Raw genomic sequence first — 56,829 nt, forward strand, 5'->3', positions numbered from 1 at the left:
GGTCAAGCCAGCGGACTGACTCCATTCTCTTGCCGCAGGTGCTGCACCCGACGCGCCGCAGCTCCACATTCAACCGCACTGAGCGGCCAAGGATGGGCAGGTCACGGATTGAGCGCTGGCAGTATTCGTGGATGGTGGTGCAGGGCTGATGGCAGCCGCTGCAGGTAGGCAATCTGGTGGGCTGCGGAATCAGGTCGATCAGCAGGCCATCGCTGTCAGGCCGGATCGCAGTGACAGAAAAGCCCTCCCAAAAGGGCAGAAACGTATTAATATCGTGCACAAGAACGCCGGTTTGTGGATGTGTTTGTTCGCACTAACATCATCCCTCAAACTGGCGTTCTTGTTTCTGTCTTTCCCGGGATTCCGTGAAGAACCTTTTTTTATTTGGGGTATCCGGAATTTCTGGTTGATAAAATGCCAAAGATGTAAAGAAGAAAATCTTTCTCAGCGGATTATCTGATTGATCCTCTTCAGCCTACTCTACTGCCAATTTTCTGTTTCCACCTTCGCCTGAGTCTTCATAGCGATGCTGACTAGGGAGGACAGCGAGAGCTGGGCAAGCGTCAAAGCGGTTCTGGTTCATGCGCAATCCGGACACCTGCACAACATTCCTCTTGTAAGAAACCGATCAAATTCTCTAGGTGCCCATACTCGGGTATACAGACAATCGTGCGGCTATGTTTCTCCTGCCGGATCAGCCCTACCTTGGCCATGCGCGCAAGGTGATGTGATAGCGTCGAAGCAGGAATACCCAGCCCCTTCTGGATATCTCCGACCGAAGCCCCATCATGGCCAGCTTTGACCAGAAAGCGGAACACGGACAGTCGGTGACTATTCCCTAGCTCAGCTAAGCTGGCTGCAACCTTTTCGTGATCCATAGCACGCCCCAATAATTCGATGTTTCTAGAATTATAGTTGACAGGTCGGATAAACGCAAGTAGGCTGCGTACATCATTTCGACAATACTAGAAATATAGGAGTAATATTGAATGTCATCTCAACTCCAAGACGCTCTAGGCATGTTCGCCTTTCTCGCTATCGAGCTATCGGTTTTATTCATTGGCATTAGCTTGCTGGTCGGAGTTCTTCAACGTCACATCCCACCATCCAAGGTGGAAGCGTTACTGACTTCCAGTGGGAAGCGAGGCTATTTTCTTGCTGCTGGTTTAGGAGCTATAACGCCCTTCTGTAGTTGCTCGACTATCCCCATGTTGAAAGGGTTGATTCGGGCACGGGCCGGTTTTGGGCCGATGATGGTGTTTCTTTTCTCATCTCCGTTGCTGAATCCTATCGTCGTCGGCCTGCTGGTTGCCACGTTTGGATGGACACTTACTGCTATCTATGTGCTCGCCGCTTTGGTGGTCGCGGTAGGTGCCGGATGGCTGCTTCACACGCTTGGCTTCGAGCGTTATGTGCGCCGGACGGCGACACAAGAGAGCAGTGGATGTAGTTCATCAGCAAGCCCGTGCAGTGCTACATCGACCGCATCGAGTTGCGGCACCAACAGCTGCGACACCACTCCGAAGACGGCTTCTTGCGGGGCTGATAGGAAGACAACAGTCTCTACGTCTAGCGAATGCTGTGACAGTCAACCCACTGTCACGGTTAAGAAAGAAGGGAAGTACAGTGGTGTGTGGCGGGAAGCTTGGTCGGACTTTATCGATGTGTTGCCTTACCTGCTCATCGGTATTGCGATTGGCAGCGTGATCTATGGTTTCATGCCCACTGACTTATTGGAGCAGTATGCAGGCCCAGATAATCCCTTTGCCATTCCAGTTGCCGCTGTCATCGGCGTGCCGTTGTATATTCGCGCTGAAGCCGTCATACCTCTGGCAGCGGCTCTGATGGCCAAAGGCGTGGGTGCCGGGACGGTGCTAGCGTTGATCATCGGCAGTGCCGGAGCCAGCCTGACTGAGCTCATTCTGTTGCGCTCTTTGTTCACGCTGAAGCTTTTAGCGGCGTTTTTAGCAGTCATTTTTGCTATGGCGATGATTGCCGGTTACGCCACCTACCTGTTTTTCTGATCAAGGCGGGAGATGATTAATTCGTTAAGCCTTCCTGGGTACCAGTTGGTGGATTCTGATGAGCAGAATGAAGACATACATTTTCGGCTTGAAGCACCTACACCAGTAGCCTGCGAGGGGTGCGGCGTGCAGGGTGAGTTCGTGCGGTTCGGCAAGCGTGACGTTCCCTATCGTGATCTGCCCATCCACGGCAAGCGGGTCACTCTCTGGGTGGTCCGCCGCCGATACACCTGCCGGGCCTGCAAGACAACATTCAGGCCCCAGCTACCGGAGATGGTGGACGGATTCCGTATGACACTGCGGCTGCATGAGTACGTGGAGAAGGAATCCTTCAACCACCCCTACACCTTTGTGGCGGCACAGACCGGCCTGGACGAGAAGACGGTGCGCGACATCTTCAACGCCCGCGCCGAGTTCCTGGGGCGCTGGCACCGCTTCGAGACGCCCCGCATCCTGGGCATTGACGAGCTATACCTGAACAAGCGCTACCGCTGCATTCTGACCAACATTGAGGAGCGAACCCTGCTCGACCTGCTGGCCACCCGCCGCCAGGACGTGGTGACCAACTACCTGATGAAGCTGAAAGACCGGCAGAAGGTCGAGATCGTCAGCATGGACATGTGGAACCCCTACCGGGCAGCGGTCAAGGCTGTGCTGCCCCAGGCCCGTATCGTGGTCGATAAGTTCCATGTGGTGCGCATGGCCAACGATGCCCTAGAGAGAGTGCGCAAGGGCCTCAGAAAGGAGCCGAAACCGTCCCAGAGCCGGACTCTCAAGGGAGACCGGAAAATCCTGCTGAAACGCGCTCACGAAGTCTCAGACCGGGAGCGCCTCATCATGGAGACCTGGACAGGCGCGTTCCCGCAACTGCTGGCCGCCTACGAGCACAAGGAGCGCTTCTACGGCATCTGGGACGCCACCACACGGCTCCAGGCAGAAGCCGCCCTGGACGAGTGGATAGCCACCATCCCGAAGGGCCAAAAGGAAGTCTGGAGCGATCTGGTCAGGGCAGTGGGAAACTGGCGCGAAGAGACCATGACCTACTTCGAGACGGACATGCCCGTCACCAACGCTTACACGGAGTCCATCAACCGACTGGCCAAGGACAAGAACCGTGAAGGGCGCGGTTACTCCTTCGAGGTGATGCGGGCACGAATGCTCTACACCACGAAGCACAAGAAGAAGGCACCGACTGCGAAGGTCTCTCCTTTCTACAAGAAAACCATCGGTTACGGACTGCCGGACTTCGCAGAGGAACTCAACTACGGAGTCGATCTATCAACCATCTGATAATGGTATCAGGTTGGTGGGGTAAAGGTGCCCCATCAACCATTAAATCCGTATACCCTTTATTTGCAGACCCCGAAATCAGCTACACCAGTTCTCATCAAGCGGTACGCCTGAGTATTTTCTTTGTCTCAGCTCAGCACAAACTCAGGAATAGTGCGGTTTCTCGCCACAAGACGGCTCTATCCTCGTATCAGATGGTCTATATTACTTGCAGCCAAGCTTGGGTCGAACCATTGGCTGCTTAGGTGATAATGCGGCTGGCTTTTCAGCCGTATTATCACTCTCCCTCCATACGTTTTCCCACTTTACGAATCGCTTTGCCGTCAATATTTCTACCGGCACCATCGTTGCGATACCAGCTCATTTGAGGGTATGCATAAGAGCCACTGTAGCTGAGATCACGCTCTGGGCGTGGCAGTCACCGAAGAGATATTAGCCGTACGAGTGGCAAATTATTGAGGAGTTACGGCTTGGGCGGAGGGCAGCAGTACAGCCAAAATATCTACTTCCAAACGCTTGGTCACACTCTCAAACCACACCGCTACGGTACCGGCTGCCCATGTGCCTGGTAGTCGAGTCTGGTTCTATCATGATTATGCCGAGGCTGACCTGATCAGTTTTTCGATGTCCACGACCGTTCAGGCACTGCCGAGAAACACAAGCACTGCCAATCAGATCCAGCACTGGCCAGTACTGACATTATCGTGCTGCAGGCCAGACAGGGGCGGCCGTATCCGCCGGGGCAGTTTCGGATTGGTGGAGCCTATTACTCAGCAGTATCGTCGGCGATGTACACCTGACATGGATCCATCGCAACCGTGTGGGGCAGGCCGACCAGGTGATTGATACGGCATTAGGGAGCACTGGGCCAGAAGCTGGGACTACCTATAGCGCCCGGCTGCTGCGTGCTGACTACCGGACCGTGCTGGCCGGTGAGGCGGGTATCCCAGCTACTGGCGTGACACTGACAACTGTGTTGAAGGGAAGATCATTGTGGAGCTATGGGCAGTCAGGAGCAGAATGAATAGCTGGTAGAAATACCGGCATAGCCTGGCTCACAGCAACCCACCACCGCCGTGCCCCCCCTGTAGGGTTTGCGCTGAAGCGTGAAGTTCTTGATGGTGGGCATCGGGCTTGCCAGCAACGCGAAAGCCGGTAAGCAGTTGCACACCCTTAAGACGCCAAGCGGCAGGAGGTATCAATGAAAATCTTCATTCACGGTCACAGGGAGTACTTGGCCACACTGGAGATCGACTATCCAATGGAGCAGGTGCAAGAGCGAGTCTGGTTTCATCTGAACCAAGATAAAACCCCGGATGGACCACCGCGTACTGACCTGACAGACAAGAGCGCCCCAACCTACCTGGCTCTGGAATACGAGTTGGCCGGATACAGGGCACATGACAAAATGCCCATGTACCAATTCCGTAGGACTCTGGAAGGGAACGGCAACTGGATTGCAAAGCCGCTGCCGCAGGTGAAAGGATTACAATAGGCAAATATCGCCGATCCGCGACAGTTATCGCGCCGCGCTACATCCAACCAGCTGAAAATGAATACCGGTTTTCCAGGGGGAGCAGTCACGATTTGGTCACGTCTTGGTCACAAAGTCAAAATCACTCGCAGGCCAACATCATAAAACCAAACCTCACAAATGAAAAAACCCCTTAACTTTCATCAAGTTAAGGGGTTTAAAATCTGGCGCAGCGGACGGGACTCGAACCCGCGACCCCCGGCGTGACAGGCCGGTATTCTAACCAACTGAACTACCGCTGCGCATCGTCCTTCCGAACGCCGTAAATCGCCTTGAAGTCGATCAACTTGTCCGTCGGAACTGGCGCGCATTCTATAGATTCCACCAACCGAGTCAAGCACTTGCAGACGATTTATTGAAAATTTCTTCAGTGTGCCCGTTCGGCACTCAGTTCATCTGCATTGCCGCCTTTTCCGCCCCCGGGGTTGCCGGTCGCAACCACAGCCGACAGACCGCCGGAACCACCAGCAATGTCAGTACGGTGGACGCGAGCAGCCCCGAAATAATCGCCCAGGCCATCGGCGGCCAGAGTGTCGAACTGGAGAATGCCAACGGCAGCAGCCCAGCGATGGTGGTGGCGGTGGTCAGCAAAATCGGACGGGTTCGACGCATCACGGCATCCGACACCGACTGATCGATCGCCCTGCCCTGCGCCAGTCCCTGATCGACCACATCGATCAGCACAATCGCGTTGTTGACCACAATACCGACCAGGGCAATCACCCCAAGCAACGACTGGAAGCCAAACGGCACACCGGAGAACACCAGCCCCGGCAACACCCCGGCACTGGCCAACGGGACCGTGAGCAAAACAATGCCAAGACGTTTGAACGAATTGAACTGCAGCAACAGGAAGAACAACAGCAGCAGGATACCGATCGGTGCCGTGGTAAAGAGCGCACGGTTGGCGTCGCCAGACCCTTCGCTGTCACCGCCGATTTCCAGCCGGGTCCCTGCCGGCAGCGCGGCATCCGCCAGCCGCGCCTGCAAGCCACCCAGCACCTGACTGAAACTGAAACCCTGCTCCAGCCCCGCAGTAACGGTCAGCACCCGCACGCCATCACGCTGCCGGATACTCGCCGGCTGGCAGGCCGGCACCACCCTCGCAACCGCGGTCACCGGCACCGCCTGCCCTGCGGCATTGAAAACGTTCGCGGACAACAAACGTTGCAACGATTGCTGACTGCCCTCATGGGTGCGCAGCAGAATCGGGATCGGGTCCAGCTCCTGACGGTACTGTTCCACCGTCGTCCCCAGACTCTGGCGGAACAGCGCCTGGGCAACGTCCGCGCGGCTGAGACCAAAGCGCTGCGCCTGGGCATCATCCACCTCAATCTTGACCGTTGGTACGCCGAGGTCGATATCGTGACGCACGTCTACCGCGCCGGGAACCTGCTTGAGTACGGCAAACAGCTGCTCGGCGGCGGCAATGCGCTGACGATCATCGTGGTGATAGACCCGCAGCTCGACCGGCGCCTCGCGCGGCGGCCCCTGACCCAGAGTGGTAGCTACCACATCCAGCTCCGGCCACTGCGTAGACACGCGCTCACGCACCCAATGCTGCAGCGAGGGGGTATCTCCCAACGCACTGGTGTTGACCACCAGCCGGGCACGGTTCGGCGCCTTCGGATAGCGGTTGAGGTTGTAATAGAAACTCGGGCCGGTAGCACCCACGAAGCGATGCACCGACAGTACACCCGGCTGCGCCATCAATTCCCCTTCCAGCAGGGCCGCCACCTCGGTGGTATAGCGCTGATCCGTCCCCTCCGGCATGAACAGCTCGACCACCAGTTGCGGCCGGTCGGCATTGGGGAAGAATTGCAGCTTGACCAGCGGAGCCAGCGCCAGACTCAGTGCAACCACCCCGGCGCCCAGCAGCAGCATGCGCTTCGGCGCGCGCTCACTGAGCCGCGCCAGAGCTGACGAAAAGGCTTCCATCCGCGGGTTCATGCGCGTCGCAGCCGGTTTGAGAAAGTGCCCTGACAGCATCGGCGCGACACTGATCGCCAGCAGATAACTGACGATCAGCGTGAGCATGATCATGACCGGAATCCCGCGGGTAAAATCTGCCGTTCCGCCCTTCGACAGCAGCATCGGCGTAAAGGCTGCCAGCGTGGTGGCGGTCGACGCGCCCAGTGGACCGGCCAACTCGCGCACCGCACCAAAGGCCGCCTGCCAGCGGGCCTCGCCGGCATTCAGGCGATCCTGAATGTTCTCGACCATGACAATCGCATTGTCGATCAGGATACCCAGCGAGATGACCATCCCGATCACCGCGATCTGGTGCAGGATGCCGCCACCGAGGTCGTAGAGCCCAAGACTGATCAGCGCCACCAGCGGCAGCATGGCTGCCACCAGAATTCCCATCCGCCAGCCCATCCCCAGGAGCACCACAGCGACCATGATCAGCACACTGCTGAGCAGGTTCTGCTCCAGCCCCTCCAGCCGCTCCTTGACCTGATCGGGCTGAAAGAACATTTCGTCGACCTGCAGCGGCGCAAACTCCGGGCGCAAGGTATCCAGCCGCGCACGCAACTGCTCGCCAAAGCGGATAGCGTCGACCTGCCCCCGCTCCAGAATCAGCCCGACCAGAACGCTCTGATCACCATCAAACCAGGCCCGCTCGCCAATCGGCTCGACCGGACCACGCCAGATATCAGCGATGGCTGCGAGCGGCACGCTGCCGCCGTTCGGCAGCGGAATCTGGGTCGCCTTGAGTGCGTCCAGATCAACAAATTCACTGTTGGGCAGCACTCCGAGCCGCTGCGAACCCACCACAACAAAGCCGCCGGGAATAACCTGATTACGCTGCGCCAGCACGCTCGACAGCGCCTGCGGCGACAAACCGAGCCGGCGCAGCTCGGCATCGTGCAGCGCGATGGTGATCTGCTCCTCGGTATCGCCATACAGTTCAACCCGCGCCAGCCCCGGCAGATCCATCAATGACCAGTCGATGGCCTGCATGATCCAGTCACTCACCGATGGTGTCGCCGACGGCAGTCTGCACCCTGAGCGCGTGGCAGACCCCGTGTTGACGGCCTGCTACCTGCGTGGTGCGCTGCATGGCGTGATCCTGCAGACACGCCAGCCAGCCCCCTGTGAGCAGCCACAAATGCCCGCCGAGCAGCTGATTGGCTACACCCTGCAGATGCTCAACCATTCCATGCGTGCCTGAACCCCGCGCTTGTTATCCGCAGTGGCTGCGCCCATGATGGGTCAGGTATTTATCCCAAGGAGAATCCCATGCCCTGGTATGGATGGCTTTTCATGGTGCTGGCGTTGGGCAGCATAATCGGCAGCCTGCTTTTGCTGCGGGACAACGCCGGCAGCAACCGTGTCAGCCCGGAGACACTGGCCAAGGTCAAGGCCCGCGAAGCGCAGCTCAAGGCTGAGGAAGCCGAGGAAGAAAAGCGCTGAACAACGCGGTAGACTATGCCGCTGATACGCCAGACTTCAACCAGGCGCCGTCGCGGCGCCTCATCTACACGACGCTGACAAACCATGGTCAATTCACTACAAGCTCAACTGCTCAAGGCCGGACTGGTCGACGAGAAGAAACTCAAGCAGGCGCAACGCGCCAAAAAGAAGGAAGCCAAGGCCCAGCCGGCTGGTGACGCTGGCCCCAGCGCCGCGCAAAAAGCCCGCGAACAAAAGGCCGAACGTGACCGCGAACTGAACCAGCAGCGCCAGGCCGAAGCCGCACGCAAGGCGGCCGAAGCCCAGGCCAAGCAGATGATCGAACAGAACGTGGTCGATCGCACCGGTGGCGAAACGCCCTATCAGTTCGTCAGCAAGAACAAGATCAAGAAGATCCACGTTACCGAGGACCAGTTCGGCCTGCTCAGCCGCGGTCGCCTGGGCATTACCCGGCTGTCAGGCGGCTTCGTGCTGATCCCCCTGGACATCGCCGAAAAAGTCCGCGAGCGCGCCCCCCACTGGCCTGTCCATGTTGCAGAAGTGAAGAAAGAAACGCCTGCAGAGGACGATCCGTACGCAGGATACGAAATCCCCGACGATCTGATGTGGTAAAGCAAATCGGCCGCCCAAGGGCGGCCGATTTGTTCAGGCGTCTACTTCCCCAGCCGGAGTCATCGGCTCGTTACCCGCCCCCTTCTCCTCACGATCGTGCTGTCGCTGACGCTCCTGATCGTAATCGGCCTCGGAACAACTGGGCTTGTGCATAAAGGTCTTTGAAACGTCGATCAGCCCCACATGCTCAATGGTGCGGCGGCCAATCAGCACCGGATAGTTCATGTCACCCCGGTCACGCAGGGAAAACTGCTCCTCGTAAACCCGGTCGCCCATGCAGATCGACATCTTGACCACCGGCCGGCGATCAGACCCACCCGCACCGCGCACCAGAATGCGGCGAAACACCGGGCGCTCAAAGTGCATGGTGACCATCTCGTCGGTGTCTGCATCACGCACCGGCACATCGTAGCGGACCCATTCGTGGCCCATGTGCTCGAACTCCTCGATATTGACCGCATGCATCGACGAGGTCAGTGCGCCGGAATCCACCTTGATCTTGACCGCCGTGTATTCAGGCAGAATGAGGCCCTTCTCGATCCACCCGACGACTCTGGGTCCGAACCGAACCGGCTCATCCGCCGCCGACACACCCGTTCCGGCCATGGCACACCACAGACCAACCGATAACGCTGCCACTTTCACTACTGACCGCATGAGATACCCTTACCTTGGTTGACCACCAGCCTTGCAGCCGGCGAAACAGAGCGTGCGACACCGCGCACCTTATAAGCAAAGATCACAAAAACAGATAACCCCTTGCAAGCCCGGCTCGCTTGCAGTCAAATCGCCAGCACGGATGACGGGAAAATACCGCTCAGGTTTTGACGTATTCAACCGATAACCTTAAGGCCACTGCGAACAGGATTCGTTGCCGGCACCACAAAAAAATAATAGACACAAGCACAAGGCGTGCGGAGGTTTCATGAAGCTGTTGCGCAACATTCGAATCAGTCAGCGAGTTTGGCTGATCATGATTATTGCCCTGGCCAGCACCCTGATGACAGAAGGGCTTTCGCTGTCCAACCTGCATCGGGAAATCCGCGACGGCGAAATCGTCAAGGCAACCCATCTGGTCGAGGTTGCGCATGATCTCATGGCCTTCTATCACCAGAAAGAGCTCAACGGCGAACTGACCGGCGAGCAGGCCCGCAAGGAAGCCCTGAGTGCACTGGCTGCGCTGCGCTACGACGGGAACGAATATTACTGGGTAAATGACATGAACAACATCATGATCATGCACCCGCTTGCTCCCCAGACAGTCGGCACCGACCTCTCCACCATGCGCAACCAGGAAGGCGTCAATGTCATCGCCGAAATGGTACGCAAGGCACGCAGCGAAGGCACCGCAAGCTTCCAGTACTCCTGGCCCAAACCGGGCGAGGAGGAAGGTTCACAGAAGATCGCTGCATTCAAGCATTTCAAGCCCTGGGACTACATGGTGGGCACAGGCATCTATGTTGACGCCATGCAGGCCAAATTCCGCGACGCGCTGATCAATTCACTGGTTGTCAGCGTCCTGGTGATTCTGGTCATGTTCATGCTGCTGTTTGTCATCGGCCGGAGCATTTCCCAGCCGCTGGACAAGATCGTCAACGCCATGCGCGGCATTGCCAGTGGCGAGGCCGACCTGACCCGCCGCCTGGACGACGACGCCCGCGATGAACTGTCGCAGATCGCCAGTTACTTCAACCGCTTCAACCGCAACCTGGCCGACATCATTGGCCAACTGGGTGACAGCGCGCGTCAACTGATCAGCTCCAGCCAGCAGCTGGACCAGATCAGCAACAACAGCCTGCGCGACATGAGCCGCCAGTCGGAACGCATGGAGCTGATGGCCACCGCCATCAACGAAATCACCTACGGCGTTCAGGACGTAGCCCAAAACGCCAACGCCGCCGCCCAGGAGGTAGAAAACGCCAACCAGGGCGCAGCCAACGGCCGCCAGCAGGTCGAACAGACCATCCATGAGATTCGCTTGCTGTCCGACAGCGTCAATACCGCCGTCCAGCATATGGAAACCCTGTCCAGCGATGCCCATGAAATCACCTCGGTACTGGATGTGATCCGCAACATCGCCGAGCAGACCAACCTGCTGGCACTCAACGCAGCCATTGAGGCGGCACGCGCCGGCGAGATGGGTCGCGGCTTTGCCGTGGTGGCCGATGAAGTGCGCAATCTGGCCCAGCGCACCCAGCAGTCGACCGAAGAAATTCACAATATGATCAGCAAGCTGCAGACCAATACCCAGACGGTCGTCGGCGTGATCAATGAAAGCAGCCGCCACTCTCAGGCGAGCGTAGACCAGGTGAACGAAGCCGGCGCGGCACTCGAACAGATTGCCCAGTCGATGCAGCAACTGGTCGCACTCAACGCCTCGATTGCCAGCGCAACCACCCAGCAGTCAACCGTGGTCGAAGACGTCAATCGCAACGTCACCGAAGCGGCGGAACTGGCCCGCGAGACCACCGACGGCGCCCGCGAAACCGCGCAGGCCGGTCAACATCTCGCCAGCCTGGGCCGGCAGATCGATGAGCTGGTGCGCCGCTTCAGAATCTGATTGGACTGCTGCAGCGAAAAAGCCCGGCCCGGATTCCCGGGCTGGGCTTTTTTGTGATTCATCGAGTCAGCCCGTGGGAATGCGACAAGGGCGTATTCCAGGGCAGTTAACCGAATACTCGAATGATCGAATGATCGAGTGTGCACCGGGGTTCGTCCCGTTTACGCGGGCGAGTAGCGCAGGGTTGGCAGGAAACAGGACGGCAGCCTGTCTGAGGCTCGCAGGGCCGAGTTCTGCCGGCCCCTGCCAAGCCGAGCAACGCAGCGAACCCGCAGGGCCGCGTAGCCGGGTGCCCGGGGGGATCGCCAAGGGGGGCTGGGCAAGCAGCCCCCCCCTTGGCTCGCCGTGAAGGCGAAATGGGGACTCGGTGGCAGCACAATGCTGAACAAATCAAACATCTGCTTGCGCGCCGCCTACCCCCTCGCATATCGCATCAGGAAACAGCACGACAGTTTTTGCCCCTGGCATTCCGCCAAGAACCACAAAAAAGCCCTGCCCGGTTTCCCGAGCAGGGCTTTTTTGCACCTCAATGCGTTACAGCACCATCACCGCAATCCAGCCGAAAATGATTAGCGGCAGGTTGTAGTGGATAAAGGTCGGCACCACGGTGTCCCAGATGTGGTTGTGCTGCCCATCCACGTTCAGACCCGCGGTCGGGCCGAGGGTCGAGTCAGACGCGGGGGAACCGGCATCACCCAGCGCCGCAGCAGTACCGACCAGAGCAACAATCGCCGCCGGGCTGAAGCCCAGCTGCATTGCCAGCGGTACATAGATTGCCGCGATGATCGGAATGGTCGAGAACGACGAACCGATACCCATGGTAATCAGCAACCCGACCAGCAACATCAGCAGCGCCGCCAGCGCACGATTATCGCCAATCACTGCCGCAGAGCTGTCGACCAGTGTCCCGATGGCGCCGGTAGCCCGCATTACTTCGGCAAAGCCGGCGGCGGCAATCATGATAAAGCCGATCATCGCCATCATCTTCATGCCTTCGGTGAAGACACCGTCAGCCTCACGCCAGCGCACAACTCCCGACACCGAGAAAATCACGAAGCCGGCGAGCGCGCCCATGATCATCGAATCCAGCCACAGCTGAATGACAAAGGCTGCGACCACGGCGGCGAGCGCAACCAGCAGCGACATCGGGTTGTAACGGCTTTCCGTACGCTCTACCTCGCTGATCCGCTGTTCATCGTAGGCACGCGGCTTGCGATAACTGATAAAGACCGCCACCAGCAGACCGAACAACATGCCCAGCGCCGGCAGTGCCATGGCATGCATGACATTGACACCGTCCACCACAACGCCGCTTTCGGCAACATTGGCCAGCAGAATGTCATTGAGGAAAATGCCGCCAAAACCGACCGGCAGGAACATGTAGGGGGTAATCAAGCCAAAGGTCAGCGCACAGGCTACCGCGCGACGATCCAGCTGCAAGCGCGCCATCACGAACAGCAACGGCGGCACCAGCAACGGGATAAAGGCAATGTGGATAGGCAGGATATTCTGTGACGATATTGCCACCCCCAACAGCACCAGCAACAGCATCAGCTTGAGTACCGTGCCGCTGCCCTCTCGGCGGCTGTCTACCAGTCGCAGCCCCTTATCGGCCAGCGCGTGCGCCAGGCCCGACTTGGCGATTGCCACGGCAAAGGCACCCAGCAAGGCATAACTCAGAGCAATATTTGCGCCCTTGCCCAGTCCTGATTGGAAGGTGCTCAGCGTCGTTTCCAGACCAAGCCCACCCAGCAGGCCACCGGTCAAGGCGCCGAAGATCAGCGCGACTACCACGTGCACCCGGCACAGGCTCAGTATCAGCATCACGGCAACAGCCGCTACCACTGCGTTCATTGCACACTCCCCATGTTTTTTCTGCCGCCCTTTACGGCCACCACATACCGACGCCAGAAGGCAGGCGCCCCAAAGGTCGCGTACTCTGCCCCACTGCCCCGACGCTGTCAAAAAGCACTGACCAAAGGCGGCCCGGCAGTCATATCGGGTACAGTAACCCTCCAACTTTGTAATAGAGGCCCGCCATGCATCACATCGTCATTGTCGCCGGCAGCAGCCGGGTTGATAGCCAAACCGCCAAAGTCGCCGGATTCATTGGCAACCGCCTGATTCGAGCGCACGATCTGGAAGCAGACGCGGTATCCATCATTGATCTGGGTCGCTCCCCTCTCCCGCTATGGCCGGCGGACGAAAGTGGCCCCTGGGAAGAATACGAGGCTCGCCTCAGTCGGGCAGACGCCGTCATCATCCTCGCCCCGGAGTGGCATGGCATGGCGTGCCCGGCGATCAAGAACTTCTTCCTTTATGCAAGCAAGGCGCAATTGGCGCACAAGCCGGCCATGCTAGGCGGCATTTCTGCCGGGGTTGGCGGCGCCTTTCCGATCAGCGAATTGCGCGCCTCCAGTTACAAGAATTGCCGCCTTTGCTACATCCCCGAGCATCTCATCGTGCGCGATGTTAACCACGTCATGAACGGCGAAGAACCCGAATCCGAAGCCGATGAGCGCCTGCGTCAGCGGCTGGATTACAACCTCGATGTGCTGCTGCATTACACCCGGGCCCTGGCCGGCATTCGTCCACTGATTGACATGAGCAACCCCGGTTTTGCCAACGGCATGTCCTGATCAGGACTCGCATTAGACTAAAGTACAGGTCGTCAGCCTGGCGGCCTGCAGGGCCTGACACAGAGCCGCTGTTGCCACTTCATCAGGTCAATTTCAAGACACTCGCATGACAGTTCGACGATGGTCGTAAGGTCATGCGAGCGGTCGCGTGCTTTATTTCCCTCGGCGTAACCCATGCCACACTTCACATCAGGAGAATAACAATGAAGCATGTGACTCCCCTTGCGCTTGCCGTTACCGCGGCGATCGCCTGCAGCAGTGCCCAGGCTGCGGGATTCGCAGACGATGCCACCGCGTCACTGCAGCTGCGCAACTTCTATTTCAATCGCGATTTCAGAGATCCCGGCGCACAGTCCAAGGCGGAGGAATGGGCCCAGGGCTTCATCTTCAAGGCAGAATCCGGCTATACGCCGGGCCCGCTGGGCCTGGGTGTCGACGTCTACGCAGGCCTTGGCATCAAGCTCGATTCCGATGATGAGCGCGCCGGTTCCGGACTGCTGGCCAATGCCTATGGTGACGAAGGCGCAGACAGCTACAGCGAGGCGACGGCCGCAATCAAGGCCCGCCTGTCCAACTCGGTACTCAAGGTTGGCGGCCTGATGCCAAAACTGCCGATTGCCAGTTCGGGTGACTCGCGTCTGCTGCCCCAGAGCTTCAGTGGCGCCAGCCTGGCCATCAACGAAATCGAGAATCTCGATATACAGGCCGGCCAGTTGCGCGAGGTGAACTACCGCAACAGCAGCAACCGGGAGGACATCCGCTCCACCGTTGGCGGCGCATCCGATCGCTTCAACTACCTTGGCGGCAGCTACGCCTTCAACAGCAAGAACACCACCATTGGCCTCTGGCGCGCGGAGCTTCAGGACGTCTACAACCAGAACCTGGTCAATCTGATTCACACCCAGCCAGTGGGAGACTGGAAGCTCGGCGTCAATCTGGCCTGGTTCGACAGCGGCGATGATGGTAATCAGCCGCTCAAGATCGATCATCAACTGACTTCGCTGACACTGTCCGCAGCAACCGGCCCCCACACCTTCCGCGTTGGCTATCAGGACAGCGACGGCGACACCGCCTTCCCGTACCTGGCAGAAACCGATCCGTACATCGTCAACTATGTGCAGATTCTCGACTTCGCCCGGGCCGACGAACAGTCCTGGCAAGCGCGCTACGATCTCAACTTTGCCGCGCTCGGCATCCCCGGCCTGAACGCCTTTGCCCGTTATGTTACCGGCAACAACTTCGACGTTGGTGGCACCGAGGGTAAGGAATGGGAGCGCGATATCGATGTCAGTTACACCGTTCAGAGCGGCACGTTCAAAAACCTCGCGCTGCGCTGGCGTAATGCGATGGTCCGCTCCGACGCCACCCGGGATATCGACGAGAACCGCCTGATTCTGAGCTACAGCATTGCCCTGAAGTAATCCTGCTCCATCCAGGCCCCCCACACGATTGCCTGGAATTTAGCCGCTGCGCCACCCCCGATTGGTCGCAGCGGTTTTTTTTGTTCCTCGCGCATCCAGGGCGTTAACGCAGGGACGTGACGCGAGTGCAGTTAATCGGGAGCCTTAGCATTCGCTCGTATTCACCCGTAAGCAACGGTCAGCGGAGCGGACACTGCGCCGCAGGGTAGAGGCAGCCAACGGCGTCTCAGGCGAGTACTCCGACATTCCATGATTAACCATAAAAAAAGGCGCCGAAGCGCCTTTTTTCACATAACCCTGATCGCCCACTCAGTAGCGCTCGATCTCGGCTTCATTACGCAGCTGCTGCTGGGCAGCTGCAAAGTCCTGCTGCCCTGACTGCCCGGCGACAAACAGCGCGAAGGGATCAGAACCGGCGTCCGTGGACTGCACATCTTCGGCAACCGAGACGCCCTTGAGCGCAATCAGCCAGTAACCACCGGCAGCACGCTTGAAGCTGGCGTAGGCAGGCTGATCACCATCCGGCTTGGGCATCGCGAACACGTTGCGCAGAAGTGCCTGATCAATCTGGTTCTCGCCGCGTGTCACAGCTTCATGCTGCTGCCACTCGAGTCCCTGCTGTTCGGCAACCGCTTCGATGCTCAGGGCATCTGCACGCAACTGCTCGATCAACTGTTCTGCCTTCGCCGCTGCAGCCTGCTCGGCCTTGGTGGTGGCAAGTCGTGCACGGATATCATCACGAACATCTGCCAGCGGGCGCTGCTCCGGCGTCAGGTGCTGCTTCACGCGTACAACTGCAACGGTATCGGCATCCAGCTCGATCAGATCGCTGTTGAAGCCGTTGTTCAGCACGTCATCGCTGAACGCCGCATTCATGACCTTCGGGTTCGCTGCCAGACCCTCGCCACCCAGACGCTCGACCGGACCGATGGTCTCGATGGTCAAACCCAGTGCCGCTGCCGGCTCGCTCAGATCGGACGCTTCGTGGGCCAGGTTGGCCAACTGCTGGGACGCTTCCACGAATCGACGCTCAACCTGCTCGACTTTCAGCTCCTGCACCAGTTGATCACGCATCGACTCCAGAGACGGTACCTCCGGCGCCTTGAGATCAGTCAGCTTGATCAGCTGAAAGCCGTAGCTGGTGCGAACCGGCTCGGAAACCTGATCCGCCTGCAGGGCGAACAGCGCATCGTCAAAGGCCTGGTCAAAGCTGCCCTTGACGATATAGCCCAGATCGCCACCATCACGGGAGCTGCCGGTGTCATCAGACATCTCTTCGGCAACCTTGGCAAAATCCTCACCGGCTGCAATACGTGCGGCAGCCTCGTCGATGCGGGCCTTGGCAGCGGCTTCATCGTCACCAACCTCAACCAGAATGTGCGAGGCACGACGCTGCTCGGCCAGGTTGCCGATTTCGCGCTCATACAGCTGCTGAACGGCCTCTTCATCCACCTCGACCTGGTCGAAGAAGTCCTTGCGCGCCAGGGTCAGGGTATCCAGCACCACGCGCTCGGGGGTCATGAACTGCTGCGCGTTGGCGGTGTAGAACGCCTCAACTTCGGCATCGCTGACGTCGGCATCGATCTCACCCAGCGGGACGGCCAGCATGGCGAAATCGCGCGTCTGGTTTTCCAGGTTGCTGAGCTGGCGCACCTCGACCGGCGTGGCAAACGCAGTAGCTTCGTAGCCGTTACGGAACTGGGTGATCAACAGCTGCTGGCGCACCAGATCACGGAAGGCCATCCGTGAGGGCATACCCATGTTGCGGATCACGATATCAAAGCGGTTGGCGTCAAACTTGCCATCAACCTGAAAATCCGGTGTGCTCAGAATGAGCTGATCGATCATCTGCTCGGAGATTTCGAAGCCGGCTTCCCGGGCGCCCTGAATCAGCACGGAACGCTCGATCATGCTGTCCAGCACGGTGCTGCGCAGAAAGGCTTCGTCGATCATGCTGGGATCAAACTGCCCACCCATCTGCTGAAGTTGCTGCATCAGCTGGCGACGCTGCAGGCTGACCGCCTCTTCCAGCTCAAGCTTGGTAATCGGCTCTCCGTTAACCTCGGCTGCTTCATCGGCCTTGCTGCTGAAGCGGTTGATGGATTCCCACCCTGTCAGCGCAAAAATCAGCACGATGATGCCGACGATCACCTTGGCGACCCAGCTCTGTGCATTGTCCCTCATTTTTTGCAGCATCATGCCCCCAAAGCATCTACAAAGTACGACCCTAAGGCTATCTGCCTCCGGAATGGTTCCGGCGTCGTTTTTTTATTTGTCCAACAAACAAAAAAGGCGCATCACATTGATGCGCCTTTCTGCTAACTGTCGGGACCGGCTGGAGACACCATCACTGGCAGCCTGGTTACCGCCCCCGAAACACATCCGAAACGTGCCGAATGTGTCACATCAGATCAGGGACGCGATCAGTTAACGGCGTCCTTCAGAGCCTTGCCAGCCTTGAAGCTGGGGATCTTGGCAGCGCTGATCTCGATCGGCTGGCCGGTCTGCGGGTTGCGACCAGTGCGAGCTGCACGCTCTTTCACTGCGAACGTACCGAAACCTACCAGAACAACCGAATCACCGTCTTTCAGAGCACCAGTGATGGAGTCGATGACGGCGTCCAGAGCACGACCGGCAGCAGCTTTCGGAATATCGGCAGATGCGGCGATAGCATCAATCAGTTCAGACTTGTTCACTCTAAGTCCCCTTATCTAGTTCAATGAGTAGTTAGTCATTATGTAAGCTTTTGGTCTTAGCAAAGCTGTGGCCAGTCAGCATACCTGCTTAGGTCGAAGCCGCTTTATAGCAAGCGGTCAAAAACCGTGTCAAGGAGTGCCATCGGCACTCTGGACGGGTCAGTGAAAGCATCCACAGCGGAATCCATCACCCACCAAACTCTGACGATCCTATCAGTGAGTACTGATGCGTCCCTTTTCATCAGTCTCGCGATTGTCATCCTTTGCCACCATCTCTTCAACCCCTTCTTTCAAGGGCTTCGGCGCGTATTGCAGCGCAATAGCCAACACTTCGTCAATCCATTTCACCGGTTTGATCTCGATATCCTGACGGATCTTCTCCGGAATTTCCTTCAGATCACGTACGTTGTCGTGCGGAATGATCACGGTACGGATACCTCCGCGGTGCGCCGCAAGCAGTTTTTCCTTCAGCCCGCCGATGGGCAGAACCTGCCCGCGCAGCGCGATTTCGCCGGTCATCGCGACATCTGCGCGCACCGGAATCCCGGTCAACGCCGACACCAGCGCGGTGCACATGCCGATACCGGCACTCGGACCATCCTTGGGCGTTGCCCCTTCCGGCACGTGGATGTGAATGTCGTTCTTCTCGTGAAAATCAGCCGCAATACCGAGGCTCGCAGCGCGACTGCGCACCACAGTCAGGGCCGCACTGATCGACTCCTGCATCACGTCACCGAGCGAACCGGTCTTGATCTGGCGGCCCTTACCGGGCACCACAACCGCTTCCAGACTGAGCAGTTCCCCGCCCACCTGGGTCCAGGCCAGGCCCGTTACCTGACCAACCTGATCACTCTCCTCGGCCAGCCCGTACTTGAACTTGCGTACGCCCAGATAATGCTCAAGCAGCGCCTCGTCCAGCACCACCGGCTTGGGCTTGCGCTCGGCAGACTGTTCCTTGACGACCTTGCGACAGACCTTGGCAATCTGGCGCTCCAGGCCACGCACGCCCGCTTCACGGGTGTAGTAGCGAATCAGGTCACGCAGCGATTCCTGGGTGAAGGTCAGCTCGCCCTTTTTCAGCCCGTTGTTCTTGGTCTGCTTGGGCACCAGATAACGCTGGGCAATGTTGATCTTCTCGTCTTCGGTGTAACCCGGAATGCGGATGATCTCCATCCTGTCCAGCAGCGGCGCCGGGATGTTCATCGAGTTCGAAGTACAGATGAACATCACATCCGAGAGATCGTAATCCACCTCCAGATAATGATCGTTGAAGGCGTGATTTTGCTCGGGATCAAGTACTTCCAGCAGCGCTGAAGACGGATCGCCGCGCATGTCCTGCCCCATCTTGTCGATTTCATCGAGCAGGAACAGCGGGTTCTTGACCCCGGCCTTGGTCATTTTCTGAATCAGCTTGCCCGGCATGGAACCAATGTAAGTGCGGCGGTGACCACGAATCTCGGCCTCGTCACGCACGCCACCCAGGGCCATGCGCACAAACTCGCGATTGGTTGCACGCGCCAGCGACTCGCCCAATGACGTCTTGCCGACGCCCGGAGGGCCCACCAGACACAGGACGGGCCCTTTCAGCTTGCGAACCCGCTTCTGCACCGCCAAATACTCGAGAATGCGCTCCTTGACCTCTTCCAGGCCATAGTGATCCTCTTCGAGCACCTTCTCGGCGCGCTGGATGTCGTGCTTGACCTTGGTCGCCTTCTTCCACGGCACCGCGGTCAGCCAGTCAATGTAGGAGCGCACAACCGTGGCCTCAGCCGACATGGGTGACATCATCTTCAGCTTGTTCAGCTCGGCATTGGCCTTGGCCAGCGCCTCTTCACTCATGCCAGCCTCGTCAATCTTGCGACGCAGATCATCAAACTCGCTGTGGCCATCCTCGAGATTACCCATCTCTTTCTGGATAGCCTTCATCTGCTCGTTCAGATAGTACTCGCGCTGACTGCGCTCCATCTGCTTCTTGACCCGGCCACGGATACGCTTCTCGACCTGCAGCAGGTCGATTTCGCCGTCCAGAACACCAAGCACGTGCTCAACCCGGTCACGCAGCGGCAGAATTTCAAGAATCTTCTGTTTTTCATCCAGCTTGAGCGACAGGTGCGCTGCCATGGTGTCAACCAGACGACCAGGTTCTTCAATACTGGACAGCGAAGATACAACCTCGGCCGGTACTTTCTTGCCGAGCTGCACAAACTGCTCAAACTGGCTCATCAGGCTGCGCACCAGCACTTCAGCCTCGCGCTCATCCAGCGCCGAGTCGTCCAGCAGCTCGACCTCGGCACGCTGATAGCTGCCGATATCGTCGAGTTCGGCAATACGGGCCCGGCGTTCACCCTCAACCAGCACCTTCACCGTGCCGTCAGGCAGCTTGAGCAGCTGCAGGATGGTCGCCAGGGTGCCCATCTCGTAAAGACCGTCGCGGCCCGGATCGTCATCACCCGGGTCCCGCTGGGCAACCAGCAGCACTTGCTTGTTGGCCGACATGGCGGCGTCGAGCGCCTGAATGGATTTGTCACGCCCGACAAACAGCGGGATGACCATATGCGGATAAACCACCACGTCACGCAGTGGCAGGAGCGGGAATTCGCTAGAAGTCGTCATGGCAGAGGCTCGCTCGATGAAGGGTACCCTGCAATGCGGCACCGATACGTGTAGATGTCATGGATTCAACATGGGGGCTGCTGCGGAAAATTACAAGCGCGGAAACGGCATCAATGACAATCCGGTTGCAGAACCGCAACCCGAAAACAACAACGCCGCCCGAGGGCGGCGCTGCAGCATCGACGATCAGTCTTCCGGCACGGCCTTGGGCGGCTGTTCCGGTGTTTCGTAGATCAGCAACGGCTTGGCGTCGCCGCTGATGACGTTTTCATCGATGACCACCTTGCTGACGTTTTCAGCAGAGGGGATTTCATACATGGTTTCCAGCAGCACGCTCTCCAGAATGGAGCGCAGGCCACGGGCGCCAGTCTTGCGTTCCAGCGCACGGGAGGCGATTGCCTTCAGCGCATCGTTACGGAACTCCAGCTCAACACCTTCCATGTCGAACAGGCGCGCATACTGTTTGGTCAGCGCGTTCTTCGGCTCTGTCAGAATCTGGATCAATGCCTCTTCATCCAGCTCGTTCAGCGTTGCGATGACCGGCAGACGACCAACGAACTCGGGGATCAGACCGAAACGCACCAGATCGTCCGGCTCAACATCTTTCAGGGTATCCCCGACCTTCTTGCCGCCGTCCTTGCTGCGAACGGTTGCATTGAAGCCGATACCGCTCTTCTCGGAGCGATCACGGATGACCTTTTCCAGCCCGGCAAACGCACCACCGCAGATAAACAGGATGTTGCGGGTATCTACCTGCAAAAACTCCTGCTGCGGATGCTTGCGTCCACCTTGCGGCGGGACGGACGCAACAGTACCTTCGATCAGCTTCAGCAGCGCCTGCTGAACACCTTCACCCGACACGTCACGCGTGATGGACGGGTTATCGGACTTGCGCGAAATCTTGTCGATTTCGTCGATGTAGACAATACCCATCTGGGCCTTCTCGACATCGTAATCACACTTTTGCAGCAGCTTCTGAATGATGTTCTCGACATCTTCACCAACGTAACCGGCTTCGGTCAGTGTTGTGGCGTCGGCAATGGTGAACGGCACGTTCAACAGGCGCGCGAGCGTCTCGGCCAGCAGCGTCTTGCCGGAACCGGTCGGGCCGATGAGCAGGATGTTGCTCTTGCCCAGCTCGACGTCGTCTTTACCCTGACGCTGATTAAGCCGCTTGTAGTGGTTGTAGACCGCAACAGACAACACTTTCTTGGCCCGCTGCTGACCAATCACGTACTGGTCCAGAATCGAGCAGATTTCGACCGGCGTCGGCAGCTTCTGCTGACTGCTCTCGGTCTGACTTTCCTGTACTTCCTCGCGAATAATGTCGTTGCACAGATCAACGCACTCATCGCAGATAAACACGGAGGGGCCGGCAATCAGCTTGCGCACTTCATGCTGGCTCTTGCCGCAGAAGGAGCAATACAGCAACTTGCCGTTGTCGTCGCCCTTCCCAGTCATATCGGTCATCGAAAACCCCTACTCTTGAATCGCTCTCGAATACAAAGATGGGGGCATTGGCCCTACTTTGCAAGTGCGATCCGATCAACTTGCACCGGCCACACGGCCCCGCGCCAGCCTCAGGGAGGGACACGGAGCACAGGGCAAGCCGGCGTTAAACAGCGTTTACTCGGCGCCGGCGCGCGACTCCAGAACCTGGTCGATGAGACCGTACTCGACCGCCTCGGCACCACTCATGAAGCGATCACGATCGGTGTCGCGGGCAATCACGTCCAGCGGCTGACCGGTATGGTCCGCCAGCACCTTGTTCAGGCGCTCGCGAATGAACAGGATCTCGCGGGCATGGATCTCGATGTCAGACGCCTGACCCTGGAAACCGCCCAGCGGCTGGTGAATCATCATCCGCGCGTGCGGCAGGCAGAAGCGCTTGCCGGCAGCGCCGCCAGCCAGCAACAGTGCACCCATGCTGCACGCCTGACCAATGCACAGGGTGCTGACGTTCGGCTTGATGAACTGCATGGTGTCGTAGATCGCCATGCCAGCCGTCACGGAACCGCCCGGAGAGTTGATGTACAGATGGATGTCCTTGTCGGGATTTTCCGATTCAAGGAACAGCAGCTGCGCCACGACCAGGTTGGCCATGTAGTCTTCCACCTGACCCACGAGGAAGATGACGCGCTCTTTCAGCAGCCGCGAATAAATGTCATAGGAACGTTCGCCCCGAGCAGACTGCTCGATCACCATCGGGACCAGACCGCCTGCGGCCTTCACGTCTGGGGGCAACTGCATAAAGCTGTTTTGGGTCATGGATTCCTGTCACTCCGAATGTGCTAGTCGCAAAAACACACAAGCCAGCCCGAAGGCTGGCTTGCGTTGACGGAAAGCAGCAGCGAATTACTCGTCTGCTTTAGCTTCCTCGGCCTCACCAGCTTCAACCTGAGCAGGTTGTGCCGGCTTCACGGCCTCCTCATAAGCGACTTTCTTATCAGTCACTTGCGCCTTCTGCAGCACAGTATCCACGACTTGTTCTTCCAGCACAACCGACTGGATTTCACCCAGCTGCTGCTCATTCTGGTAGTACCAGTTGATGACCTGCTCCGGCTCCTGGTAAGCAGAGGCCAGCTCTTCAACCATGGCGCGAACGCGATCGTTGTCCGGCTTGATGTCGTTTTGCTTGACCACTTCAGCCACGATCAGACCCAGGCTGACGCGACGCTTGGCCTGCTCTTCGAACAGCTCGGCCGGCAGCTGGCTGGCCTGGATGTTGGCGCCGCCAAACTGCTGAACAGCCTGCTCGCGCAGACGATCGATCTCGTTGCTGATCAGCGCCTTCGGCACCTCAACGGTGTTGGTCTTCAGCAGACCGTCCATGACCTGGCCCTTGACCTTGGTCTTGATCGCCTGACGCAGCTCACGCTCCATGTTCTTGCGAACTTCGGCGCGGAAGCCTTCCAGACCACCTTCGTTCACACCGAACTGGGCGAAGAACTCGTCGTTCAGTTCCGGCAGAGCCGGCGCAGCAACGGCTTGAACGGTCGTTTCGAACTCGGCGGCCTTACCGGCCAGATCCAGGTTCTGATAATCCTCAGGGAAGGTGACCTTCAGGGTCAGGCTGTCGCCTGCCTTGGCACCGACCAGGCCCTCTTCAAAGCCCGGAATCATGCGGCCGGAACCCAGAACCAGATTGGAGCCATTGGCAGTGCCGCCCTGGAATGCTTCGCCGTCGATCTTGCCAACGAAGTCGATAGTGACCTGATCACCGTTCTCGGCAGCACGCTCAACCGCTTCAAAGCGGGTGTTCTGCTTGCGCAGGGTTTCCAGCATGGTGTCGACATCAGCTTCGGTCACTTCGGACTCGGGACGTTCAACGCTGATAGCCTCGAAACCGGCCAGAGTGACTTCCGGGTAGACTTCGAAGGTCGCAACGTATTCGAAATCCTTGCCCGCTTCCATGCTCTTGGGCTCAACGCTCGGCGCACCGGCCGGGTTCAGCTTTTCCTGCATGATGGCTTCGTAGAAAGAGGACTGGATCACTTCGCCGATAACTTCCTGATGAGCGGAAGCACCGAAGCGCTTGCGGATAACACTCATCGGCACCTTGCCAGGACGGAAACCATCAACGCGGGCGCGCTTGGCGGTCTGCTGCAGACGCTTGTTGACCTCGTTTTCAATACGATCGGCAGGAATGCCTACGGTCATACGGCGCTCGAGGCCGGAAGTGGTTTCAACCGAAACTTGCATGGATAGTCCTCGTTCAACAGACAAAGAAAATGGTTATTGGTAGATTCCAAAGGGACGACATTCTAGTCGCTTGAATGGCAGAAGTCATCACCGCAACGACAAAGCGCCAAACAACGCCTGCCCACTCACCATCAAGGCCCCATTTCCGAAAAAACGGACCGCTCGCTCGCCTTGCTCAAGCGACCCGCCTCACGGCATCGAACCCTAGCAAGGAGACCTGCGCAATGGGCGCCCTCGCAACCCCGCTCACAACCATGGCCCTGCTTGCCTGTGCTTACGGCACTCACGAAAAACCCAAGCAGGGAATAAAAGCAGCCAAAAAGAAGTGAGCGAAATCCGCGAACGCCAGAAACCAAAAAACCGCCCTTGCGAGGCGGTTTTTGCTGAAGCCATCGGACATGCATCAATCCGACTAAAAGATGGTGCGGACGGAGAGACTCGAACTCTCACACCTCGCGGCGCCAGAACCTAAATCTGGTGTGTCTACCAATTTCACCACGTCCGCTTTGCAGCGCTTCAAACGAAAACGCCAGGCAGAGCCTGGCATTTTCTTGAATAAGTGGGGTGGACGATGGGGATCGAACCCACGACAACAGGAGTCACAATCCTGTGCTCTACCAACTGAGCTACGCCCACCACTACATGCTTCTCGACCACACAGCCTTGCCTTAATGGCACGCCCGGCAGGACTCGAACCTGCGACCATCCGCTTAGAAGGCGGATGCTCTATCCAGCTGAGCTACGGGCGCCCTGTGCATTCTTTCGCCCGTTAGGACTGAGATTCCGAATCAACTTGTGACGCTAATTCGGTGCTGCCTGGTCGCCTTCCAAACCGGTGTCGCTGTGTTTGTGAAGCGGGGCGAATAATACTTAGCGAGGCCCACCACGTCAACGCTCAGAACAAAAAAATTTAATCACATGAGGAAGTTATCCTGATTCCCTGCACTCACCATCAATAGCCGCATGACAATTCAGCACAGTCTTCGGGGTTTTCCGACAACCTGCCCTGCTCACCCTTTTTCCGCGGGGTCCGGCATGCCACAATAGCGCCACTTTTTTCTGCGTCAGGAACCCCATGAACGCCCAACTCATTGATGGCAAGCAGATTGCCGCCAACCTCCGCAAGGAAATCGCCAGTAAAGTTGCCGAACGCAAGCAAAACGGTCTGCGTCTGCCGGGCCTGGCTGTCATTCTGGTCGGCAGCGACCCGGCCTCCCAGGTCTATGTTTCGCACAAGCGCAAGGACTGCGAAGAAGTCGGGTTCCTGTCCCGTTCGCATGACCTGCCGGCGACCACCAGCCAGCAGGAGCTGCTCGACCTGATCGACCACCTGAACGACGATCCGGACATCGACGGCATTCTTGTCCAGCTGCCGCTGCCGGCTCACCTGGAGGCCTCCCAGCTGCTGGAGCGCATCCGCCCCGATAAAGACGTGGACGGCTTCCACCCCTACAACATCGGCCGCCTGGCCCAGCGTATGCCGCTGCTGCGTCCCTGCACACCGATGGGTATCGTGCAGTTGCTCAAGAGCACCGGTGCCGACCTGTACGGCATGGACGCAACCGTCGTTGGCGCCTCCAATATCGTCGGTCGCCCCATGGCGCTGGAGCTGCTGCTGGCCGGCTGCACCACTACTGTGACTCACCGCTTTACCAAGAATCTGGAAGACCACATTCGCCGCTCCGACCTGGTCGTGGTTGCCGCCGGCAAGCCCGGACTGGTAAAGGGCGAGTGGATCAAACCGGGCGCGATCGTGATTGATGTGGGTATCAACCGCATGGACGACGGCCGCCTGGTTGGCGACGTGGAGTTCGGCCCGGCCGCCGAGCGCGCCAGCTGGATCACGCCGGTGCCGGGCGGTGTAGGCCCGATGACCCGTGCCTGCCTGCTGGAAAACACCCTGCACGCCTGCGCGCACCTGCACAGCTGAGCAGACTGCTGCCGCAGACACAAAAACGCCCGGCCAGTGCCGGGCGTTTTTGTTTTCGTGCATACGGTCAGAGCGAACCGGTCATGCCACCATCCACCGGCAGATTGATGCCGTTAATATAGGCAGCCGCTGGCGAGGCGAGAAAGCCGACGGCATTGGCAAACTCGGCCGGCTCGGCAAAACGCCCTACCGGCACGCTGGCCGCCATGGCCTTGGCAACCTGCTCTTCCGACCGCTCGCTGCGTGCAGCAGTGTTGGCAATCAGGCTGTCCAGTCTGGGGGTTTGTGTCAGCCCGGGCAGCACGTTGTTGACGGTAATGCCATCGGCGCCCAGCTCCGACGCCAGGGTTTTGGCCCAGTTGGCGACAGCAGCCCGCACCGTGTTGGATACACCCAGATTGGCCAGCGGTTGCTTAAGGAAGGTCTGAATAACTCCCCGAAATCGGCGATAATACGCCCATCACAAAACCTGTAGGATTCGTTGCTGCCATGGATCAGATCACCTTCTCCGAAGCAGAGTACCAAACCAAGAAGCGCAAAACTCGCCGTGAGATTTTTCTGGAGCGCATGGACAAGCTGATTCCGTGGCAGAAGCTGGAGAAGAAGGTGGCCCGATACTACCCCAAAGGCGAGAACGGCCGGCCTCCGTATCCGCTGCCTGCCATGCTCCGTGTTCATTTTATGCAGCTGTTCTACAACCTCAGTGATCCGGCAATGGAAGATGCACTATACGAAATTCAGTCGATGCGTAGCTTCGCAGGTTTGAAGCTGGACCGCTTGCCCGACGAAACGACCATCCTCAATTTCCGGCATTTTCTGGAGCAACACGGACTCGGCAAGGCACTGTTCAAAGAGGTGAACAAACACCTGGAGAAGAATGGTCTGATGCTGCGTGAAGGCAGTATTGTTGATGCCACCATCATCTCTGCTCCGAGTTCCACCAAGAACAACAGTGGTCAGCGTGACCCGGAAATGCACCAGACCAAGAAAGGTAATCAATGGCACTTCGGCATGAAAATGCACATTGGTGTCGATGACACCCTTGGGCTGATTCATAGCATAGACACTACGGCTGCCAATGTTCACGATATTGTGCCTTCCGGCAATCTGTTACATGGCGACGAGCAGCGTGTGTTCGGGGATGCGGGGTATCTTGGCATTCAGAAACGGGACGAGCATAAGCAACGTAAAGATGTTGACTGGCACATCGCCAAGCGTCCGGGTACTCGCAAGACGCTGAGCGCCAACAATCTGAAAGCTGAGAAAATCAAAGCCAGCATTCGTGCCAAAGTGGAGCACCCCTTCCGGTACATCAAGCAGGTCTTTGGTTACAGCAAAGTCCGCTATCGCGGCCTGGCCAAGAACACCAATCGTTTGTACTTGCTGGCAGCGTTCAGCAACCTGCTGATGGGCGAGAAATATCTATCGGCGTAGGGTAATTGTGCCTGTTTTGCGCCGATATGGCGGGAAATGGGCTAAAAACAGACAAATAATGAGGAAGTGCTGCCTGAAATTCACGTTTTTTGCCGGCCAATGTCTAGATTGGCGAAATGCAGCATTTATTCAGACCTTCCTTAACTGAGGTAGACAGCACATTGAGGATGCGCCCGTAACCGGCTTCGCGCATACCCGGCAACAGGTGCCTGAGGATGACCTGCGCGTGCACCATATGCTGCGTGAGTGCTGCGGCATAGGCGTCGGGCTCGGCATCGCTGGCGCGCCCGGGCGCCGGGCCACCGGTGTTGTTGAGCCAGATGTGGATGACCCCACCCCGCTCCAGTTCGTTGACCAGCGCGCGTGTCAGCGCCGCGCGATCGTGGGCGTCAACCGCCAGTACACTATGGCCCTGCCCGTGCCCGGTTGCCAGGCTATCGCGTACCGACTGCAACTTGTCGAGCGAACGGGCCAGCAATACCACCTCTGCGCCCTGTTCGGCCAATTGACGGGCACAGGCCTCGCCCAGCCCCTGACTTGCACCACAGACCAGCGCACGCCGGCCCGACAGATTCAGATTCATGCAATTGCTCCACCGCGTTACCAGAGTCAAGCGAGCCTAGCACGCGGCACAGTTCAGCACATCAGAACGCGTCGCCGGGTACCCGGACGCTGCCTTCCATCAGGATCCGCGCGCTGCGGCTCATGATGGCTTTGGTGACGACCCACTGGCCATCGACCTGTTTGGCTTCAGCGCCAACGCGCAGCGATCCGGACGGATGACCAAAGCGCACGGCTTCGCGCTCGCCACCACCGGCAGCCAGATTGACCAGCGTACCGGGGATCGCCGCCGCAGTGCCGATGGCGACCGCACAGGTGCCCATCATGGCGTGGTGCAGTTTGCCCATGGACAGGGCGCGCACCAGCAGATCAACATCAGACGCCTCGATCTGCTTGCCACTGGAAGCCTGATAGGTCTTGGGCGGCGACACGAAGGCAATCTTCGGCGTGTGCTGACGCTTGGCGGCTTCTTCCGGGGTTTTGATCAGCCCCATACGCAGCGCGCCGGCGATGCGAATCTGCTCAAAGCGTGCCAGCTGGGCCGGATCGCTGTTGATGTCTTCGCGCAGCTCGGTACCCTGGTAGCCGATGTCTTCGGCATTGACGAACACCGTCGGGATACCTGCGGTGATCATGGTCGCCTTGAAGGTGCCGACACCGGGCACTTCGAGATCGTCGACCAGATTGCCGGTGGGGAACATCGAGCCGCCCTCTTCGCCGTCGTCGGACGGATCAAGGAACTCCAGCACGATTTCAGCCGCCGGGAAGGTCACGCCATCCAGCTCGAAATCACCGGTTTCCTGCACTTCACCGTTGGTGATCGGCACATGGGCGATGATGGTCTTCTGGATATTGGCTTGCCAGATGCGGACCACACAGATGCCGTTATCCGGAATCCGCGCCGAGTCAACCAGACCCGCGTGAATGGCAAAGGCGCCTGCTGCAGTCGACAGGTTGCCGCAGTTGCCGCTCCAGTCCACAAACGCGCTGTCGATCGAGACCTGACCGTACAGGTAATCGACGTCGTGTTCGGGCTGGCTGCTTTTCGACAGAATCACGCACTTGGAGGTCGACGAGGTGGCGCCGCCCATGCCGTCGATGTGCGCACTGTAGGGATCGGGGCTGCCGATCACGCGCATGAACAGGTTGTCACGCGCCTCGCCCGGCAGCTGACAGCGCTCGGGCAGATCCTGCAGACGGAAAAACACGCCTTTACTGGTACCGCCACGAATGTAGGTAGCGGGAATTTTGACTTGGGCTGCATGAGCCATGAAAACGTCTCCTGAAAAGAACACCGGGGCGCAAGCGCCCCGGTACTGGATCAACCTTGCTCTGACTCAAGGAAGTCCTTGGCGAAGCGCTGCAGCACGCCGCCAGCCTTGTACACGCTGACATCGGCAGCGGTATCCAGACGGCAGGTGACCGGCACCTCTACCACCTCACCATTGCGGCGATTGATCACCAGGGTCAGATCGCAGCGCGGCGATACTTCACCCTTGATGTCATAGGTCTCGGTACCGTCCAGGCCCAGCGTCAGGCGGGTAGTACCCGGCTTGAACTCAACCGGCAGCACGCCCATGCCCACCAGGTTGGTACGGTGAATGCGCTCGAAGCCTTCGGCCACGATTACTTCCACACCGGCCAGACGCACGCCCTTGGCCGCCCAGTCACGGGACGAGCCCTGACCGTAGTCGGCACCGGCGATGATGATCAGGTTCTGCTTGCGGTTCATGTAGGTTTCGATCGCTTCCCACATGCGCATGACCTGGCCTTCCGGCTCAACACGGGCCAGCGAGCCCTTCTTCACCCGACCATCCACCACGGCCATTTCGTTGACCAGTTGCGGGTTGGCGAAGGTCGCGCGCTGCGCAGTCAGGTGGTCACCACGGTGTGTCGCGTAGGAGTTGAAGTCCTCTTCCGGCAGGCCCATCTTGTGCAGGTACTCACCCGCCGCCGAGTCCATCAGAATCGCGTTGGACGGCGACAGGTGATCGGTGGTGATGTTGTCCGGCAGGATCGCCAGCGGACGCATGCCCTTGAGCGTGCGCTCACCAGCCAGTGCGCCTTCCCAGTACGGCGGACGACGGATGTAGGTCGACATCGGGCGCCAGTCGTACAGCGGGCTTTCGGCTTCCTGCACGCTGCCCAGATCGAACATCGGGATGTAGATCTGGCGGAACTGCTCCGGCTTGACGCTGGAGGCCACGATGGCGTCGATCTCTTCGTCGCTCGGCCACAGGTCTTTCAGGGTGACCGGATTGCCGTCCTTGTCGGTACCCAGCACGTCCTGCTCGATGTCGAAACGCACGGTACCGGCGATGGCGTAAGCCACAACCAGCGGCGGCGACGCCAGGAACGCCTGTTTGGCGTACGGGTGGATACGGCCGTCGAAGTTACGGTTACCGGACAGCACCGCAGTGGCGTACAGGTCACGGTCGATGATTTCCTGCTGGATCTTCGGATCCAGCGCACCGGACATACCGTTACAGGTGGTGCAGGCGTAGGCAACGATACCGAAGCCCAGCTTCTCCAGCTCCGGCAGCAGACCTGCTTCTTCCAGATACAGCTTGGCAACCTTGGAACCCGGCGCGAAGGACGTTTTCACCCACGGCTTGCGGACCAGACCCAGGTCGTTGGCTTTCTTGGCCAGCAGACCGGCGGCCACGACGTTGCGCGGGTTGGAGGTGTTGGTGCAGCTGGTGATGGCGGCGATGATCACCGCGCCATCGGGCATCAGGCCCTGGGCTTCTTCACCCTTGCCGGCTTCCCACTTGGCTTCGTCGGAAATGCCACGCTCGGCCAGTGCCGAGGTCGGCAGGCGACGGTGCGGGTTTGACGGGCCAGCCATGTTACGCACGACGGTGCCCAGATCGAAGCGCAGCACGCGCTCGTACTCGGCGGTCTTCAGCGCATCACTCCACAGACCCAGCTCCTTGGCATAGGTCTCGACCAGTGCCACCTGCTCGGGCTCGCGACCGGTCAGCTTGAGGTAGTCGATGGTCTGGCCGTCGATGTAGAACATCGAAGCGGTGGCACCGTACTCCGGGCACATGTTGGAGATGGTCGCACGGTCGCCGATGGTCAGGCTGTCTGCACCCTCGCCGAAGAACTCGACGTAGGCACCAACCACCCGCTCCTGGCGCAGGAACTCGGTCAGCGCCAGAACGATGTCGGTCGCGGTGATACCCGGCTGACGCTTGCCGGTCAGCTCGACACCGACGATATCGGGCAGGCGCATCATCGACGGGTGACCCAACATCACGGTTTCGGCTTCCAGACCCCCCACACCGATAGCGATCACGCCCAGGGCGTCAACGTGCGGCGTGTGCGAGTCAGTACCAACGCAGGTGTCGGGGAAGGCCACGCCTTCACGCGCCTGAATCACCGGGCTCATCTTCTCCAGGTTGATCTGGTGCATGATGCCGTTACCGGCCGGGATCACGTCGACGTTCTTGAACGCGGTCTTGGTCCACTCGATAAAGTGGAAGCGGTCTTCGTTGCGACGATCTTCGATGGCGCGGTTCTTCTCGAACGCATCCGGGTCGAAACCGGGCGCTTCAACGGCCAGCGAGTGGTCAACGATCAGCTGGGTCGGTACCACCGGGTTGACCTTGGACGGGTCACCACCCTTCTCGGCGATGGCGTCACGCAGACCAGCCAGATCGACCAGCGCGGTTTGACCGAGAATGTCGTGGCACACGACGCGCGCCGGATACCAGGGGAAGTCCAGATCGCGCTTGCGGTAAACCAGCTGCTCCAGCGAGGCGGTCAGGTCCGCCGGATCGCAGCGACGTACCAGCTGTTCAGCCAGCACGCGGGAGGTATAGGGCAGCTTGGCCCAGGCACCGGCCTGGATCGCTTCAACCGCCGCTTTGGCGTCGAAGTAATCCAGCTGGGTACCCGGCAGGGCTTTGCGGAATTGGGTGTTCATCTTACTTGCGATCCTTGAGTGCCACGAACGGCACATCTTCTGGGCCAACGTAGTTGGCGCTCGGACGAATAATCTTGCCGTCGATACGTTGCTCGATCACGTGGCTGGACCAGCCAGCGGTACGGGCAATCACGAACAGCGGCGTGAACATCGCGGTGGGCACGCCCATCATGTGGTAGCTCACGGCGCTGAACCAGTCGAGGTTGGGGAACATCTTCTTGATTTCCCACATCACGCTTTCCAGACGCTCGGCGATGTCATACATCTTGGTGTTGCTCTGCTCGGCAGACAGCTGGCGAGCGACTTCCTTGATCACCTTGTTGCGCGGGTCGGAGACGGTGTAAACCGGGTGACCGAAGCCGATCACAACTTCCTTCTTCTCGACACGGGCGCGGATGTCGGCCTCAGCCTCATCCGGGTTGTCGTAGCGCTTCTGAATCTCGAAGGCGACTTCGTTGGCGCCGCCGTGCTTCGGACCACGCAGTGCGCCAATCGCACCGGCGATGCATGAATGCATGTCGGAGCCGGTACCGGCGATCACACGGCTGGTAAAGGTAGAGGCGTTGAACTCGTGCTCGGCGTACAGGTTGAGGCTGGTGTGCATCGCGCGCACCCAGGACTCACGCGGCTTCTCACCGTGCAGCAGGTGCAGGAAGTGACCGCCGATGGAGTCGTCGTCGGTCTCGACGTCGATGCGCTTGCCGTTGTGGCTGAAGTGGTACCAGTACAGCAGCATGGAGCCAAAAGAAGCCATCAGCTTGTCGGCAATATCACGCGCACCCGGGTGGTTGTGATCGTCCTTCTCGGGGGACACACAGCCCAGAACGGACACACCGGTACGCATCACATCCATCGGGTGGGCAGACGGCGGCAGTTGCTCGAGGGCAGCCATGACCGCAGCCGGCAGGCCGCGCAGAGCTTTCAGCTTGGCCTTGTAGCCATTCAGCTCGGCGATGGTCGGCAGCTTGCCGTGCACCAGCAGGTGGGCGATTTCTTCGAATTCGCAGGTGGTGGCGACATCCAGGATATCGTAGCCACGGTAGTGCAGATCGTTACCGCTGCGACCAACGGTGCACAGCGCGGTGTTGCCGGCAGCCGTGCCGCTCAGGGCAACAGACTTCTTCGGCTTGAAAGTCGGGGTCTCGGTGTTGGACGTCATGCGTTGGTCTCCTCACGGATCGTTCTTATAGATGAATGACGGCCCCGCCTGAGCAGGGCCAATACCGGGATTTACTTCTTGCCGGCAGCAAACAGGGCGTCGAGCTTCTGCTCGAACGCGTGATAACCGATGCGATCGTACAGCTCGGCACGGGTCTGCATGGTGTCGATCACGTTCTGCTGATGGCCTTCGGTACGAATGGCGTTGTACACATTCTCGGCAGCCTTGTTGGCAGCGCGGAAGGCAGACAGCGGGTACAGCTGAATGGCAACGCCAACCGAGGCCAGCTCTTCACGGGTAAACAGCGGAGTGGCACCGAACTCGGTGATGTTGGCCAGGATCGGCACGTTCAGCTCTTTAACGAAACGCTCGTAGGTGGGCAGATCGTAGGCGGCTTCAGCGAAGATGCCGTCGGCACCGGCCTCAACATAGGCCTTGCAGCGCTCGATCGCCGCATCCACACCTTCAGCCTGAATGGCGTCGGTACGGGCAATCAGGAAGAAGTCCGGATCGGTCCTGGCATCGACTGCCGCCTTGATACGGTTAACCATCTCTTCAGTGGAGACGATTTCCTTGCCCGGGCGGTGACCGCAGCGCTTGGCACCAACCTGGTCTTCGATGTGGGCAGCAGCAGCGCCGGCCTTGATCAGGCTCTTGACGGTACGCTCGATGTTGAACGCGCTCGGGCCAAAGCCGGTGTCGATGTCGACCAGCAGCGGCAGGTCGCAGACGTCAGTGATGCGACGCACGTCGATCAGCACGTCTTCCAGAGTATTGATACCCAGATCCGGCAGACCCAGGGAGCCGGCAGCCACACCGCCACCTGACAGGTAGATAGCCTGGAAGCCGGCACGCTTGGCCAGCAGCGCGTGGTTGGCATTGATCGCACCAATAACCTGCAGCGGACTTTCGGCAGCAAGTGCTTCGCGGAAACGTTTACCCGGGGTTTTCGACATCAGACTGTTCCTCCTGAGGAAGTGACAGCATCGCCCTGCTCCTGCAGTCGACGCTCGATGTTGCGGCGTGATGCGCTGATATGACGGCGCATCAGCATTTCCGCCAGCTCGCCATCGCGGTCGGCGATGGCCTGAATAATATTGTGGTGTTCGGCAAAGGCCTGCTTCGGCCGTTTGGGGGTGGTCGAGAAGCGGTAGCGGTACATGCGCACCAGTTGATAGAGCTCATCGCAGAGCATGTGACTCAGGGTGCGGTTCTTGCTGCCCTGCACGATCAGATAGTGGATATCCAGATCGCCTTCCTGCTGATAGTAGGACTTGTTGGCCTTGAGCCCGCTATGTTGCTCATGCATGGCAAGCACATCGCGCAGCGCGGCAATCTCGTCATCGGTCATGTTCTGCGCGGCCAGTCGGCAGGCCATGCCCTCCAGCGCTTCACGAACGTGATACAGCTCAATCAGTTCAGCGTAGTCGAGAGACACGACCCGCACCCCGGCATGGGGAATGCGTACCACCAGACGACGCCCCTCAAGCCGGCGAATCGCCTCACGCAACGGCCCGCGACCAATACCAAAGGTCGTGGACAGATACTGTTCGCTGATACGGGTGCCCGGGGCTATCTCGCCCTTTACGATCGCCGCCTGGATACGCTCGAACGCTCCATCTGACAGCGTTTGTGCAGGCCCCTCAAGGGTCGCCTCAGTCAATTGTCTACAATCCTGTTTACCAAGTTGAAAACGGATTGAATTTTGCGCCCCAAAACAACGGATTGTCAACAATCCGCCAAGTTATCCGGGTTGAACTATGCTCAATTGACGGTTTCGTCGGAATCCTGCCAACAATCCGACGGAACCCGAGGCTTTAATAAAGGTCTGCCAGAGGCCGCAAAAAAAGGGGGCCGGGGGTATCTACGAGCGGCCGTGCGCGCATGCTAAGATGCCGCCAGCCTGCCGCGCCTGCCGGAGTGCCCTACAGACAGGCCGCCCTACAACAGTTGTTGAGATAACTATGCAATCAATAAATCTGCACCTGAAAATCCTGATCGCCACGCTGGTTGCCCTCGGCGTACTCATTACCGGTTACCAGATCTATGTCCTTGATATTCCGGTTACCGAGGATGAAACCGACGATATCTGGAGCCTCGATGCGAAAGTAGAGTTTCGCGCTGCTCCCGGCACACCGATCAAGGCGCAGTTTTTCATTCCGCCGCTCGATCAGGAGTACGTCAGCCTGAATGAGAGCTTTATCTCCAACAACTACGGCGTGAGCATCAACAACCAGAAGGGCAACCGTCGGGTTACCTGGTCCTCTCGCCGTGCCAGCGGCACCCAGACGCTCTACTACCGTCTGGTGCTGACCAAGCGCTACAGCGAAGAGCAGGCCAAGGCCGCGCCGCCGCCAACACCTCAACCGGTCCAGCTGGAAGGGCCGGAACAGGTCGCAGCTGACGCGCTGATCAACCCGATTCGCCAGCACTCGGCGGATATCGAGACGTTCATCAGCGAAACCATTCGCCGCGTCAACGACATCACCGACGATAACGTCAAGCTGCTGCTGGCCGGTGGCACCAGCGCAATGGACAAGGCCCGGGTCATCGATCTGCTGCTGTCCAACGCGCGCATCCCGCTGGAGCTGGTACACACCATCCGCCTGGAAAACACCGAAGCCCAGACGCCTGAACTCTGGCTGCGCAGCTACAACGGCGAGCGCTGGCTGTATTTCCACCCGGAAACCGGGCAACAGGGTATTCCCGATAACCGCCTGGTCTGGTGGACCGGCAGTGATCCGCTGCTGGCCCTGGAAGGCGGTCGTCAGGCTAACGTGACCCTTACTGTCAGCAACAGTGAGATGAACGCCCTGCGCCTGGCCAAGCTGACCACCCAGAACAGCGCATCGGCGCTGCTCGAATACTCGCTGTATGGCCTGCCGCTGCAATCCCAGCGGGTTTATCAGGTCATGATCATGATCCCGGTCGGCGTGCTGGTGATTCTGATTCTGCGCAACCTGATCGGCATGCAGACACTGGGCACATTCACGCCGGTGCTGATCGCCCTCGCCTTCCGTGAAACCGAGCTGGGCTGGGGTATCGCGCTGTTTACCCTGATCACCGCCCTGGGCCTGTCGCTGCGCTCCTATCTTGAACACCTCAAGCTGCAGATGCTGCCGCGCCTGTCCGTGGTACTGACCTTCGTGGTGCTGGTCATCGCTGCAATCAGTCTGTTCAGCCACAAGCTGGGGCTGGAAAAGGCACTGGCCGTGTCGCTGTTCCCGATGGTGATTCTGACCATGACCATCGAGCGCCTGTCCATCACCTGGGAAGAGCGCGGTGGTGCGCAGTCGCTGAAGGCAGCCGTAGGCACCCTGATTGCCGCAACCCTGGCGCATCTGCTGATGACCATTCCGGAGCTGACCTACTTCGTCTTCACCTTCCCGGCTGTGCTGCTGATTCTGGTGGCCTTCATGCTGGCAATGGGTCGCTACCGCGGTTACCGCCTCACCGAGCTGATGCGCTTCAAGGCGCTGATCAAGAGCTGAGGAGCCGACATGTTTTTCTGGAAAACCTGGAAAGCGCTATCCGACGCCGGTGTGATGGGCATCAACCGGCGTAACGCCGATTACGTGCTCAAGTACAACAAGCGGCACCTGTACCCGGTGGTGGACGACAAGATCCTGACCAAGGAGCGCGCCATCGCCGCCGGCATTCACGTGCCGGAGCTGTACGGCATCATCGAAACCGAGAAAGACTTCGACAAGTTCGACAGTATCGTTGCCAATCATCGCGACTTCGTGATCAAACCGGCGCAGGGCGCAGGCGGCGACGGCATCATCGTCATCGCCGACCGCTTCGAGGGCATGTACAAGACCGTCGGCGGCAAGATCATCAGCCGCGATGAAATCGGCCATCACATCTCCAGCATCCTGTCCGGGCTTTACTCGCTCGGCGGTCACCGCGACCGTGTGCTGATCGAATACCGCGTTACCCCGGACCAGATCTTCAAGAGCATCAGCTACGAAGGTGTGCCGGACATTCGCATCATCTGCCTGATGGGCTACCCGGTCATGGCCATGCTGCGACTGCCGACCCGGCAATCGAACGGCAAGGCCAACCTGCACCAGGGCGCCATCGGTGTGGGGGTCGATCTGGCAACCGGCATCACCCTCAAGGGTACCTGGCTGAACAAGATCATCAGCAAGCACCCGGACACCACCAACGAGGTGGACGGCGTGCAGCTGCCGGACTGGAACGGCTTCATGCGTCTGGCGGCGTCCTGCTATGAGCTGTCGGGCCTGGGCTACATCGGCGTGGATCTGGTGCTGGATCAGGACAAGGGTCCGCTGATTCTGGAGCTCAACGCCCGACCCGGCCTGAACATTCAGATCGCCAACGATGCCGGCCTGACTACCCGCGCGCACATCGTCGAGCGGCATCTCGCCCAATTGAAGAAGGAAGGCCGCGAGGAATCCGTTGAAGAGCGCGTTGCGTTTTCCCAGAAGCACTTCGGCAAGCTGCCCAATGCGCCGATGTCCAGCGACGAGGCGAACGCCGGCACCGCATGACCGGAGACACTCCCGCGTATCGGCTGCACGAGCTGCCCTACCAGGCTGATCCGATCCCCCGGCTTGAGTCCGTGCGCGCCCTTGGCGCGCCGGTGCTGCTCGACTCGGCGGACCGGCGCAACCAGCTCGGTCGCTACAGCATCCTTTGCGCAGGCCCGCTGCTGCAGATCATCGATGACCAGCCCGCTGCACAGGTGCAACAGCACCTGCGTGCAGCCCTGCAACAACTGGGTCCGGCCCGCTGGCCCGGCGACCTGCGTTTGCCGTTCGGCGCGGGGCTGGTCGGTTACCTGGCCTATGACTACGGTCGCCAGCTGGAGTCCCTGCGCTGCCTCGCACGGCACGACATTGCTCTGCCGGACCTCAGTTTCGGCCTCTATGACTGGAGCGTAGTCAGCGACCATCAGCTTCAACGCTGCTGGCTGGTCTGTCATCCCCAGGTACCCAGCGCACGGCAGCAGGCGCTGCTCAGGCAATTGGACAGCCACGCGGCGCCCAGGCAAGCGTTCTCGCTATGCGAGCCTTTCGCGGCCGAACAAGGCAAGTCACAGTACGCTGAGGCCTTCGCCCGGGTTCAGGATTACATTCAGGCCGGTGACTGTTATCAGATCAACCTGGCCCAACGGTTCAGCAGCCGTTACCAGGGCGATCCGCTCAGCGCCTATTGCGCGCTGCGCGAGCGCAGCCCAACGCCTTTCTCTGCCTATCTGGAAATGGCTGGCGGCACGCTGCTTAGCCTGTCGCCCGAGCGCTTTATCGAAGTTCAGAACGGCCGGGTCGAGACGCGGCCGATCAAGGGTACGCGGCCGCGGGGCAGCACGCCGCAGCTGGATCAAGCGCTGGCCGAAGAACTGCAGCGCTGCGAAAAGGACCGGGCGGAGAACCTTATGATCGTCGACCTGCTGCGCAACGATCTCGGGCGCAGCTGCGAGCCCGGCAGCATTCGGGTACCTGAGCTGTTCAGCCTGGAAAGCTATCCCAACGTGCACCATCTGGTCAGCAGTATCACCGGCCGCCTGCGCAGTGACAGCGATGCCATCGACCTGCTGATGCGCGCCTTCCCCGGCGGGTCGATCACCGGCGCGCCGAAGATTCGCGCCATGCAGATTATCGAGGAGCTGGAACCGGTGCGTCGCAGCCTGTATTGCGGCAGTGTTGGCTACCTTGGCTGCGAAGGCCAGATGGATTTCAATATCGCCATTCGCAGCCTGGTGTGCCACGAGGGCAGCATCTACTGCTGGGGCGGCGGCGGCGTCGTTGCCGACTCCGAACTGGACGCCGAATACCAGGAAACCCTCACCAAGGTTGGCAACCTGCTCGATGCCCTGCAGCCCGGGCACGACAGTTACACCTGATAAGCTTGCCCAGGTAACACCGTGCGCGGTTCAGGCAAGCCGGGGGAGCGGCCCCTGCCCTGCCCTCACTGCGACAGCAAGTGCAGCACCAGCTTCACGCCGGTGCTGCAGCAGTATCAGCCTCGTCGATCAGCTGTGCATCGGCTGCCATTGACGCCTCCATCCGTTTGCTGTCCGCAACGAAGGAGCGCGCGCCCATCAGCAGCGCTGCCATAGCCGCCAGCAGCGCAACCGGAATAGAGATCATGGCGTCATGCAGCCCCTGCGCCTTGAACAGCTCGTTCATCTCCGCAGCGCCGGCCGCGACCCGGGCCGCCTCGGCAAACTGATCTGACAGCAGGCCGACCACAACCGGCCCCATGCCACCGCCGAGCAGATACAGACAGGCGAAGAACAGGGCCACCGCCGTGCCACGCAGACGCGGCTCGATCACGTCCTGAATGGCGGTGTAAACGCTGGTGAAGTAGTTATAGGAAAAGAGCCAGCCGATCGAGAACACAGTGATAAACACACCAATCGCAATCTCATCCTGCAGCAACGCATAACCGGTGGCGAGCGCGGAGATCAGCATGCTGATCGCGCCGAACATCAGTCGCCCGGTTGCCCAGCGCTGATGAACCTTGTCGGCAATCCAGCCACCGGTGACCAGACCGATCAAGCCCGTCACACCCACGATGATGCCGGTGGACACCGCGGCCTGCTGCAACGACAGGTGAAAGTACCGTTGCAGCATCGGCACCATGAACGAGTTGCAGGCGTAGGATGCAAAGTTGTAGGCCAGCCCGGCCAGCGTCAGCCACCAGAAGGTACGCACCGCGAATATCTTGCGCATCGGCTTGTCGACCGGTGCCGCGCTGGTCTTGACCACCTCGGCAGCGCCACGGGCAGGCTCCTTGATCATGAACACGAAGACCGCCAGCACAAGGCCCGGGACAGCAGCAATGTAGAACGGCGCACGCCAGCTATCGAATGCCTCGACCATGGCGCCAACCGTAAAGAACGCCAGCAGCAGCCCAAGCGGCAGGCCCAGCATGAAAATACCCATGGCGCGGGCACGCTTGTGCGCCGGGAACAGGTCACCAATCAGCGAATTTGCCGCAGGTGCATAGCTTGCCTCGCCCACGCCGACACCCATGCGAATGATCAGGAAGCTCCAGAAGTTCCAGGCAGCACCGGTCAGCGCAGTAAAACCGCTCCAGACCGCCAGGCCCCAGCCCATGATCTTGCGGCGCGAGCCGACGTCAGCCATGCGACCGAGCTGAATGCCGGCCAGCGCATAGATGACCGTAAAGGCCGTACCGCCCAGGCCGAGCTGAAAATCACTCAGATCCCACTCCATGCGCAGCGGCTCAATAATGATCGCCGGGATGGTGCGGTCGAAAAAGTTGAACATGTTCGCCAGGAACAGAAGGAAGAGCACACGCCAGGCATTTCTGGCTTGTTGTGGCTGCTGCATGGGCTGACCTCTTTTGTTGTTGTAGCGCCCCGCTCTGCTGCGGGCAAAAGCCGTCTGGAACGGGCTTAACAATGAGTCTGTCCGATCGCTGCCGGGTAGGAAAGCACTACGCCTGCCGTGATCACGATGCTATCAACGGGGTGAATGGCAGCGTCACCGCAGAGCCCAGCGCCCGGCAGACAGGTACTAACGGCAGTTGCCCGCCTTGCTGAAGCCCGCCCTCTGCGCCTGCTCTTCACTCTCGAAATGCACCTGATTACGCTCCGCGACTCGATCGTAGCTCGGGCAGCCGTCCGGCAGGTGATATACCCGGCTGTTACGGTTGCCAATAATCACACCTGATCTGAAGGCCGCCGGTTGACCAACCTCCCGCGCTGCCGATGCCAGGCCGGAACGGGACGGCCGATGGCCGCGTGTCCAAACGGCTGCACCTGTCACAAACGGATTTTCATGACCCATCACCCGCGCGGTTCGATCACTCCATTCGCGCTCCCACTCGCTCACCGGATACTGCCGGCCCCAGGCCATCAGCAATTGCTGCTGCTGACGGGACATCGACAACCCATAACGGTCGTACATGTAAAAATGCACCCGCGCCACCAGCCCCTTGACCTCATCCCGCGGCTCGGCAGCCCGCCCCTTGAAGTCGACCTTTGACGGGCAGGCACCATACTGCGGCGATACCCCGCGCACCATCGCGTACTGGTAGTTGCTGCGATCGCCGTTAACCTCGCCGACGGCGGGATAGAGGTTGAACAGATCAGCCTCCATGGCACGGAATACCGGGTCCTGTGCCGTACAATTGCGCCGACCACCGCTCTGCCAGCACTGGCGCTGATGACCGAATACCCAGGCCGGCACAATATGCTCCCATTCAATGCGCTCGGCCCGGACCTGCTGGGCCCGGGTTTCATAGCCGCAGGAATCGGCATCAATTCGCCCCCCGGATCGCCCTACCCAGTCCCAGCGACAACCGCAGTACAGGTCACCCTGCTCCAGGGCAAACTCATCAAAGAAAATATGCCGCTTGGCCACGGCCTTGGCCGCGGAGAAACCCTCGGGCGCATCGGCAAATACATGGGGAACAACGCACAGCAGAACAAAAAGGGAAACGATCAGAGACTTCATAAACACTGAGCTTTTGCGAAAAGGGTCGCATTGTAAGGATGCAATCGTGACAGGGACAGCAATCGATACAGACCCAACGCAAGCCCGACGCCAAAGGCATAGCAGCCCCGCCGATCGGACAGGCTACCGCCGAGCACCGACTTTCCTGATAAACTGCTCGCCCCCAGCCCGGCGGACACCATCGCAGGCCTCTCACAGCATCAACGCCAGCAACGCGCAAAGGGGTTGGCAGCAGAACTCAGTAATCTAACAGGCAGTCAGAAATGCACCCGGAACCCATATCCAGCCCAGTAACCACGCGGCCAGAGCCCAATCGCCGCTTCAGCGTTGCGCCGATGATGGACTGGACTGATCGCCACTATCGCTACTTTGCGCGGCTGATCAGCCGGCACGCATTGCTGTATACCGAGATGGTGACAACCGGTGCGGTGCTGCATGGTGATCCCGAGCGGTTTCTGGGATACAGCGCCGAGGAGCAGCCGCTGGCGTTGCAGTTGGGCGGCAGTAATCCGCAGGAGCTGGCTCAGTGCGCGGTGCTGGCCGAGCGAGCCGGCTACACCGAGGTCAACCTGAACGTCGGCTGCCCCAGCGACCGGGTGCAGAACAATATGATCGGCGCCTGCCTGATGGCGCATCCGGCGCTGGTGGGTGACTGTGTGAAGGCGATGCAGGATGCGTGCAGCACGCCGATTACGGTCAAGCACCGCATCGGCATCAACGGCAGGGAGAGTTACGAGGAACTGTGCGATTTCGTTGGCACTGTTCACGCCGCAGGCTGCACCAGCTTCACAGTGCATGCGCGCATTGCCATTCTGGAGGGGCTGTCGCCGAAGGAGAATCGCGAGATACCGCCGCTGAAGTACGAGGTGGTGCATCAGCTCAAGCGCGACTTCCCGCAGCTGGAAATCATCCTCAACGGCGGCCTGACCGACCTGGATGTCATGCAAGCGCAGCTTGCCCACGTTGATGGCGTCATGGTCGGTCGCGAGGCGTACCATAACCCATGGTTGCTATCCGAGGTAGATCGCCGCTTCTTCGGTGACGACTATCCGCTGCCATCGCGGATCGAGGTGATGGCACTGATGCGCCCGTATATCGAGCGCCACATCGCCGCCGGCGGCCAGATGCACCACATTACGCGCCATATGCTCGGGCTGTTCCAGGGCTTACCCGGCGCGCGCCACTTCCGCCGCGAGCTGAGCACGACCATTCATCGCACCGACGAGCCGCTGGCGCTGTACGATGCGCTGCTGGAACAGATGCAGGCACGCGTTGGCTGATTGCGGCTGTCAAAGCCTATGAGGTAAGGTCGGAGCATACTAGGGAGTACCACCGCACCATGACCTCAAAACTCGAAAGCCTGAAACAACACACCCTGATCGTCGCCGACACCGGCGACATCGACGCCATCCGCCAGCACCAGCCGATCGACGCGACCACCAACCCCTCACTGCTGCTCAAGGCGGCAGGCCTGCCCAGCTGCGCGCCTCTGCTGGAGCGTTCAATCGGCGAGGCAAAAGGCAGCGCAGAGCCGCTTGGCAACGCCTGTGATCGCTTTGCGGTAGCGGTTGGCAGTGAAATCCTGGGGCTGATCCCGGGGCGCATTTCTACCGAGGTGGACGCGCGCCTGTCGTTTGATCAGGACGCGACCTTTCGCAAGGCCTGCGAGCTGATCGAGCTGTACGAACGTGCCGGCATCACCCGTGATCGGGTACTGATCAAGATTGCCGCCACCTGGGAAGGGATTCAGGCCGCCGCCGCGCTGGAGCGCGAAGGCATCCAGTGCAACCTGACACTGCTGTTCTCGTTTGCTCAGGCCCAGGCCTGTGCCGATGCCGGGGTCTATCTGATCTCGCCCTTCGTGGGCCGAATCTATGACTGGTACAAGCAGCACGAAGGCCGCGACTTCAGCGGTTTTGATGATCCGGGCGTGCAATCGGTGGCGCGCATCTTCCGTTACTACAAGGCGCACATGTACGAGACAGTCGTGATGGGTGCCAGCTTCCGCAACACCGGACAAATCGAAGCCCTGGCCGGCTGTGACCGCCTGACCATCAGCCCGCAACTGCTGGAGAGCCTGGCCGATCAGGCCGGCACACTGACGCCGTCACGATTGCTGCGGGAAGGGGCTGTCGACCCGCGTGTCGAGCTGGATCAGATCGGCTTTCGCTGGGCTCACAATGAGGACGCCATGGCAACCGAGAAGCTGGCTGAGGGTATTCGGGCTTTCGCGGCAGACCAGCTCAAGCTGGAACAGTTGGTTGCAAGCAGGCTGGGCTTAGCTGTCTGACTTTTCCAGTGCACTGACCAGGTCGCGAAACGCTTCACGGTTACTGTCGTTGAGGTCCATCAGAATGCGATGGGCCTCCAGCACCTTGTGTTTGACCTTGTCTTCGGAAAGCATCTGCGCCGGCAAATCCTGCAGCTCCTCGCAGGTCGGCGTGGATTCGGACACGATATTGAAGACCTGATCAAACCCCATGCTCTGCAGCAGGCGGTTCATGTCTTCATGGTTGGATACCAGCGTCGGCAAAAAACCAACCTTCTGCCGCGACAGGATTGAAAGCTTCGCAAGCAGCCCCAGCGAGGTGCTGTCGATGCACTCGGTCTCTGTCAGATCGATCACAATGGCCTTGAAAGTCAGCACACTGAAGATCTTTTCGATATAGGCATCCAGCGCCGCACACAGCGTCAGGCGCACGTCACCGATAAACTTGAGCACAAAGGTGCCTTGCGCTTCCGCAAACTGAATCTTGCCTGTCGTCATCATTCTGCGTTCCTGCTCAACACCAATACGGATATATCATCGGGCATCGTTTTATCGGGCCCCAGCCCGAGGGACGCCATGATACCTTGCATGCGGCCATCCTGCTCGGCTATCAGCACAGGAAGACGCGCTTCCTTCTCCTTCAGGGTAGCCCCTTGCAGACAGTCCAGCACACCATCGGAACACAAGGTAAGACTGAAGCGCTCCGGCAAAGGGATGGTCTGATCCTGATACTCGGCATCCTCGAACAAGCCTACCGGCCGCCCCTTGCCTGTCAGATAGTGCGCCTCGCCATCGGCGCAGATCACCGGCAGCGGCAGGTGGCCACCAATACTGTAGGTCAGCGTCTGGTCCTGCTCATCAATCACACCACCGAGCATGGTTACATGCTTGCCAAGCTTGCAGCTGATCAGGCTGCGGTTGATGTGGCCCAGCACGTCTGAGGGCTTGAACTCGATACGTCCCTGGCCTTCCAGCTTGCGACGCTCATAAAGCAAACGGGTGGTCATGAACTTGAGCAACACGGTCACGAAGGCAGAAGAAGACCCATGGCCAGACACGTCTGCCAAATAGAACGCCAACTGCGAGTCGGATACCCGGAAATAGTCAACAAAGTCCCCCGAGAGGTACAACGACGGAATCAGCTTGTGCTCAAGGGTGTACTCGCCACTGACCCAGGGTGTGACAGGCAGCATGTTGAGCTGCACCTGATGCCCGGCAGCCTGATCGTCACGCAGCTCCTTGAGGTGGACCTCAAGCTCGCGGTTGGCACGTTCAAGCCGCTCGCGAATCCGTTCGTTCTCCAGACGCAGGCGATAACGGTCAAGCGCTCGCCGCACCGCGTGCTCCAGTACCTCGGGGTCATTCAGGGGATTGAGGAGAAAGTCGCTGGCACCCAGTCTGAGCGCCTGCACCACGTCGTTCATTGCGCCGTCAGCCGACATGACAATAACCGGGGCGCCATGCGCCGACTCGGTCATCTGGCGAACCAGCTCAAAGCCCTGATTGTCGCCGAGTTGCAGATCACACAGGATCAGCTCGGGATGCCGGGTGTTGAACAGGGTCAGGCCGCTACCAGCGTTCGTCGCCTGGAGCACGTCATACCCGTTCCCTTCCAACAGTGCCGACAGACTCTGACGAGCCTTGTCGTCGTCATCGATCACCAGCAGTGTGGTGCCTGGAGGCTGCATAGAATCCCTACGTCATTGTCGCTGCGCGCATCATTCGCGGCGACCACAGGGTGATTTGGATAAACCGGAAATAACCCGGCGTTTTCAAGGGGGAAACACTACTCCCATCCGTTGCCGCAAGCAACCGTTGCAGAAGGACCGCAGGGTGCTTGTCGAGGTCTCGACTCGGAACTAGGATGACGGGGAGAAAACCAGAAAAACCGACATATCTGCCAGAGCCGGAGTCGCCGATGTCGTTTCATGATCAGCAGTACAGTGAGAAGCGTGATTTCATGCGTATGACCGTGGAAACTGCCGCAACACTTACCTTTGGTGCCGATAACCATTCGTGCGACGTTATTTGCCGCGACCTTTCCAACCAGGGAGCCCAGGTCACGGCGGGTGAAGCCGTCGCCGCTGGCACGCTCATCACCCTGTCGATTCCCTCACCCACCCCCGGCATGCAAGGGCTGCAGGCCAAAGGAGAGGTAGTGCGCTGCCAGGCAGAGAACAACGGCCGCTTCAGTATCGGGCTGCGATTCGACAGCCTGAACTGACACAGCCGTGCCCCACCCCGGCGATCAGAACTCGTCGGGGACGTTACCGTCACGCACCTTGTATTCGCGATTCTGAAGATAGGCATTGCGAACAAAGGTGTAGCGATCTCCGGTAATCAGGCGCTCCTGATCCAGCAGACCACTGCGGATATCGACCGTCTCCAGCGCAAACATCTGGTTACGAACGCGCACGTCGTTCATATAGCCGGTGTAGGTGTAATTGAGGAAGTTCTCTGGAAGCTTCGACGCCGTATCGCGCACTGTATTGGGCCCGAGGAAGGGCAAAACCAGATACGGCCCGCTCTCAACCCCCCAGTAACCAAGGGTCTGCCCCAGGTCCTCATCGTTGCGCTCCAGCCCCATGCGAGTAGCCACATCCACCAGACCGAAGCCACCCAGCAAGGTGTTGAACAGGAAGCGCGACATGTCGACACCGGCTTCGTTGAACTTGCCCTGCAGGCCATTGTTCAGGAAGTTGGCCGGCTCTTCGAGGTTGTTGAAGAAGTTGCCCACCCCATCGCGCATAAATTGCGGAGTTACCGCCTTGTAGCCCTTGGCAACCGGCTTGAGCGTATAGCGGTCTAGCGTGTCGTTGAAGCTGAAGGTGACGCGATTGAAGCGCTCCCACGGATCCGGATCCGCATACTCCGACGCGTAATCGTCGTAGTCATCGGCAGCAAAAACGGGTGTAATACAGGTCAGCGACAGCGCCGACAACACCATTGCCAAGGCTCCTGTATTCAACAGATTCATCAGCGGTTTCTCCATTCCTCGCTTTTGAGATGCAGTCGCCGAAGGGCTCTGCGGGCCTGCCAGTGTAATGCATAATTTCCATGAATTTCAGCGATATTTACCATGACCGATCCGAACAAGACCCTGCTCTATACCACCGAAATCCCCATTCGCTATGGCGATATGGACAGCAACCAGCACGTCAACAACACCCGGTATTACCAGTATCTGGAAGACGCCCGCATCGAGTGGCTGGACGGCCTGGGAGCGCCCCGACGTGAGGTAGGCCAGGGCCTGGTGCTGCTGACCTGCACCCACCATTTTCTGAAGCCGGCCTTCCACCCGGGCACCATCATTGTTGAGCTGTACGCCGGCGTGGTTGGTCGCACCAGTCTGACGCTCGAGCACAAGCTTTACATCAAGGGCCAGCCCGATGTGATCGGGTACGGCGACGTCAAGATGGTCTGGATTACTGTCGACAATCAGCGCCCGATTCCGGTACCCAACAGCGTTCGGCTTGCCATGGGAGCCGAGCCGCTGGACGAAGCCGGGTCATAAATCTGACACATTTTGCAACCATCATGTGCGGTCAACACGCGTTTGCGACCAGGAGCACCGCACATGACCGCACAGCAGATCGAGGCTGTTCTCTTCGATCTTTCAGGCACCTTGACAACAGCCCGATCGAACGCCAGCGCCGCCACATTGCTGCCGCAGGCAATTCCTGCCCTGGAGCGGCTGCGCCATGACGACATCCGCACCGGCCTGATTATTCAAGCTCCTGACCATCCGTTCGCCTCGCTGGACGCGCTAACCGACGCCACCGTTCGCAGCGACGACCAGCTGCGCCCCTTCCCTGCGCCCGACCTTCCCGCCGCCGTTGCCGTGCGCCTCAAGGCCAGCGCCCTGAAACGCTGCGTTCTTGTGAGCGGCTGCGCCGACGGCATCAGCGCGGGGCTCAACGCCGGCCTTTGGACGGTTGGCACCGCACTCAGCGGCGCTCTGGACCGACATGGCAACGAGCGCTGGGCAACACTGACACATGACGAACAGGATCGCATACGGCTGCAGGCAACCATGACGCTGATGAACGCTGGCGCTCACTATGTCATTGATGACATTAGCGAACTTGACAGCTGTCTGCGGGATATTGCGCTGCGTCAGACAACGGGCTGATTGGCGCAAAAGCGGCGGACGTCGTATTGATCTGGGGGTATAGTGGAACCAAACCGGATGGACAGGAGAACCGTATGCCCTCAGATCGTTTGAAGTCTCAGCTGGAGTCTTTGCAGCAAACACTGAATGAAAGCAACTCGCCGCTTAGCAGCGAAGAGCATGAAGCCCTGCAGGCGCTGGCAACCAGCCTTGAGGCACGACTGCTGAATGAAACCACGGATCTGCAAGTTGATGAAGACCCAAGCCTGGTGGACGGCGTCAACCTGATGGCCGAACAATTCGAGGCCCGTCACCCCACCCTTGCAAGTACCCTGCGCAGCGTGATGCAGAGCCTGGCCGACATGGGCATCTGACAATCCCGGTGCTCCGCTGCGGCGGAGCACCGGTACGTTTCCTACTGTCGCGCCAATCGCAGGTTTTCCGGCATGCCGGGTTGCGTTGAGCGCCAGGGATTGATGTCCAATCCACCCCGACGAACATAGCGCGCATAAACCGTCAGCGACGCCCCTTCACCCAACTGCTTGAGAATATCCAGGAAGATACGTTCCACGCATTGCTCGTGGAAATCCGAGTGCTGCCTGAACGAAACCAGGTAGCGCAGCAGAGACGCGTGATCGAGTTGAGGCCCGCTGTAGCTGATCTGCACAGAACCCCAATCCGGCTGACCTGTCACCGGGCAGTTGGATTTCAGCAAATGACTGTGAAGGACCTCGGTCACCGGCCCTGCGTTGGGTGCAAGGGTCAGCAGCGACGGATCGTAACTGTACTCGGATACCTCAACCTCCAGATCATCGACACAGGTACCGGGCAATACCAGCAAACCCGCCTGATGCAGCTGCTGCATGCTCAGCAAGCGGACCATGACCGGCCCCTGCGCCGCAACCGACAGGTCGGTTTCCAGCGTCTTCAACAGGTCGTGGCGATCACGAAAAACCGTCTGATTGAGTGAGTTCAGGTACAGCTTGAAGGACTTGGACTCGACAATCCGCGCCGCCTTGATCGGGAACACGAACTCGGCCGCAGCCACCACGGGCTTGCCAGAGGGTGTCAGCCAGGACAATTCGAAGCAGTTCCAGATATCAGCGCCGTGAAACGGCAGTTGCTGCGGATCCAGCCCCAACTCCTGCCATTTCGGCAGTCGTGAGATTGGATACAGCAGCGACGGCGTGTAAACGCTGATGTAGGTACTGGACTTGCCCAGCGGCGACTCGGTCGCAGGATGATCAGACATGGAATACCCCGGGGATCGACAACGGGCCGCCGGCTGACGGCCCGCGCCCATTATTGCCGCATACCCGTGCCTCTGACCAGCAACCAGTAGCTCACGCTGTAGAGCGCCACGGTAAAGATAGCCATGATGATCAGGGCAGTCCCGATTGGAATATCGGACACCCCGAGAATGCCGTATCGGAACGCGTTGACCATATGCAGAATCGGGTTGACCTGCGACACCGCATGCCAGAACGGCGGCAACAGGTTGATCGAGTAGAATACCCCACCCAGATAGGTCAGCGGCGTCAGCACGAAGGTCGGCACGATCGAGATATCGTCGAAGGTCCGGGCGAATACCGCGTTGATAAAGCCGCCGAGCGAAAACACCAGCGAGGTAAAGAAGACCACCACAATGGTCAGCCAAACGTGCTCAACACGCAGCTTGGTGAAGAACAGTGACGTCAGCGTTACGATCAGCCCGACGGCCAGCCCGCGGGCAACACCGCCAAAGGTGTAGCCAAGCAGGATCACATGCGGCGACACCGGAGCGACCATCAGCTCCTCAATGGAGCGCTGAAATTTGGTACTGAAGAAACTCGAGACCACGTTGGAATAGCTGTTGGTAATCACCGACATCATGATCAGGCCCGGTACGATGTAATCGATATAACGGAACCCGCCCATCTCGCCAATGCGACTGCCGATCAGGTGACCAAAGATGACGAAATACAGCGTCATGGTGATCGCCGGCGGGAGCAATGTCTGCGCCCATATCCGGGTAAAGCGGCGAATCTCCTTGGTCAGGATGGTCGTGAATGCCACCCAGCCCTGTTGCCAGTACTGCATGCTCAGGCCCCCTTCTTCTCGGCGTTTTCATCCACCAGCGTAAGAAACAACTCCTCCAGCCGGTTACTTTTGTTGCGCATGCTCACCACCTCGATTCCGGACTCTGTGAGCGCTGCAAACAACGCATTCAGACCTTGCGCCTTGTCCACCTGCACCTCAAGCGTATGCTCGTCAACGAGTCGCGCCGCGTAACCTGCCAGTGCCGGCGCGTCGGTCAGGGTCTGGCGCGTATCGAGCAGGAAGGTTTCGACATGCAGCTCTTTCAGCAGCGCACGCATGCTGGTGTTATGAATGATCCGGCCCTCATCGATAATCGCGATGTGGCGGCACAGCTGCTCAGCCTCTTCCAGATAGTGCGTGGTCAGCACAATGGTGATGCCTTGGGCATTGATCTCCTGAAGGAACTGCCACATCGAGCGGCGAATTTCGATATCCACGCCGGCGGTGGGCTCATCCAGAATCAACAGTTTGGGCTCGTGGATCAGCGCGCGGGCAATCATCAGCCGACGCTTCATGCCACCGGACAGCATGCGAGAGGGTACGTCGCGTTTTTCCCACAACCCAAGTCGCTTGAGATAATGCTCGGCGCGCTCACGTGCACGGGCCAGCGGGATGCCGTAATAGCCGGCCTGACTGACCAGAATGTCGATTACCTTCTCGAACTGACTGAAGTTGAACTCCTGCGGCACCACCCCGATGCAGCGCTTGGCTGCAAGCAGCTCGCGATCAATGTCATGCCCGAAGATGCTGACTTCGCCTGCCGACTTGTTGACCAGAGAAGACAGAATGCCGATCGTCGTCGACTTGCCTGCCCCGTTGGGCCCCAGCAGAGCAAAAAAGTCGCCCTCGCGCACCTCCAGATCGATGCCCTTGAGAGCGCGCATTCCGGTGGCATAGGTCTTCTCAAGCCCCCGGATACGTATAGCTGCAGTCATGCCTTGCCTCACGCTTGGAAGTGGAGGGCTAACTATGGGGGCAGATACGCAGGAATCAAGTCCAACTGCTGGCACCTCGAGGAATTCGCACCCAAACTGCGAATACAGATACCGCTGTGCGGAATAAGTGGCTTACAATTTTGCTACAAATGCAGCCATGCAGTTGATTGTTACGATCTGCGGGACAACGTATTCTCGCCGCAGAACAACAAACGCCGGAGACAACACATGGCCCAAACGCCAGACACCGCGGCTGACACGCAAGACGTCAGTCATCGCATTACCCCCGCCTATCGACGCTACGCGTTGTTGATTCTGGTCCTGGCCTACACGTCCAGCCACGTCGACCGCAACATCGTCGGTATCCTGATCGAACCCTTGAAGGCCGACCTGTTGCTGTCGGACACCCAGTTGGGCTTCCTGTCCGGCATCGCCTTTGCCCTGTTCTACGCAACCCTGGGTATTCCGATCGCGATCTTTGCCGACCGCTCCAACCGCCGCAACATTATTGCCTGGTCCATTGCCATCTGGAGTGCCATGACTGCGGTGTGCGGTCTTGCGCAGAACTTCTGGCAGCTGGCCATCGCCCGCATTGGCGTCGGCATCGGTGAAGCCGGCTCGAGTCCGCCGTCGCACTCGATGATTGCCGACCTCTATCCGAAGGAGCAACGCTCCAGCGCCATGTCGATCTATGCCCTGGGCGTCTACCTCGGGATCATGATTGGCTTTATCGTCGGTGGTTTTGTCGCTGAATGGTGGGGCTGGCGTGCTGCCTTCTTCGTGGTTGGTCTGCCCGGCATCCTGATCGCCCTGCTGGTGCGTTTCACCATGATCGAGCCGCCGCGCGGCTTCGCGGATGGCGTCAAGCCGCCGCCGATGGGCAAGGTCAATATCAAGGCCGGTTTTGCCGTATTGTGGCGCGTGCGCACAACGCGCCACGTGGTTCTGGGGGTTACCCTGACGGCACTGGTCGGTTATGGCACCATCGTTTGGAACCCGGCTTTCCTGATTCGCAGCCACGGCCTGACTCCTGGCCAGGTAGGTCTGTTCCTTGGTCCGCTGATGGGCGTTGTTGGCGGCCTGGGCGCCTGGATTGGCGGAATGCTGGCAGACAAACTGGCGGCACGCGACGCCAGCTGGAACGCATGGATTGTCGGCCTGGCCAAACTGCTGGCGATTCCCTTCATCATTGCCTTTTATATGGTAGACAGCACCTTCTGGGCCTTGGTTGTGTATTGCCCGGCGGTGTTCCTTGGTGCCTTCTATCTCGGCCCCAGCTTCGCGATGATCCAGAGCCTGACCCCGCTGCGTAGCCGCGCCCTGGCCTCGGCCATCATGCTGCTGGTACTGAATCTGGTCGGCCTGGGCCTGGGCCCGCAACTGATCGGTATTGTCAGTGACCTGGTCAGCGGCCCGTTCGGCTCAGACAGCCTGCGCTATGCCCTGATCGGCGCGGCATTCGTCAACATCTGGGCCTGCGCGCACTACTATCTCGCCGGCCGCACTATCCGTCAGGACCTCGACACCGTCGACGGCTGACGCCTCCGTTACGGGCGCCTTATGGCGCCCGTAATACCCTGTCACTGCTCCACTCCCGCCCCTGCCACCCAAACCGGCTATGCTGAAAGGGTGCTGAACAACGATATTCCCCCGCAGTATCACCACACATCGCCCGGCACCGAGCGCGTCATCGCCTGCGTCCGCCGGGGATCGAAGGTCGAACGGAATTTTTCAGCACATCCTCTGGTCTGCAGAGATGTACCGAAAAGGAGTGCGTATTATGATGACCCTGCTTTGGCTCATCGGCCTGCTACTGTGTATCGCCGGCCTGGCCTACATCCGAACGAGCCTGCTCAATGCCACCATCGGCGTAGCAGCCTATCTCGCCGTAATGACGCTACTCGGCTCCACCCACTGGCTGCTTGATCTGCTGTTGTGGGCTGTATTCCTTGGCATTGCCGTACCGCTCAACCTGCCGGACTGGCGTCGCCAGAGTATCAGCGCGCCCTTGCTCGGCTGGTTCCGCAAGGTACTGCCGCCGTTATCGGACACCGAACAGCAAGCCCTGGATGCCGGCACCGTCTGGTGGGACGGCGAGCTGTTGAGCGGTCGCCCTGACTGGGGCAAGCTGCACAACTTCCCGACCCCGCGCCTGACCGAAGAGGAGCAGGCATTTCTTGATGGCCCGGTTGAACAGCTGTGCCAAATGACCAACGAGTGGCAAGTCACTACCGAATTACAGGACCTGCCACCGAACGTCTGGCAATTCATTAAGGACAACGGCTTCTTTGGCCTGATCATCCCCAAGGAGTACGGCGGCAAGGGCTTCTCGGCCTACGCCCACTCCCAGATCGCGATGAAACTGGCCAGCCGCAGCGGCGATCTGGGCTCAACAGTCATGGTGCCCAACTCGCTCGGCCCTGCCGAGCTGCTGATGCACTACGGCACCGAGGAACAGAAACAGCACTACCTGCCCCGTCTGGCCCGTGGCGAAGAGGTCCCCTGCTTTGCCCTGACTGCGCCTGAAGCCGGGTCCGATGCCGGAGCCATGCCCGACAAGGGCATCATCTGCAAAGGCCAGTGGAACGGCGAGGAAGTCGTCGGCCTGCGCGTTACCTGGGAGAAGCGCTATATCACCCTAGGCCCCGTGGCAACGGTGCTGGGCCTGGCCTTCAAGGCCTATGACCCGGACCACCTGCTCGGCGACGAAGAGTCGCTTGGCATTACCCTTGCGCTGATTCCCACCAACACCGAGGGTGTCAACATCGGGCGACGCCACTTCCCGCTCAACGCTGCCTTCATGAACGGTCCCAACTCGGGCACAGACGTATTCATCCCCATGGATTACCTGATCGGTGGGCAGGAACGCATCGGTCAGGGCTGGATGATGCTGATGAACTGCCTGTCGGTCGGGCGCTCCATCTCGCTGCCGGCCGGCAGCATTGGCGCTGCCAAGATGGCCAGCATGACCACCGGCGCCTATGCCCGCATCCGCCAGCAGTTCAATCTGCCCATCGGGGAGTTTGAAGGCATTCAGGAAGCGCTGGCCCGGATCGGCGGCAACACCTATGTTATGGATGCCGCGCGCACCATGACCGCCGGCGCCGTCGATCTGGGCGAAAAGCCCTCGGTGCTGTCCGCAGTGGTCAAGTACCACCTTACCGAGCGCATGCGCCAGTGCATCAACGATGCCATGGACGTGCACGGCGGCAAGGGCATCTGCATGGGCCCGCGAAATTACCTCGGCCGCGCCTATCAGTCCGTGCCGATCTCGATCACCGTCGAGGGCGCCAACATTCTGACCCGCAACATGATGATCTTCGGCCAGGGCGCCATTCGCTGCCATCCTTATGTCCTGCGGGAAATGCAGGCCGCCGCACTGGACGATCACAACGAGGCCCTGACCCACTTTGATCGACTGCTGTTCGAGCACATTGGCTTCTCGCTCAGCAATGCGTCCGCCAGCCTGCTGCTGGGCCTGACCGGTGGACGTCTGGCCGGCGTGCCGGACTACCCGCAAACCCGCCGTTACTACCAGCAGCTTTCACGTCTGGCGGCTGCTTTTGCCACGCTGACAGACTGCACCATGCTGATGCTGGGCGGTGAGCTGAAACGCCGTGAGCGACTCTCCGCACGCCTGGGCGATATCATGAGCAATCTTTATCTTGCCAGCGCGACCCTCAAGCACTTCGACGACCAGGGGCGCCAGGAGGAGGATCTGCCCTTCGTACAGTGGGGACTGGAAGACCTCCTGCATCGGATCGAAACCAGCCTGCACGAGGTGCTGCGCAACTTCCCGAACCGATCGATGGGCTGCCTGCTTCGCACCATTATCTTCCCGCTCGGTCGCAGGCTTGATCCGCCGAGTGACCGGATCGGCGCCGAAATAGCCCGCCGCCTGATGCGCCCGGGCGCCTCACGTGATCGGCTGATTGCCGGCTGCTATCAGAGCGCGGATCCAAACGACGTAACCGGCCTGCTCAACAGCGCGCTGAGCAAGGTCATCCTCGCCGATCCTATCGAAGCACGCCTGCACAAGGCCCTGCGCTCGGGCGAGCTTGACCATGACAGCGATGCCGATACGCTGGCAGTTGCAGCCGAAAGCGGCGTGATCAGCCCGGAGGAAGCCGAACTGGTGCGCGAGGCTCGTGCTGCGCGCCTGGCGGTGATTACCGTCGATGATTTTTCGAAGGAAGAAATGACTCCGCATAAACCCGCTCGCCGCAAGGCTGGCAAAACCGAAAGCACCTAGCGCGACAGGTGGCCGGCCACAGCGCCGGCCACCCTCTGCGCGCGCCGCGCGGTGTGGCTCGCAACCTGATAGACTCCCCGCCATTGCGCTATCAGGAGTCCTCCATGAACAACACACTCGGCTATCACGACTATCACCTGGCTCTGTTGCAGAGCCTGTACGACACCATCCGCGCCCAGTCGGCACTGCTTGAACAGCTACCGGAAGAAAGCAACGAGCTGTTTATGGAGCGTTTCAATGAGCTGCTGAACCAGCTCCAACATGGCAATCACGATGATATGTATCTGGGCCAGGATATCCTCTGCCAGATTATCGCCCGCTACCCACAGATCGCCCACCTGATTCCCCGCGACCTGCTCTGGTACTTTGGCGGCGACTGCCTGCACTTCATGCCTGACGAAGAAATCGCCCAATATCAGTTGCTGGATGAACACCGCGCCGAAGCGGAAGCCCGCGGCGAACCCTTCGACTGGGAGCAGGCCCGCCAGTTGCTGCAGGCGCGCTGAGGCGATTACCGGCCTTGCCCCGTTGAGGCAAGGTCGGCCCTGCCGCCTGCCCTTGCTGCGCGCCCGAATTTCGGGCACAAAAAAAACCGTCTCAAGGACGGTTTTTTTGCTGAATCTGGAGCGGGAAACGAGACTCGAACTCGCGAGGCTACCCGCCCAGCCCCGACCTCGGCAAGGTCGCGCTCTACCAACTGAGCCATTCCTTTTGCGCCCGAATTTCGGGCACAAAAAAACCGTCTCAAGGACGGTTTTTTTGCTGAATCTGGAGCGGGAAACGAGACTCGAACTCGCCACCCCGACCTTGGCAAGGTCGTGCTCTACCAACTGAGCTATTCCCGCAAATCTCACGCCGAAAATGGCGTGCCCTAGGGGACTCGAACCCCTGTTACCGCCGTGAAAGGGCGGTGTGCTAGGCCACTAGACGAAGGGGACGTATCCGGACTTCTCTATGCCGAGTATTACCTCTGGCTACCTGCAACGTGTTGTTCGCTGCAAGTGGCGCGCATTTTATGCGTCACCCGCGACCTCGTCAACAACTAATATTAAGCATCTTCAACAAAACCCGAATCGCGTACGGGCACAAAAAAACCGCCTCAAGGACGGTTTATTTGTTGAATCTGGAGCGGGAAACGAGACTCGAACTCGCGACCCCGACCTTGGCAAGGTCGTGCTCTACCAACTGAGCTATTCCCGCAAATCTG

The 56,829-nt window shown here is 59.4% G+C and carries 50 protein-coding genes and 8 tRNA genes; 24 read left to right on the plus strand and 34 right to left on the minus strand.

What is annotated here, in order from left to right; genetic code table 11:
* Positions 1 to 259: transposase family protein (locus AC13EY_RS08670; protein WP_482890408.1), on the minus strand; the 259-nt coding region annotated here is incomplete at its 3' end.
* Here AC13EY_RS08670 and AC13EY_RS08675 point away from each other — a divergent pair.
* Positions 149 to 460, plus strand: coding sequence for a hypothetical protein (locus AC13EY_RS08675; protein WP_482890410.1), 312 nt, complete (start codon positions 149 to 151; stop codon positions 458 to 460). The two genes, AC13EY_RS08670 and AC13EY_RS08675, sit on opposite strands and share 111 nt — an antisense overlap.
* 103 nt (positions 461 to 563) lie before the next feature.
* Here the strand turns inward: AC13EY_RS08675 and AC13EY_RS08680 are convergent, their stop codons facing one another.
* The gene (locus tag AC13EY_RS08680; protein ID WP_000349485.1) at positions 564 to 878 is read right to left on the minus strand and encodes an ArsR/SmtB family transcription factor; all 315 of its coding nucleotides are present in this window, start codon (positions 876 to 878) and stop codon (positions 564 to 566) included.
* A 111-nt stretch (positions 879 to 989) separates the two neighbouring features.
* Between AC13EY_RS08680 and AC13EY_RS08685 the strand changes: the two genes are divergently transcribed.
* The 3 genes from AC13EY_RS08685 (at position 990) to AC13EY_RS08695 (ending at position 4,809) form a co-directional block, all read left to right on the plus strand.
* On the plus strand, positions 990 to 2,024 hold the full coding sequence (locus tag AC13EY_RS08685; protein WP_000098298.1) for a permease: 1,035 nt from the start codon (positions 990 to 992) through the stop codon (positions 2,022 to 2,024).
* A gap of 12 nt (positions 2,025 to 2,036) precedes the next feature.
* On the plus strand, positions 2,037 to 3,314 hold the full coding sequence (locus AC13EY_RS08690; protein WP_022960607.1) for an ISL3 family transposase: 1,278 nt from the start codon (positions 2,037 to 2,039) through the stop codon (positions 3,312 to 3,314).
* A 1,201-nt stretch (positions 3,315 to 4,515) separates the two neighbouring features.
* The gene (locus AC13EY_RS08695; RefSeq protein WP_228246927.1) at positions 4,516 to 4,809 is read left to right on the plus strand and encodes a hypothetical protein; all 294 of its coding nucleotides are present in this window, start codon (positions 4,516 to 4,518) and stop codon (positions 4,807 to 4,809) included.
* A gap of 204 nt (positions 4,810 to 5,013) precedes the next feature.
* Here AC13EY_RS08695 and AC13EY_RS08700 read toward each other — a convergent pair.
* Positions 5,014 to 5,090, minus strand: a tRNA-Asp gene (locus tag AC13EY_RS08700).
* 145 nt (positions 5,091 to 5,235) lie between these two features.
* Positions 5,236 to 7,827: an efflux RND transporter permease subunit gene (locus AC13EY_RS08705; protein WP_228246926.1), complete on the minus strand. Its 2,592-nt coding sequence runs from the start codon at positions 7,825 to 7,827 to the stop codon at positions 5,236 to 5,238.
* Here AC13EY_RS08705 and AC13EY_RS08710 point away from each other — a divergent pair.
* The 3 genes from AC13EY_RS08710 (at position 7,811) to AC13EY_RS08720 (ending at position 8,877) form a co-directional block, all read left to right on the plus strand.
* Positions 7,811 to 8,023, plus strand: a complete 213-nt coding sequence (locus tag AC13EY_RS08710) for a hypothetical protein (RefSeq protein WP_228246925.1) — start codon at positions 7,811 to 7,813, stop codon at positions 8,021 to 8,023. The genes AC13EY_RS08705 and AC13EY_RS08710 overlap by 17 nt on opposite strands.
* Before the next feature lie 68 nt (positions 8,024 to 8,091).
* Positions 8,092 to 8,265: a DUF2897 family protein gene (locus AC13EY_RS08715; protein WP_088274029.1), complete on the plus strand. Its 174-nt coding sequence runs from the start codon at positions 8,092 to 8,094 to the stop codon at positions 8,263 to 8,265.
* An 84-nt stretch (positions 8,266 to 8,349) separates the two neighbouring features.
* Positions 8,350 to 8,877: a DUF2058 domain-containing protein gene (locus tag AC13EY_RS08720; protein WP_228246924.1), complete on the plus strand. Its 528-nt coding sequence runs from the start codon at positions 8,350 to 8,352 to the stop codon at positions 8,875 to 8,877.
* A gap of 33 nt (positions 8,878 to 8,910) precedes the next feature.
* Here the strand turns inward: AC13EY_RS08720 and rloA3 are convergent, their stop codons facing one another.
* Entirely contained in the window at positions 8,911 to 9,534 is a 624-nt protein-coding gene (rloA3, locus tag AC13EY_RS08725; protein ID WP_172409638.1) for a retropepsin-like aspartic peptidase RloA3, read from the minus strand.
* 268 nt (positions 9,535 to 9,802) lie between these two features.
* Between rloA3 and AC13EY_RS08730 the strand changes: the two genes are divergently transcribed.
* Complete coding sequence (locus AC13EY_RS08730) at positions 9,803 to 11,437, plus strand: methyl-accepting chemotaxis protein (RefSeq protein ID WP_088274026.1); 1,635 nt, start codon at positions 9,803 to 9,805, stop codon at positions 11,435 to 11,437.
* A 534-nt stretch (positions 11,438 to 11,971) separates the two neighbouring features.
* On the opposite strand, the gene AC13EY_RS08735 is transcribed toward AC13EY_RS08730, so the two are convergent.
* Positions 11,972 to 13,291 (minus strand): Na+/H+ antiporter family protein, encoded by a 1,320-nt coding sequence (locus AC13EY_RS08735; RefSeq protein ID WP_228246923.1) that lies wholly within the window; start codon positions 13,289 to 13,291, stop codon positions 11,972 to 11,974.
* Between the two features lie 185 nt (positions 13,292 to 13,476).
* On the opposite strand from AC13EY_RS08735, the gene AC13EY_RS08740 reads away from it, so the two are divergent.
* A complete protein-coding gene (locus AC13EY_RS08740; protein WP_228246922.1) occupies positions 13,477 to 14,076 on the plus strand; it encodes an NADPH-dependent FMN reductase in 600 nt (199 codons plus the stop codon).
* 203 nt (positions 14,077 to 14,279) lie between these two features.
* Complete coding sequence (locus tag AC13EY_RS08745) at positions 14,280 to 15,497, plus strand: OprD family porin (protein WP_228246921.1); 1,218 nt, start codon at positions 14,280 to 14,282, stop codon at positions 15,495 to 15,497.
* Between the two features lie 309 nt (positions 15,498 to 15,806).
* On the opposite strand, the gene AC13EY_RS08750 is transcribed toward AC13EY_RS08745, so the two are convergent.
* The 9 genes from AC13EY_RS08750 to AC13EY_RS08790 form a co-directional block, all read right to left on the minus strand.
* Positions 15,807 to 17,681 (minus strand): SurA N-terminal domain-containing protein, encoded by a 1,875-nt coding sequence (locus AC13EY_RS08750; protein WP_228246920.1) that lies wholly within the window; start codon positions 17,679 to 17,681, stop codon positions 15,807 to 15,809.
* A gap of 239 nt (positions 17,682 to 17,920) precedes the next feature.
* The gene (gene hupB, locus AC13EY_RS08755; protein ID WP_088274022.1) at positions 17,921 to 18,193 is read right to left on the minus strand and encodes a nucleoid-associated protein HU-beta; all 273 of its coding nucleotides are present in this window, start codon (positions 18,191 to 18,193) and stop codon (positions 17,921 to 17,923) included.
* Between the two features lie 213 nt (positions 18,194 to 18,406).
* Positions 18,407 to 20,806, minus strand: a complete 2,400-nt coding sequence (lon, locus tag AC13EY_RS08760; RefSeq protein WP_228246919.1) for an endopeptidase La — start codon at positions 20,804 to 20,806, stop codon at positions 18,407 to 18,409.
* Positions 20,807 to 20,992: 186 nt separating this feature from the next.
* Positions 20,993 to 22,276: an ATP-dependent Clp protease ATP-binding subunit ClpX gene (gene clpX / locus AC13EY_RS08765; RefSeq protein WP_088274020.1), complete on the minus strand. Its 1,284-nt coding sequence runs from the start codon at positions 22,274 to 22,276 to the stop codon at positions 20,993 to 20,995.
* 156 nt (positions 22,277 to 22,432) lie between these two features.
* A complete protein-coding gene (gene clpP / locus AC13EY_RS08770; protein WP_088274019.1) occupies positions 22,433 to 23,074 on the minus strand; it encodes an ATP-dependent Clp endopeptidase proteolytic subunit ClpP in 642 nt (213 codons plus the stop codon).
* 87 nt (positions 23,075 to 23,161) lie between these two features.
* Positions 23,162 to 24,508 carry a trigger factor gene (gene tig, locus AC13EY_RS08775; RefSeq protein WP_482876045.1) on the minus strand — a complete coding sequence of 449 codons (1,347 nt, stop codon included), beginning with the start codon at positions 24,506 to 24,508 and terminating at the stop codon, positions 23,162 to 23,164.
* 420 nt (positions 24,509 to 24,928) lie between these two features.
* A tRNA-Leu gene (locus tag AC13EY_RS08780) sits at positions 24,929 to 25,013 on the minus strand.
* 55 nt (positions 25,014 to 25,068) lie between these two features.
* Positions 25,069 to 25,144: transfer RNA gene (locus tag AC13EY_RS08785), tRNA-His, on the minus strand.
* Positions 25,145 to 25,180: 36 nt separating this feature from the next.
* Positions 25,181 to 25,257: transfer RNA gene (locus AC13EY_RS08790), tRNA-Arg, on the minus strand.
* Positions 25,258 to 25,583: 326 nt separating this feature from the next.
* On the opposite strand from AC13EY_RS08790, the gene folD reads away from it, so the two are divergent.
* Positions 25,584 to 26,438: a bifunctional methylenetetrahydrofolate dehydrogenase/methenyltetrahydrofolate cyclohydrolase FolD gene (gene folD / locus AC13EY_RS08795; RefSeq protein WP_482876043.1), complete on the plus strand. Its 855-nt coding sequence runs from the start codon at positions 25,584 to 25,586 to the stop codon at positions 26,436 to 26,438.
* A gap of 67 nt (positions 26,439 to 26,505) precedes the next feature.
* Here folD and AC13EY_RS08800 read toward each other — a convergent pair whose 3' ends face one another.
* The gene (locus AC13EY_RS08800) at positions 26,506 to 26,868 is read right to left on the minus strand and encodes an SDR family oxidoreductase (RefSeq protein ID WP_482890409.1); all 363 of its coding nucleotides are present in this window, start codon (positions 26,866 to 26,868) and stop codon (positions 26,506 to 26,508) included.
* A 59-nt stretch (positions 26,869 to 26,927) separates the two neighbouring features.
* Between AC13EY_RS08800 and AC13EY_RS08805 the strand changes: the two genes are divergently transcribed.
* Positions 26,928 to 27,872, plus strand: coding sequence for an IS5 family transposase (locus AC13EY_RS08805; RefSeq protein WP_088476352.1), 945 nt, complete (start codon positions 26,928 to 26,930; stop codon positions 27,870 to 27,872).
* Between the two features lie 103 nt (positions 27,873 to 27,975).
* Here AC13EY_RS08805 and AC13EY_RS08810 read toward each other — a convergent pair whose 3' ends face one another.
* The 6 genes from AC13EY_RS08810 to AC13EY_RS08835 all read right to left on the minus strand — a co-directional run bounded on the left by AC13EY_RS08810 (position 27,976) and on the right by AC13EY_RS08835 (position 35,186).
* A complete protein-coding gene (locus tag AC13EY_RS08810) occupies positions 27,976 to 28,455 on the minus strand; it encodes an SDR family NAD(P)-dependent oxidoreductase (protein ID WP_482876005.1) in 480 nt (159 codons plus the stop codon).
* 61 nt (positions 28,456 to 28,516) lie between these two features.
* On the minus strand, positions 28,517 to 29,704 hold the full coding sequence (gene prpF / locus AC13EY_RS08815; RefSeq protein WP_482876007.1) for a 2-methylaconitate cis-trans isomerase PrpF: 1,188 nt from the start codon (positions 29,702 to 29,704) through the stop codon (positions 28,517 to 28,519).
* Positions 29,705 to 29,754: 50 nt separating this feature from the next.
* Positions 29,755 to 32,364, minus strand: a complete 2,610-nt coding sequence (gene acnD, locus AC13EY_RS08820) for a Fe/S-dependent 2-methylisocitrate dehydratase AcnD (RefSeq protein ID WP_482876009.1) — start codon at positions 32,362 to 32,364, stop codon at positions 29,755 to 29,757.
* Between the two features lies 1 nt (position 32,365).
* Positions 32,366 to 33,523, minus strand: a complete 1,158-nt coding sequence (gene prpC / locus AC13EY_RS08825) for a bifunctional 2-methylcitrate synthase/citrate synthase (protein ID WP_482876011.1) — start codon at positions 33,521 to 33,523, stop codon at positions 32,366 to 32,368.
* Between the two features lie 71 nt (positions 33,524 to 33,594).
* The gene (prpB, locus tag AC13EY_RS08830; protein ID WP_228246913.1) at positions 33,595 to 34,479 is read right to left on the minus strand and encodes a methylisocitrate lyase; all 885 of its coding nucleotides are present in this window, start codon (positions 34,477 to 34,479) and stop codon (positions 33,595 to 33,597) included.
* Positions 34,479 to 35,186 carry a GntR family transcriptional regulator gene (locus AC13EY_RS08835; RefSeq protein WP_228246912.1) on the minus strand — a complete coding sequence of 236 codons (708 nt, stop codon included), beginning with the start codon at positions 35,184 to 35,186 and terminating at the stop codon, positions 34,479 to 34,481. The genes prpB and AC13EY_RS08835 overlap by 1 nt, the downstream gene beginning before the upstream one ends.
* 301 nt (positions 35,187 to 35,487) lie before the next feature.
* Between AC13EY_RS08835 and rloB the strand changes: the two genes are divergently transcribed.
* Genes rloB through pabB form a run of 3 tightly spaced genes read left to right on the plus strand, consistent with a single transcriptional unit; the run spans position 35,488 to position 39,392 of the window.
* A complete protein-coding gene (gene rloB, locus AC13EY_RS08840) occupies positions 35,488 to 37,014 on the plus strand; it encodes an osmotic stress tolerance membrane protein RloB (RefSeq protein ID WP_228246911.1) in 1,527 nt (508 codons plus the stop codon).
* Between the two features lie 9 nt (positions 37,015 to 37,023).
* Positions 37,024 to 38,037: an alpha-L-glutamate ligase-like protein gene (locus tag AC13EY_RS08845; protein WP_088274009.1), complete on the plus strand. Its 1,014-nt coding sequence runs from the start codon at positions 37,024 to 37,026 to the stop codon at positions 38,035 to 38,037.
* A complete protein-coding gene (gene pabB, locus AC13EY_RS08850; RefSeq protein WP_228246910.1) occupies positions 38,034 to 39,392 on the plus strand; it encodes an aminodeoxychorismate synthase component I in 1,359 nt (452 codons plus the stop codon). The genes AC13EY_RS08845 and pabB overlap by 4 nt, the downstream gene beginning before the upstream one ends.
* 94 nt (positions 39,393 to 39,486) lie before the next feature.
* Here pabB and AC13EY_RS08855 read toward each other — a convergent pair whose 3' ends face one another.
* Together AC13EY_RS08855 and AC13EY_RS08860 are read right to left on the minus strand one after the other, a co-directional pair.
* Entirely contained in the window at positions 39,487 to 40,848 is a 1,362-nt protein-coding gene (locus AC13EY_RS08855) for a spinster family MFS transporter (protein ID WP_228246909.1), read from the minus strand.
* A 186-nt stretch (positions 40,849 to 41,034) separates the two neighbouring features.
* Positions 41,035 to 41,976 (minus strand): endonuclease, encoded by a 942-nt coding sequence (locus tag AC13EY_RS08860; RefSeq protein WP_228246908.1) that lies wholly within the window; start codon positions 41,974 to 41,976, stop codon positions 41,035 to 41,037.
* Positions 41,977 to 42,239: 263 nt separating this feature from the next.
* Here AC13EY_RS08860 and dusA point away from each other — a divergent pair, with 263 nt between their 5' ends.
* Positions 42,240 to 43,256, plus strand: coding sequence for a tRNA dihydrouridine(20/20a) synthase DusA (dusA, locus tag AC13EY_RS08865; RefSeq protein ID WP_482876015.1), 1,017 nt, complete (start codon positions 42,240 to 42,242; stop codon positions 43,254 to 43,256).
* 59 nt (positions 43,257 to 43,315) lie between these two features.
* Positions 43,316 to 44,266, plus strand: a complete 951-nt coding sequence (gene tal, locus AC13EY_RS08870) for a transaldolase (RefSeq protein ID WP_482876017.1) — start codon at positions 43,316 to 43,318, stop codon at positions 44,264 to 44,266.
* On the opposite strand, the gene rssC is transcribed toward tal, so the two are convergent.
* Positions 44,255 to 44,743, minus strand: coding sequence for an anti-sigma factor antagonist RssC (rssC, locus tag AC13EY_RS08875; protein WP_088274321.1), 489 nt, complete (start codon positions 44,741 to 44,743; stop codon positions 44,255 to 44,257). The two genes, tal and rssC, sit on opposite strands and share 12 nt — an antisense overlap.
* Positions 44,743 to 45,933, minus strand: a complete 1,191-nt coding sequence (locus AC13EY_RS08880) for a PP2C family protein-serine/threonine phosphatase (protein WP_269687170.1) — start codon at positions 45,931 to 45,933, stop codon at positions 44,743 to 44,745. Before AC13EY_RS08880 ends, rssC begins: the two co-directional genes overlap by 1 nt.
* Before the next feature lie 230 nt (positions 45,934 to 46,163).
* On the opposite strand from AC13EY_RS08880, the gene AC13EY_RS08885 reads away from it, so the two are divergent.
* A complete protein-coding gene (locus AC13EY_RS08885) occupies positions 46,164 to 46,469 on the plus strand; it encodes a PilZ domain-containing protein (protein ID WP_160003140.1) in 306 nt (101 codons plus the stop codon).
* 24 nt (positions 46,470 to 46,493) lie between these two features.
* On the opposite strand, the gene AC13EY_RS08890 is transcribed toward AC13EY_RS08885, so the two are convergent.
* Entirely contained in the window at positions 46,494 to 47,222 is a 729-nt protein-coding gene (locus tag AC13EY_RS08890) for an MlaA family lipoprotein (protein WP_228246588.1), read from the minus strand.
* Positions 47,223 to 47,324: 102 nt separating this feature from the next.
* Between AC13EY_RS08890 and AC13EY_RS08895 the strand changes: the two genes are divergently transcribed.
* The 3 genes from AC13EY_RS08895 (at position 47,325) to AC13EY_RS08905 (ending at position 48,730) form a co-directional block, all read left to right on the plus strand.
* Positions 47,325 to 47,759, plus strand: coding sequence for an acyl-CoA thioesterase (locus tag AC13EY_RS08895; protein ID WP_088273954.1), 435 nt, complete (start codon positions 47,325 to 47,327; stop codon positions 47,757 to 47,759).
* Positions 47,760 to 47,822: 63 nt separating this feature from the next.
* The gene (locus AC13EY_RS08900; RefSeq protein ID WP_233049814.1) at positions 47,823 to 48,377 is read left to right on the plus strand and encodes a hypothetical protein; all 555 of its coding nucleotides are present in this window, start codon (positions 47,823 to 47,825) and stop codon (positions 48,375 to 48,377) included.
* Positions 48,378 to 48,451: 74 nt separating this feature from the next.
* Positions 48,452 to 48,730, plus strand: a complete 279-nt coding sequence (locus AC13EY_RS08905; RefSeq protein WP_088273952.1) for a DUF4404 family protein — start codon at positions 48,452 to 48,454, stop codon at positions 48,728 to 48,730.
* 41 nt (positions 48,731 to 48,771) lie between these two features.
* Here AC13EY_RS08905 and queF read toward each other — a convergent pair whose 3' ends face one another.
* The 3 genes from queF to AC13EY_RS08920 are packed head-to-tail and all read right to left on the minus strand — an operon-like array spanning position 48,772 to position 51,370.
* Complete coding sequence (gene queF, locus AC13EY_RS08910) at positions 48,772 to 49,608, minus strand: NADPH-dependent 7-cyano-7-deazaguanine reductase QueF (protein ID WP_285677369.1); 837 nt, start codon at positions 49,606 to 49,608, stop codon at positions 48,772 to 48,774.
* A 50-nt stretch (positions 49,609 to 49,658) separates the two neighbouring features.
* A complete protein-coding gene (locus tag AC13EY_RS08915) occupies positions 49,659 to 50,435 on the minus strand; it encodes an ABC transporter permease (RefSeq protein WP_285677368.1) in 777 nt (258 codons plus the stop codon).
* A gap of 2 nt (positions 50,436 to 50,437) precedes the next feature.
* Positions 50,438 to 51,370 carry an ABC transporter ATP-binding protein gene (locus AC13EY_RS08920; RefSeq protein WP_088273949.1) on the minus strand — a complete coding sequence of 311 codons (933 nt, stop codon included), beginning with the start codon at positions 51,368 to 51,370 and terminating at the stop codon, positions 50,438 to 50,440.
* A 228-nt stretch (positions 51,371 to 51,598) separates the two neighbouring features.
* On the opposite strand from AC13EY_RS08920, the gene AC13EY_RS08925 reads away from it, so the two are divergent.
* The 3 genes from AC13EY_RS08925 to AC13EY_RS08935 all read left to right on the plus strand — a co-directional run bounded on the left by AC13EY_RS08925 (position 51,599) and on the right by AC13EY_RS08935 (position 56,128).
* Positions 51,599 to 52,909 (plus strand): spinster family MFS transporter, encoded by a 1,311-nt coding sequence (locus AC13EY_RS08925; RefSeq protein ID WP_228246594.1) that lies wholly within the window; start codon positions 51,599 to 51,601, stop codon positions 52,907 to 52,909.
* Between the two features lie 244 nt (positions 52,910 to 53,153).
* Entirely contained in the window at positions 53,154 to 55,622 is a 2,469-nt protein-coding gene (locus AC13EY_RS08930; protein WP_482876038.1) for an acyl-CoA dehydrogenase, read from the plus strand.
* Positions 55,623 to 55,726: 104 nt separating this feature from the next.
* Positions 55,727 to 56,128, plus strand: coding sequence for a PA2817 family protein (locus AC13EY_RS08935; RefSeq protein ID WP_482876022.1), 402 nt, complete (start codon positions 55,727 to 55,729; stop codon positions 56,126 to 56,128).
* 116 nt (positions 56,129 to 56,244) lie between these two features.
* Here the strand turns inward: AC13EY_RS08935 and AC13EY_RS08940 are convergent.
* The 4 genes from AC13EY_RS08940 to AC13EY_RS08955 all read right to left on the minus strand — a co-directional run bounded on the left by AC13EY_RS08940 (position 56,245) and on the right by AC13EY_RS08955 (position 56,822).
* Positions 56,245 to 56,339: transfer RNA gene (locus tag AC13EY_RS08940), tRNA-Gly, on the minus strand.
* A gap of 52 nt (positions 56,340 to 56,391) precedes the next feature.
* Positions 56,392 to 56,467, minus strand: a tRNA-Gly gene (locus AC13EY_RS08945).
* A gap of 17 nt (positions 56,468 to 56,484) precedes the next feature.
* Positions 56,485 to 56,560 (minus strand) — tRNA-Glu (locus AC13EY_RS08950).
* Positions 56,561 to 56,746: 186 nt separating this feature from the next.
* Positions 56,747 to 56,822, minus strand: a tRNA-Gly gene (locus tag AC13EY_RS08955).
* Positions 56,823 to 56,829 lie beyond the last annotated feature (7 nt).

It is taken from the genome of Halopseudomonas sp. L-58 (assembly GCF_056859475.1).

Excerpts from the sequence above, each read along its gene's own strand:
- AC13EY_RS08675 (WP_482890410.1), top strand. The coding sequence starts at position 149 with ATGGCAGCCGCTGCAGGTAGGCAATCTGGTGGGCTGCGGAATCAGGTC.
- AC13EY_RS08680 (WP_000349485.1), bottom strand. The coding sequence starts at position 878 with ATGGATCACGAAAAGGTTGCAGCCAGCTTAGCTGAGCTAGGGAATAGT.
- AC13EY_RS08685 (WP_000098298.1), top strand. The coding sequence starts at position 990 with ATGTCATCTCAACTCCAAGACGCTCTAGGCATGTTCGCCTTTCTCGCT.
- AC13EY_RS08690 (WP_022960607.1), top strand. The coding sequence starts at position 2,037 with ATGATTAATTCGTTAAGCCTTCCTGGGTACCAGTTGGTGGATTCTGAT.
- AC13EY_RS08695 (WP_228246927.1), top strand. The coding sequence starts at position 4,516 with ATGAAAATCTTCATTCACGGTCACAGGGAGTACTTGGCCACACTGGAG.
- AC13EY_RS08710 (WP_228246925.1), top strand. The coding sequence starts at position 7,811 with ATGATCCAGTCACTCACCGATGGTGTCGCCGACGGCAGTCTGCACCCT.
- AC13EY_RS08715 (WP_088274029.1), top strand. The coding sequence starts at position 8,092 with ATGCCCTGGTATGGATGGCTTTTCATGGTGCTGGCGTTGGGCAGCATA.
- AC13EY_RS08720 (WP_228246924.1), top strand. The coding sequence starts at position 8,350 with ATGGTCAATTCACTACAAGCTCAACTGCTCAAGGCCGGACTGGTCGAC.
- rloA3 (WP_172409638.1), bottom strand. The coding sequence starts at position 9,534 with ATGCGGTCAGTAGTGAAAGTGGCAGCGTTATCGGTTGGTCTGTGGTGT.
- AC13EY_RS08730 (WP_088274026.1), top strand. The coding sequence starts at position 9,803 with ATGAAGCTGTTGCGCAACATTCGAATCAGTCAGCGAGTTTGGCTGATC.
- AC13EY_RS08735 (WP_228246923.1), bottom strand. The coding sequence starts at position 13,291 with ATGAACGCAGTGGTAGCGGCTGTTGCCGTGATGCTGATACTGAGCCTG.
- AC13EY_RS08740 (WP_228246922.1), top strand. The coding sequence starts at position 13,477 with ATGCATCACATCGTCATTGTCGCCGGCAGCAGCCGGGTTGATAGCCAA.
- AC13EY_RS08745 (WP_228246921.1), top strand. The coding sequence starts at position 14,280 with ATGAAGCATGTGACTCCCCTTGCGCTTGCCGTTACCGCGGCGATCGCC.
- AC13EY_RS08750 (WP_228246920.1), bottom strand. The coding sequence starts at position 17,681 with ATGAGGGACAATGCACAGAGCTGGGTCGCCAAGGTGATCGTCGGCATC.
- lon (WP_228246919.1), bottom strand. The coding sequence starts at position 20,806 with ATGACGACTTCTAGCGAATTCCCGCTCCTGCCACTGCGTGACGTGGTG.
- clpX (WP_088274020.1), bottom strand. The coding sequence starts at position 22,276 with ATGACCGATATGACTGGGAAGGGCGACGACAACGGCAAGTTGCTGTAT.
- clpP (WP_088274019.1), bottom strand. The coding sequence starts at position 23,074 with ATGACCCAAAACAGCTTTATGCAGTTGCCCCCAGACGTGAAGGCCGCA.
- tig (WP_482876045.1), bottom strand. The coding sequence starts at position 24,508 with ATGCAAGTTTCGGTTGAAACCACTTCCGGCCTCGAGCGCCGTATGACC.
- folD (WP_482876043.1), top strand. The coding sequence starts at position 25,584 with ATGAACGCCCAACTCATTGATGGCAAGCAGATTGCCGCCAACCTCCGC.
- AC13EY_RS08805 (WP_088476352.1), top strand. The coding sequence starts at position 26,928 with ATGGATCAGATCACCTTCTCCGAAGCAGAGTACCAAACCAAGAAGCGC.
- AC13EY_RS08810 (WP_482876005.1), bottom strand. The coding sequence starts at position 28,455 with ATGAATCTGAATCTGTCGGGCCGGCGTGCGCTGGTCTGTGGTGCAAGT.
- prpF (WP_482876007.1), bottom strand. The coding sequence starts at position 29,704 with ATGGCTCATGCAGCCCAAGTCAAAATTCCCGCTACCTACATTCGTGGC.
- acnD (WP_482876009.1), bottom strand. The coding sequence starts at position 32,364 with ATGAACACCCAATTCCGCAAAGCCCTGCCGGGTACCCAGCTGGATTAC.
- prpC (WP_482876011.1), bottom strand. The coding sequence starts at position 33,523 with ATGACGTCCAACACCGAGACCCCGACTTTCAAGCCGAAGAAGTCTGTT.
- prpB (WP_228246913.1), bottom strand. The coding sequence starts at position 34,479 with ATGTCGAAAACCCCGGGTAAACGTTTCCGCGAAGCACTTGCTGCCGAA.
- rloB (WP_228246911.1), top strand. The coding sequence starts at position 35,488 with ATGCAATCAATAAATCTGCACCTGAAAATCCTGATCGCCACGCTGGTT.
- AC13EY_RS08845 (WP_088274009.1), top strand. The coding sequence starts at position 37,024 with ATGTTTTTCTGGAAAACCTGGAAAGCGCTATCCGACGCCGGTGTGATG.
- pabB (WP_228246910.1), top strand. The coding sequence starts at position 38,034 with ATGACCGGAGACACTCCCGCGTATCGGCTGCACGAGCTGCCCTACCAG.
- AC13EY_RS08855 (WP_228246909.1), bottom strand. The coding sequence starts at position 40,848 with ATGCAGCAGCCACAACAAGCCAGAAATGCCTGGCGTGTGCTCTTCCTT.
- AC13EY_RS08860 (WP_228246908.1), bottom strand. The coding sequence starts at position 41,976 with ATGAAGTCTCTGATCGTTTCCCTTTTTGTTCTGCTGTGCGTTGTTCCC.
- dusA (WP_482876015.1), top strand. The coding sequence starts at position 42,240 with ATGCACCCGGAACCCATATCCAGCCCAGTAACCACGCGGCCAGAGCCC.
- tal (WP_482876017.1), top strand. The coding sequence starts at position 43,316 with ATGACCTCAAAACTCGAAAGCCTGAAACAACACACCCTGATCGTCGCC.
- rssC (WP_088274321.1), bottom strand. The coding sequence starts at position 44,743 with ATGACGACAGGCAAGATTCAGTTTGCGGAAGCGCAAGGCACCTTTGTG.
- AC13EY_RS08880 (WP_269687170.1), bottom strand. The coding sequence starts at position 45,933 with ATGCAGCCTCCAGGCACCACACTGCTGGTGATCGATGACGACGACAAG.
- AC13EY_RS08885 (WP_160003140.1), top strand. The coding sequence starts at position 46,164 with ATGTCGTTTCATGATCAGCAGTACAGTGAGAAGCGTGATTTCATGCGT.
- AC13EY_RS08890 (WP_228246588.1), bottom strand. The coding sequence starts at position 47,222 with ATGAATCTGTTGAATACAGGAGCCTTGGCAATGGTGTTGTCGGCGCTG.
- AC13EY_RS08895 (WP_088273954.1), top strand. The coding sequence starts at position 47,325 with ATGACCGATCCGAACAAGACCCTGCTCTATACCACCGAAATCCCCATT.
- AC13EY_RS08900 (WP_233049814.1), top strand. The coding sequence starts at position 47,823 with ATGACCGCACAGCAGATCGAGGCTGTTCTCTTCGATCTTTCAGGCACC.
- AC13EY_RS08905 (WP_088273952.1), top strand. The coding sequence starts at position 48,452 with ATGCCCTCAGATCGTTTGAAGTCTCAGCTGGAGTCTTTGCAGCAAACA.
- queF (WP_285677369.1), bottom strand. The coding sequence starts at position 49,608 with ATGTCTGATCATCCTGCGACCGAGTCGCCGCTGGGCAAGTCCAGTACC.
- AC13EY_RS08915 (WP_285677368.1), bottom strand. The coding sequence starts at position 50,435 with ATGCAGTACTGGCAACAGGGCTGGGTGGCATTCACGACCATCCTGACC.
- AC13EY_RS08920 (WP_088273949.1), bottom strand. The coding sequence starts at position 51,370 with ATGACTGCAGCTATACGTATCCGGGGGCTTGAGAAGACCTATGCCACC.
- AC13EY_RS08925 (WP_228246594.1), top strand. The coding sequence starts at position 51,599 with ATGGCCCAAACGCCAGACACCGCGGCTGACACGCAAGACGTCAGTCAT.
- AC13EY_RS08930 (WP_482876038.1), top strand. The coding sequence starts at position 53,154 with ATGACCCTGCTTTGGCTCATCGGCCTGCTACTGTGTATCGCCGGCCTG.
- AC13EY_RS08935 (WP_482876022.1), top strand. The coding sequence starts at position 55,727 with ATGAACAACACACTCGGCTATCACGACTATCACCTGGCTCTGTTGCAG.